The sequence below is a fragment of the Pseudomonas syringae group sp. J248-6 genome (assembly GCF_032586995.1).
GTDB classification, from domain to species: Bacteria; Pseudomonadota; Gammaproteobacteria; order Pseudomonadales; family Pseudomonadaceae; genus Aquipseudomonas; species Aquipseudomonas amygdali.
On the sequence record NZ_JAWHOP010000008.1, the window covers coordinates 57,672 to 115,342 of the forward strand.

The 57,671-nt window shown below is 58.1% G+C and carries 56 protein-coding genes (2 of these 56 cut by a window edge); 35 read left to right on the top strand and 21 right to left on the bottom strand.

What is annotated here, in order from left to right; all coding sequences use genetic code 11:
- From fliF to RYC17_RS12845, 31 genes are all read left to right on the top strand, one after another.
- Positions 1-864, top strand: the 3' portion of a protein-coding gene (fliF, locus tag RYC17_RS12695) for a flagellar basal-body MS-ring/collar protein FliF (RefSeq protein ID WP_002554292.1). Its footprint begins 921 nt before the window's first position; only the last 864 of its 1,785 coding nucleotides appear in the window; the start codon falls outside the window, past its left edge; its stop codon occupies positions 862-864.
- On the top strand, positions 857-1,873 hold the full coding sequence (gene fliG, locus RYC17_RS12700; RefSeq protein WP_002554291.1) for a flagellar motor switch protein FliG: 1,017 nt from the start codon (positions 857-859) through the stop codon (positions 1,871-1,873). The genes fliF and fliG overlap by 8 nt, the downstream gene beginning before the upstream one ends.
- Positions 1,874-1,888: 15 nt before the next feature.
- Entirely contained in the window at positions 1,889-2,707 is an 819-nt protein-coding gene (gene fliH, locus RYC17_RS12705) for a flagellar assembly protein FliH (RefSeq protein ID WP_058401332.1), read from the top strand.
- Entirely contained in the window at positions 2,697-4,055 is a 1,359-nt protein-coding gene (fliI, locus tag RYC17_RS12710; protein WP_004664459.1) for a flagellar protein export ATPase FliI, read from the top strand. The genes fliH and fliI overlap by 11 nt, the downstream gene beginning before the upstream one ends.
- Before the next feature lie 6 nt (positions 4,056-4,061).
- Positions 4,062-4,511: a flagellar export protein FliJ gene (fliJ, locus tag RYC17_RS12715; protein WP_002554288.1), complete on the top strand. Its 450-nt coding sequence runs from the start codon at positions 4,062-4,064 to the stop codon at positions 4,509-4,511.
- Positions 4,512-4,596: 85 nt separating this feature from the next.
- Positions 4,597-4,947, top strand: a complete 351-nt coding sequence (locus RYC17_RS12720; RefSeq protein ID WP_002554287.1) for an STAS domain-containing protein — start codon at positions 4,597-4,599, stop codon at positions 4,945-4,947.
- Positions 4,904-6,610, top strand: coding sequence for a fused response regulator/phosphatase (locus tag RYC17_RS12725; RefSeq protein ID WP_058408764.1), 1,707 nt, complete (start codon positions 4,904-4,906; stop codon positions 6,608-6,610). The genes RYC17_RS12720 and RYC17_RS12725 overlap by 44 nt, the downstream gene beginning before the upstream one ends.
- A gap of 33 nt (positions 6,611-6,643) precedes the next feature.
- On the top strand, positions 6,644-7,000 hold the full coding sequence (locus tag RYC17_RS12730; RefSeq protein WP_058401335.1) for an Hpt domain-containing protein: 357 nt from the start codon (positions 6,644-6,646) through the stop codon (positions 6,998-7,000).
- 125 nt (positions 7,001-7,125) lie between these two features.
- On the top strand, positions 7,126-8,529 hold the full coding sequence (locus tag RYC17_RS12735) for a flagellar hook-length control protein FliK (protein WP_316903266.1): 1,404 nt from the start codon (positions 7,126-7,128) through the stop codon (positions 8,527-8,529).
- A gap of 819 nt (positions 8,530-9,348) precedes the next feature.
- Entirely contained in the window at positions 9,349-9,849 is a 501-nt protein-coding gene (fliL, locus tag RYC17_RS12740; protein WP_058402554.1) for a flagellar basal body-associated protein FliL, read from the top strand.
- A gap of 9 nt (positions 9,850-9,858) precedes the next feature.
- Complete coding sequence (fliM, locus tag RYC17_RS12745) at positions 9,859-10,827, top strand: flagellar motor switch protein FliM (protein WP_058402555.1); 969 nt, start codon at positions 9,859-9,861, stop codon at positions 10,825-10,827.
- Positions 10,828-10,888: 61 nt separating this feature from the next.
- A complete protein-coding gene (gene fliN / locus RYC17_RS12750; protein WP_002554280.1) occupies positions 10,889-11,347 on the top strand; it encodes a flagellar motor switch protein FliN in 459 nt (152 codons plus the stop codon).
- On the top strand, positions 11,348-11,788 hold the full coding sequence (gene fliO / locus RYC17_RS12755) for a flagellar biosynthetic protein FliO (RefSeq protein ID WP_058402556.1): 441 nt from the start codon (positions 11,348-11,350) through the stop codon (positions 11,786-11,788).
- Positions 11,788-12,540 carry a flagellar type III secretion system pore protein FliP gene (gene fliP, locus RYC17_RS12760; protein ID WP_058402557.1) on the top strand — a complete coding sequence of 251 codons (753 nt, stop codon included), beginning with the start codon at positions 11,788-11,790 and terminating at the stop codon, positions 12,538-12,540. Before fliO ends, fliP begins: the two co-directional genes overlap by 1 nt.
- Positions 12,541-12,565: 25 nt before the next feature.
- Positions 12,566-12,835, top strand: a complete 270-nt coding sequence (locus RYC17_RS12765) for a flagellar biosynthetic protein FliQ (protein ID WP_002554277.1) — start codon at positions 12,566-12,568, stop codon at positions 12,833-12,835.
- A 6-nt stretch (positions 12,836-12,841) separates the two neighbouring features.
- Positions 12,842-13,627 (top strand): flagellar biosynthetic protein FliR, encoded by a 786-nt coding sequence (gene fliR / locus RYC17_RS12770; RefSeq protein ID WP_002554276.1) that lies wholly within the window; start codon positions 12,842-12,844, stop codon positions 13,625-13,627.
- Between the two features lies 1 nt (position 13,628).
- Positions 13,629-14,765 carry a flagellar biosynthesis protein FlhB gene (flhB, locus tag RYC17_RS12775; protein ID WP_230016517.1) on the top strand — a complete coding sequence of 379 codons (1,137 nt, stop codon included), beginning with the start codon at positions 13,629-13,631 and terminating at the stop codon, positions 14,763-14,765.
- A gap of 450 nt (positions 14,766-15,215) precedes the next feature.
- Positions 15,216-17,345, top strand: coding sequence for a flagellar biosynthesis protein FlhA (gene flhA / locus RYC17_RS12780; RefSeq protein WP_002554274.1), 2,130 nt, complete (start codon positions 15,216-15,218; stop codon positions 17,343-17,345).
- A gap of 11 nt (positions 17,346-17,356) precedes the next feature.
- Positions 17,357-18,685, top strand: a complete 1,329-nt coding sequence (gene flhF, locus RYC17_RS12785) for a flagellar biosynthesis protein FlhF (RefSeq protein WP_002554273.1) — start codon at positions 17,357-17,359, stop codon at positions 18,683-18,685.
- A 115-nt stretch (positions 18,686-18,800) separates the two neighbouring features.
- The gene (fleN, locus tag RYC17_RS12790) at positions 18,801-19,634 is read left to right on the top strand and encodes a flagellar synthesis regulator FleN (protein WP_003412391.1); all 834 of its coding nucleotides are present in this window, start codon (positions 18,801-18,803) and stop codon (positions 19,632-19,634) included.
- Positions 19,631-20,371, top strand: a complete 741-nt coding sequence (gene fliA / locus RYC17_RS12795; protein WP_002554271.1) for an RNA polymerase sigma factor FliA — start codon at positions 19,631-19,633, stop codon at positions 20,369-20,371. The genes fleN and fliA overlap by 4 nt, the downstream gene beginning before the upstream one ends.
- 252 nt (positions 20,372-20,623) lie before the next feature.
- Positions 20,624-20,998, top strand: coding sequence for a chemotaxis response regulator CheY (locus RYC17_RS12800; RefSeq protein WP_193601312.1), 375 nt, complete (start codon positions 20,624-20,626; stop codon positions 20,996-20,998).
- A 19-nt stretch (positions 20,999-21,017) separates the two neighbouring features.
- Positions 21,018-21,803 carry a protein phosphatase CheZ gene (locus tag RYC17_RS12805; protein ID WP_002554269.1) on the top strand — a complete coding sequence of 262 codons (786 nt, stop codon included), beginning with the start codon at positions 21,018-21,020 and terminating at the stop codon, positions 21,801-21,803.
- 33 nt (positions 21,804-21,836) lie between these two features.
- Positions 21,837-24,119 (top strand): chemotaxis protein CheA, encoded by a 2,283-nt coding sequence (locus RYC17_RS12810; RefSeq protein WP_122281106.1) that lies wholly within the window; start codon positions 21,837-21,839, stop codon positions 24,117-24,119.
- A gap of 50 nt (positions 24,120-24,169) precedes the next feature.
- Positions 24,170-25,330: a chemotaxis response regulator protein-glutamate methylesterase gene (locus tag RYC17_RS12815; protein WP_058402389.1), complete on the top strand. Its 1,161-nt coding sequence runs from the start codon at positions 24,170-24,172 to the stop codon at positions 25,328-25,330.
- Positions 25,330-26,070, top strand: a complete 741-nt coding sequence (locus RYC17_RS12820; protein ID WP_054987607.1) for a flagellar motor protein — start codon at positions 25,330-25,332, stop codon at positions 26,068-26,070. The genes RYC17_RS12815 and RYC17_RS12820 overlap by 1 nt, the downstream gene beginning before the upstream one ends.
- A 6-nt stretch (positions 26,071-26,076) precedes the next feature.
- Complete coding sequence (gene motD, locus RYC17_RS12825; protein ID WP_004664478.1) at positions 26,077-26,964, top strand: flagellar motor protein MotD; 888 nt, start codon at positions 26,077-26,079, stop codon at positions 26,962-26,964.
- 44 nt (positions 26,965-27,008) lie between these two features.
- The gene (locus RYC17_RS12830) at positions 27,009-27,797 is read left to right on the top strand and encodes a ParA family protein (protein WP_057403002.1); all 789 of its coding nucleotides are present in this window, start codon (positions 27,009-27,011) and stop codon (positions 27,795-27,797) included.
- A 75-nt stretch (positions 27,798-27,872) separates the two neighbouring features.
- Positions 27,873-28,760: a CheW domain-containing protein gene (locus RYC17_RS12835; protein WP_058402390.1), complete on the top strand. Its 888-nt coding sequence runs from the start codon at positions 27,873-27,875 to the stop codon at positions 28,758-28,760.
- 57 nt (positions 28,761-28,817) lie between these two features.
- Positions 28,818-29,297 carry a chemotaxis protein CheW gene (locus tag RYC17_RS12840; protein WP_003370201.1) on the top strand — a complete coding sequence of 160 codons (480 nt, stop codon included), beginning with the start codon at positions 28,818-28,820 and terminating at the stop codon, positions 29,295-29,297.
- Positions 29,298-29,699 (top strand): DUF2802 domain-containing protein, encoded by a 402-nt coding sequence (locus RYC17_RS12845; RefSeq protein WP_004644274.1) that lies wholly within the window; start codon positions 29,298-29,300, stop codon positions 29,697-29,699.
- 524 nt (positions 29,700-30,223) lie between these two features.
- On the opposite strand, the gene RYC17_RS12850 is transcribed toward RYC17_RS12845, so the two are convergent.
- Both RYC17_RS12850 and fnr read right to left on the bottom strand, forming a co-directional pair.
- The gene (locus tag RYC17_RS12850; RefSeq protein ID WP_122280570.1) at positions 30,224-30,772 is read right to left on the bottom strand and encodes an adenine phosphoribosyltransferase; all 549 of its coding nucleotides are present in this window, start codon (positions 30,770-30,772) and stop codon (positions 30,224-30,226) included.
- 61 nt (positions 30,773-30,833) lie between these two features.
- Positions 30,834-31,568 carry a fumarate/nitrate reduction transcriptional regulator Fnr gene (gene fnr / locus RYC17_RS12855; RefSeq protein WP_005744587.1) on the bottom strand — a complete coding sequence of 245 codons (735 nt, stop codon included), beginning with the start codon at positions 31,566-31,568 and terminating at the stop codon, positions 30,834-30,836.
- Between the two features lie 152 nt (positions 31,569-31,720).
- On the opposite strand from fnr, the gene RYC17_RS12860 reads away from it, so the two are divergent.
- Positions 31,721-32,191 (top strand): hypothetical protein, encoded by a 471-nt coding sequence (locus RYC17_RS12860; protein ID WP_058402106.1) that lies wholly within the window; start codon positions 31,721-31,723, stop codon positions 32,189-32,191.
- A 14-nt stretch (positions 32,192-32,205) separates the two neighbouring features.
- On the opposite strand, the gene hemN is transcribed toward RYC17_RS12860, so the two are convergent.
- From hemN to RYC17_RS12900, 8 genes are all read right to left on the bottom strand, one after another.
- A complete protein-coding gene (gene hemN, locus RYC17_RS12865; protein ID WP_219169633.1) occupies positions 32,206-33,588 on the bottom strand; it encodes an oxygen-independent coproporphyrinogen III oxidase in 1,383 nt (460 codons plus the stop codon).
- 96 nt (positions 33,589-33,684) lie between these two features.
- Positions 33,685-34,368 (bottom strand): sulfite exporter TauE/SafE family protein, encoded by a 684-nt coding sequence (locus RYC17_RS12870; RefSeq protein ID WP_316903270.1) that lies wholly within the window; start codon positions 34,366-34,368, stop codon positions 33,685-33,687.
- Entirely contained in the window at positions 34,361-34,564 is a 204-nt protein-coding gene (gene ccoS / locus RYC17_RS12875; RefSeq protein WP_058402109.1) for a cbb3-type cytochrome oxidase assembly protein CcoS, read from the bottom strand. Before ccoS ends, RYC17_RS12870 begins: the two co-directional genes overlap by 8 nt.
- A complete protein-coding gene (locus RYC17_RS12880; protein ID WP_058402110.1) occupies positions 34,543-37,017 on the bottom strand; it encodes a heavy metal translocating P-type ATPase in 2,475 nt (824 codons plus the stop codon). Before RYC17_RS12880 ends, ccoS begins: the two co-directional genes overlap by 22 nt.
- A gap of 2 nt (positions 37,018-37,019) precedes the next feature.
- Entirely contained in the window at positions 37,020-37,556 is a 537-nt protein-coding gene (locus tag RYC17_RS12885; RefSeq protein WP_058402111.1) for a FixH family protein, read from the bottom strand.
- 10 nt (positions 37,557-37,566) lie between these two features.
- On the bottom strand, positions 37,567-38,979 hold the full coding sequence (gene ccoG, locus RYC17_RS12890) for a cytochrome c oxidase accessory protein CcoG (RefSeq protein WP_122258532.1): 1,413 nt from the start codon (positions 38,977-38,979) through the stop codon (positions 37,567-37,569).
- Between the two features lie 64 nt (positions 38,980-39,043).
- Positions 39,044-39,496 (bottom strand): type II toxin-antitoxin system VapC family toxin, encoded by a 453-nt coding sequence (locus RYC17_RS12895; RefSeq protein WP_316903274.1) that lies wholly within the window; start codon positions 39,494-39,496, stop codon positions 39,044-39,046.
- A complete protein-coding gene (locus RYC17_RS12900; protein WP_058402114.1) occupies positions 39,496-39,747 on the bottom strand; it encodes a type II toxin-antitoxin system Phd/YefM family antitoxin in 252 nt (83 codons plus the stop codon). The genes RYC17_RS12895 and RYC17_RS12900 overlap by 1 nt, the downstream gene beginning before the upstream one ends.
- Before the next feature lie 473 nt (positions 39,748-40,220).
- On the opposite strand from RYC17_RS12900, the gene RYC17_RS12905 reads away from it, so the two are divergent.
- Positions 40,221-41,900 carry a metallophosphoesterase gene (locus tag RYC17_RS12905; protein ID WP_316903276.1) on the top strand — a complete coding sequence of 560 codons (1,680 nt, stop codon included), beginning with the start codon at positions 40,221-40,223 and terminating at the stop codon, positions 41,898-41,900.
- A gap of 71 nt (positions 41,901-41,971) precedes the next feature.
- Here the strand turns inward: RYC17_RS12905 and ccoP are convergent, their stop codons facing one another.
- From ccoP to ccoN, 4 genes are read right to left on the bottom strand one after another with little or no spacing between them, the layout of a single operon-like run.
- On the bottom strand, positions 41,972-42,949 hold the full coding sequence (gene ccoP / locus RYC17_RS12910) for a cytochrome-c oxidase, cbb3-type subunit III (RefSeq protein ID WP_316903277.1): 978 nt from the start codon (positions 42,947-42,949) through the stop codon (positions 41,972-41,974).
- Entirely contained in the window at positions 42,946-43,137 is a 192-nt protein-coding gene (locus RYC17_RS12915; RefSeq protein ID WP_005744598.1) for a CcoQ/FixQ family Cbb3-type cytochrome c oxidase assembly chaperone, read from the bottom strand. The genes ccoP and RYC17_RS12915 overlap by 4 nt, the downstream gene beginning before the upstream one ends.
- Before the next feature lie 5 nt (positions 43,138-43,142).
- Complete coding sequence (gene ccoO, locus RYC17_RS12920; protein ID WP_316903279.1) at positions 43,143-43,751, bottom strand: cytochrome-c oxidase, cbb3-type subunit II; 609 nt, start codon at positions 43,749-43,751, stop codon at positions 43,143-43,145.
- A complete protein-coding gene (gene ccoN, locus RYC17_RS12925; RefSeq protein ID WP_058409186.1) occupies positions 43,751-45,193 on the bottom strand; it encodes a cytochrome-c oxidase, cbb3-type subunit I in 1,443 nt (480 codons plus the stop codon). The genes ccoO and ccoN overlap by 1 nt, the downstream gene beginning before the upstream one ends.
- Before the next feature lie 670 nt (positions 45,194-45,863).
- On the opposite strand from ccoN, the gene RYC17_RS12930 reads away from it, so the two are divergent.
- Positions 45,864-46,553, top strand: coding sequence for an alpha/beta family hydrolase (locus RYC17_RS12930; protein ID WP_316903282.1), 690 nt, complete (start codon positions 45,864-45,866; stop codon positions 46,551-46,553).
- 1 nt (position 46,554) lies between these two features.
- Here the strand turns inward: RYC17_RS12930 and RYC17_RS12935 are convergent, their stop codons facing one another.
- The 3 genes from RYC17_RS12935 to RYC17_RS12945 form a co-directional block, all read right to left on the bottom strand.
- Entirely contained in the window at positions 46,555-47,013 is a 459-nt protein-coding gene (locus RYC17_RS12935) for a hypothetical protein (protein ID WP_122280561.1), read from the bottom strand.
- A 91-nt stretch (positions 47,014-47,104) separates the two neighbouring features.
- On the bottom strand, positions 47,105-48,697 hold the full coding sequence (locus tag RYC17_RS12940; RefSeq protein WP_316903284.1) for an Ig-like domain-containing protein: 1,593 nt from the start codon (positions 48,695-48,697) through the stop codon (positions 47,105-47,107).
- 51 nt (positions 48,698-48,748) lie between these two features.
- Positions 48,749-50,629, bottom strand: coding sequence for a hypothetical protein (locus RYC17_RS12945; protein WP_316903286.1), 1,881 nt, complete (start codon positions 50,627-50,629; stop codon positions 48,749-48,751).
- 765 nt (positions 50,630-51,394) lie between these two features.
- Between RYC17_RS12945 and RYC17_RS12950 the strand changes: the two genes are divergently transcribed.
- Positions 51,395-53,260 (top strand): autotransporter outer membrane beta-barrel domain-containing protein, encoded by a 1,866-nt coding sequence (locus RYC17_RS12950; RefSeq protein WP_058402124.1) that lies wholly within the window; start codon positions 51,395-51,397, stop codon positions 53,258-53,260.
- A gap of 64 nt (positions 53,261-53,324) precedes the next feature.
- Here the strand turns inward: RYC17_RS12950 and RYC17_RS12955 are convergent, their stop codons facing one another.
- From RYC17_RS12955 to acnA, 4 genes are all read right to left on the bottom strand, one after another.
- Complete coding sequence (locus RYC17_RS12955; RefSeq protein ID WP_058402125.1) at positions 53,325-53,849, bottom strand: hypothetical protein; 525 nt, start codon at positions 53,847-53,849, stop codon at positions 53,325-53,327.
- Positions 53,850-54,782: 933 nt separating this feature from the next.
- Complete coding sequence (locus tag RYC17_RS12960; protein WP_058402127.1) at positions 54,783-56,348, bottom strand: PAS domain-containing methyl-accepting chemotaxis protein; 1,566 nt, start codon at positions 56,346-56,348, stop codon at positions 54,783-54,785.
- Positions 56,349-56,444: 96 nt separating this feature from the next.
- The gene (locus RYC17_RS12965; protein ID WP_058402128.1) at positions 56,445-57,236 is read right to left on the bottom strand and encodes a CPBP family intramembrane glutamic endopeptidase; all 792 of its coding nucleotides are present in this window, start codon (positions 57,234-57,236) and stop codon (positions 56,445-56,447) included.
- 130 nt (positions 57,237-57,366) lie between these two features.
- A protein-coding gene (acnA, locus tag RYC17_RS12970) for an aconitate hydratase AcnA (protein ID WP_316903288.1) crosses the window boundary here: on the bottom strand, positions 57,367-57,671 show its 3' end. The gene runs 2,440 nt beyond the window's last position; 305 of the gene's 2,745 nt are visible here — the last part of the coding sequence; its start codon lies off the right edge, out of view; the stop codon is at positions 57,367-57,369.

A 57,671-nucleotide genomic window follows, 5' to 3' on the forward strand; every position in this document is an offset into this window, starting at 1 on the left:
GAGCAGTCGGTCAACGAACAGCGCTCCAGCAGTTCAAGCACGGGCGGCGTTCCGGGGGCGTTGAGCAACCAGCCGCCAGGTCCTGCAACTGCTCCACAGAATGCAACTGCCGGTGCGGCCGGTGCTGCCGGCCCTATCGCGCCAGGCCAGCCGCTGCTGGATGCCAATGGTCAACAGATCATGGACCCGGCGACCGGTCAGCCAGCGTTGGCTCCGTACCCGGCCGACAAGCGCGTGCAGTCGACCAAGAATTTCGAGCTGGACCGTTCGATCAGCCATACCAAGCAACAGCAGGGCCGTCTGACTCGTCTGTCGGTTGCGGTGGTAGTCGATGACATGGTCAAGACCAACGCCGCCAACGGCGAAGTTACTCGTGCTCCCTGGAGCGCTGCTGACCTGGCTCGCTTTACCCGTCTGGTGCAGGATGCCGTCGGTTTCGACGCCAGCCGAGGTGACAGCGTCAGCGTGATCAACGTGCCATTCTCCAGCGAGCGCGCTGAAGTGTTGCCAGAGGCGTCGTTCTACTCGCAACCGTGGTTCTGGGACATCGTCAAACAGGCGGTGGGTGTGATCTTCATCCTCATCCTGGTGTTTGGCGTGTTGCGTCCGGTGTTGACCAACATCACCACCGGCAAGAGCAAGGAACTGGCCGGTTTCGGTGGCGACGCCGAGCTGGGTGGCATGGGCGGCCTGGATGGCGAGTTGTCCAACGACCGCGTCAGCCTGGGTGGCCCGCAAAGTATTCTGCTGCCTAGCCCTACCGAGGGTTATGACGCACAGCTGAACGCAATCAAGAGCTTGGTGGCCGAAGACCCGGGTCGTGTGGCCCAGGTCGTGAAAGAGTGGATTAACACTGATGAATGATCGAGCCATGGTAGCCAAACTCTCCAAAGTCGAGAAAGCCGCAGTGCTGCTGCTTTCCCTTGGCGAAACCGACGCAGCTCAGGTGCTCCGGCACATGGGGCCCAAGGAAGTCCAGAAAGTGGGCGTAGCGATGGCTCAGATGCGCAACGTGCATCGCGAGCAGGTCGAAGAGGTCATGAGCGAGTTCGTCGATATCGTCGGCGATCAGACCAGCCTTGGCGTCGGTTCCGATGGCTATATCCGCAAGATGCTGACCCAGGCACTCGGCGAAGACAAGGCCAACGGCCTTATCGACCGGATCCTGCTGGGTGGCAACACCAGCGGTCTGGACAGCCTCAAGTGGATGGAGCCGCGTGCCGTCGCCGACGTGATCCGTTTCGAGCACCCGCAGATTCAGGCCATCGTGGTGGCTTATCTTGACGCCGACCAGGCGGGCGAGGTGCTTGGGCATTTCGATCACAAGGTCCGTCTGGATATCATTCTGCGCGTTTCTTCGCTCAATACGGTGCAGCCAGCAGCGCTCAAAGAGCTTAACCAGATTCTCGAGAAGCAGTTCTCCGGTAACGCCAACACGTCGCGTACTACCCTGGGTGGTATCAAGCGTGCAGCCGACATCATGAACTTCCTCGACAGCTCCATCGAAGGCGCGCTCATGGATTCGATCCGCGAGGTCGACGAAGACCTTTCGGTACAGATCGAAGACCTCATGTTTGTCTTCAACAACCTCTCCGACGTGGACGACCGCGGTATTCAGGCGTTGTTGCGCGAAGTATCCTCGGACGTGCTGGTACTGGCGCTCAAGGGCTCGGACGAGGCGATCAAGGAAAAAATCTTCAAGAACATGTCCAAGCGTGCCGCCGAACTGTTGCGCGACGACCTGGAAGCAAAAGGTCCGGTGCGTGTCAGCGACGTGGAAACCGCCCAGAAAGAAATCCTCACCATTGCGCGTCGTATGGCCGAGGCCGGCGAGATCGTACTCGGTGGCAAGGGTGGCGAGGAAATGATCTAAGGATTCAGCCGACTCATGTCCAGTTCCAATAAAGAATCGGCCAGCGACCTCATTCGCGCCAAGGACGCCGGGTTGCTCGATATCTGGGCGTTGCCCAGCTTCGATCCACATGTGGAGCCCGAGCCTGAGCCCGAACCGGAACCGGTCGACGAGCCGGCCGAGATGGAAGAAGTACCGCTGGACGAAGTTCAGCCGCTGACCCTGGAGGAGCTGGAAAGCATCCGCCAGGAGGCCTGGAACGAAGGCTTTGCCACCGGTGAAAAGGAAGGCTTTCACAGCACACAGTTAAAAGTGCGCCAGGAAGCGGAAGTTGTTCTAGCGGCCAAGGTCGCCAGCCTGGAACAACTGATGGGCCACCTGTTGGCACCTATCGCCGAGCAGGACACGCAGATCGAAAAGGCCGTCATTCATCTGGTCGAGCACATCGCGCGGCAGGTCATTCAGCGCGAACTGGTCACTGATTCCGGTCAGATCGCCAGCGTGTTGCGCGATGCGCTCAAGCTATTGCCTATGGGTGCGCAGAACCTGCGAATTTTCATCAATCCTCAGGACTTCCTGCTGGTCAAGGCCATGCGCGAGCGTCATGAGGAGTCGTGGAAAATAGTCGAAGACGAAGACTTGCTGCCGGGTGGTTGCCGTATCGAAACCGAGCATAGCCGTATTGATGCCAGTGTCGAAACGCGAATCGCGCTGGCTATTTCCAAAATGCATGATCAGTTGCATGAGCAAGTGACGCATCCGGCTGCGGCGGACCTCAGCGTCGACCTGCAAGCCTCGCCCGGCAAGGCTTCCAATGCAGCCGAAGCTGACGCGGACACCCTCGATGCGCCTTGATCGCACCAGTTTCGGCAAACGCCTCGGTTCCTATGCCGAGTCGATCAGTCTGCCTGCCCAGCCGGTAGTAGAGGGTCGCCTGCTGCGTATGGTTGGCCTGACGCTTGAGGCCGAGGGCCTGCGTGCGGCGATGGGTAGCCGTTGCGTGGTCATCAACGATGACAGTCATCACCCGGTCGAAGTCGAGGCCGAAGTGATGGGGTTTTCTGGCGGCAAGGTGTTTCTGATGCCGGTCGGCAGCGTGGCGGGCATTGCGCCCGGCGCGCGCGTGGTGCCGCTGGCCGATACCGGTCGCCTGCCGATGGGCATGAGCATGCTGGGCCGTGTGCTTGACGGCGCGGGCCGGCCGCTGGACGGCCGCTCGCCGATCAAGGCTGAAGACTGGGTGCCAATGGATGGCCCGACCATTAACCCGCTCAAGCGTGACCCCATCAGCCAGCCGCTGGATGTCGGCATTCGCTGCATCAACGGTTTATTGACGGTTGGCCGCGGCCAGCGTCTCGGGTTGTTTGCCGGTACTGGTGTGGGCAAGAGTGTGCTGCTGGGCATGATGACGCGCTTCACAGAGGCGGACATCATTGTCGTCGGCCTGATCGGTGAGCGGGGTCGTGAGGTCAAGGAGTTCATCGAGCACATTCTTGGCGAAGAGGGCCTGAAGCGCTCGGTGGTGGTTGCATCGCCAGCCGATGATGCGCCGCTGATGCGGCTGCGCGCTGCCATGTATTGCACGCGGATCGCCGAATACTTTCGTGACAAGGGCAAGAATGTCCTGCTGCTGATGGACTCGCTGACCCGTTTTGCTCAGGCTCAGCGGGAAATCGCCCTGGCCATTGGCGAGCCGCCAGCCACCAAAGGCTACCCGCCCTCTGTGTTCGCCCGGTTGCCCAAGCTGGTGGAGCGCGCAGGCAATGCCGAGGCGGGTGGTGGTTCCATCACGGCCTTCTACACGGTGCTGTCGGAAGGCGATGACCAGCAGGACCCGATTGCCGACTCCGCGCGCGGTGTGCTCGACGGTCACATCGTGCTGTCCCGGCGTCTGGCTGAAGAAGGTCATTACCCGGCCATCGATATCGAAGCTTCCATCAGCCGGGTCATGCCTGCGGTGGTCAGCCCCGAGCACATGGCGCGCGCGCAGCATTTCAAACAGTTGTGGTCGCGTTACCAGCAGACTCGCGACCTTATCAGCGTGGGTGCCTATGTGGCGGGTGGCGATCGCGAGACCGACATGGCGATTGCGTTGCACCCGGTGTTGGTGCGCTATCAGCGCCAGGGCCTGCGAGACAACGAAAGCATGCAAGGTAGTGGCGAGGCGCTGGCGTCGATATTCGCACCGGCACCCGGCGGCTGATAGCCTATGGCTCAGAGTCGAGCGGCGCGTCTGGCGCCAGTGGTCGAGATGGCGGAAGCCGCCGAGCGAACGGCGGCTCAGCGGCTTGGGCATTTTCAGGGGCAGGTCAATCTGGCCAACAACAAGCTGCAGGAACTTGACCAGTTTCGTCAGGATTATCAGCAGCAATGGTTGCAACGCGGCAGTGCCGGGGTTTCCGGGCAGTGGTTGCTGGGTTATCAGCGCTTTCTCAGTCAGCTCGATGTCGCCGTTGCCCAGCAATACAAAAGTCTTGAGTGGCACAAGGCCAATCTCGATAGGGCGCGTAGCGCCTGGCAGGATTGTTATGCGCGGGTTGAAGGCTTGCGCAAGCTGGTGCAGCGTTATATGGATGAAGCACGCAGACTGGAGGACAAGCGGGAGCAGAAATTGCTCGACGAGTTGTCGCAGCGTCTGCCTCGCCACGAACAATTCTGACGTTTGACTCAATCAGACCCGCGGTGATTTCTCTGGCTGGTCTACGCTATCAATGTCTCGGTGATGAAACACCTCGAGGTTCCTCATGACAGTCACTTCCGAACGCTCTGCCGATGGCCAGACGCTGACCCTTTACATCGAGGGGCGCTTTGATTTTCAATCCCATCAGGCGTTTCGCGCAGCCTACGAGGATTACCCGCAGACGCTGAACTATGTGGTCGACCTGCGGGGTACGCATTACCTGGACAGTTCTGCGTTGGGGATGCTGTTGCTGTTACGCGACCATGCCGGTGGCGATAAAGCGGTGGTGCACCTTGTCAATTGCACGCCTGATGTACTGAAGATTCTGGCTATTTCCAATTTCTCGAAGTTGTTTGAACTGAGCATACCCAGTGCAGTCATCCCCGAAAAAACTGTGCATTCTGATCGCCGATGACAGTGCCAGTGACCGGTTGCTGCTTTCAACCATCGTTGCGCGGCAGGGGCACAGGGTTCTCAGTGCTGGCAATGGTGTCGAGGCTGTGGCCATCTTCAAGGCCGAAAGCCCGCATTTGATCCTGATGGACGCCATGATGCCGGTCATGGATGGCTTCGAAGCGGCGCGACGGATCAAGGCGATGAGTGGTGAGTCGCTGGTGCCGATCATCTTCCTCACCTCGCTGACTGAAGGCGAAGCGCTTGCACGCTGTCTGGATGCCGGTGGCGACGACTTCATGTCCAAGCCTTACAACCCGCTGGTGCTGGCCGCCAAACTCAACGCCATGAACCGCTTGCGGGTGTTGCACGAAACTGTCCGTCAACAACGTGACCAGATCAGCAAGCACCACGAGTACCTGCTCAACGAGCAGCGTGTCGCCAAGGCGGTGTTCGATCAGATTGCCCACGCCGGTTGCCTTGGGGCCGGCAATATTCGCTACTTGCAGTCTCCTTATGCCTTGTTCAACGGCGACCTGATGCTGGCCGCCTACACGCCGGCCGGGCACATGCAGGTCTTGCTTGGGGATTTCACCGGGCACGGCTTGCCGGCTGCCGTCGGGGCGATGCCGCTTGCCGAGGTGTTCTACGGCATGACCGCCAAGGGCTACGGCCTGGTTGAAATCCTTCGTGAAATGAACGCCAAGCTCAAGCGCATCCTCCCCGTCGACATGTTCTGTTGTGCAACGCTGCTTTGTATCAACCTGGCACAACGGCAGGTCGAGGTCTGGAGCGGGGGCTTGCCGGACGGCTACTTGTTGCGCGGCGCGCAGGGTGAGCATGTGCCGCTGGCTTCCAGTCACCTGCCATTGGGCGTGCTGAGTGTCGATGCTTTCGATGCACGCACCGAGGTCTATCCGTTGGCGCCGGGCGATCGCATATTCCTGCTGTCCGACGGGGTGCTCGACACCAGTAACAACAATGACGAACTGTTCGGTGCGCAGCGTTTGCGCCAGGTGCTTTCTGCCAACCGCGAGCCGCACTTGCTGATTGAGGAAATTCTCGTAGCGCTCAACGATTTTGGTGGCAAGGCACGTGACGATGTCAGTCTGCTGGAAATCAGCGCCGTCGATGAGCCATTGCAGAGTCTGCCTGCCCTGACCTATTCGGACAGCGGCGCCTCCAGCCCGCTGGACTGGTCGGCCAGCTTCGAGTTTCGCGCTTCGACCCTGAGGCGCTTCAACCCGCTGCCGTACGTCTTGCAGTTGCTGCTTGAAGTTCATGGCCTGCGCGATCAGGGCGCTGCACTGCATATGGTGCTCGGCGAGCTTTATAGCAATGCGCTGGAACATGGTGTGCTAGGGCTGGATTCGTCGCTCAAGCATGATGCGGCAGGTTTCGCCCTGTATTATCAGCAGCGCGCCGAGCGTCTTGGCATGCTTCAGACCGGGTTCGTCCGCGTGACTGTGCGGGTCGAGCCAGTTGCAGAGGGTGGTCGGCTGACCCTCAGCGTGGAGGACAGTGGTCAGGGATTTGATGTTGAAAAAGTCCGGATGCAGATACCTGCGAGCAATGAACTGTATGGTCGCGGGCTACGCCTGGTGTGTGAATTGAGTCGTGAGGCTCGGTGGTCTGCGGATGGCAGGACGGCGTGCGTGGAATTTTCCTGGGAGGGAGTGGCATAATCCCCCCTGGAGTCTTGATCAAGGAGTGAACAAGTGTCGATTCATCTGGATTACAGCGTGCTGAATGCCTTGCAGGAAGTCATGGAGGACGAATATCCGACCTTGCTGGATGTGTTCCTCAAGGATTCCGAGCAGCGTATCGCGCAACTGCGTCTTGCTGTTCAAACAGGCCATCCTGACTTTCAGGAATTGAGCCTCACCGCGCACAGTTTCAAGGGCAGCAGCGGCAATATGGGTGCCTTGCAACTTTCCGAGCTGTGTCGTCAGTTGGAAGAGCAATCCCGTCAGCAGTTGTTCACCGGTCTGCCAGAGCTGATCGGCAAAATCGACAGCGAATACATGACTATTCGCGGCTTGTTTAACGCAGAGCGGCAGTTGTTTGTCAGCTGATCGCTGATTTCCAGATCCCCGATCTTCCTTTATCCGGCAACCTTTCAAGCGGTCGTGAAAGGTTGGCCCGCATATTGCTAAATATTCTGGTAAGGCGATAACCAGCAGCTTATGCGGAGACCGAAATGCCCCTCGCTACCAATGCGCTTCTTCAGGCCACAAGCACTGCGACCTCAAGGTCCGGTACGGCCAATAATGCGGTCAAGTCTGCTGACAGCAGCAAGGACGGGGCCTCCAGCTTTTCCAATGTGTATGCCAAACAAGCCAGGGATGCTGTTCCTTCGCGTGATGATGCGCCAGTCAAATCGGCTCGCGACAAGGCAGCGCCTGACAAGGACAAGGTTGCCGCCGGCAAGGACAAGTCTTCCGGTGATCAGACCAATGCCGCTGACACGTCGAGTGTTGCCGATAGCGGCAATGATTTGCCAACCCGTTCGACTGCCGCTGAGGATGATGCTGCCAGTGCCGGTTCAAAGCAGGATGATGCACAGGCATCTGCAGACCCTGCATTGACTGAAGGGCTGGCGATTGTCGACCCGGTGCTTGACCCGGCGTTGCAGGCGATGGCTGCGCAAGCGCCTGCCTTGCCGGTCGCCAGGCCACAAAGCCCTGACGTCACGGCTGCGCCCGCAGCGACCGCGCTCACGGTCACTCAGGCTGCTCCGCCCGCAGCGACTGAAGAAGCATTCAATCCGGACGCCGATCCGCTTGATGGTCTGGATGCGGTGCAATTGGCGCTGGAGAATGCCAACGCCAAAACGCAGCTGGCTGCGCAGAATACCCATGCTGCCAACAAAGCGACGCCGACCAACGCAGAAGCTGATCCAAACCAGAATCTTGTCAATAACCTGTCGGCCCTGAGCGAGCAGCTTCCCTCGGAAGAGAGCAGCACGGAAAGCAGTGACAAGTCGTTCAGCGGCTTGATCGGCGAAGGACTGAAGGATGTCAAAAGCGCCGCGGGCGATACGCGCGTCGACAACTTTGCCGATCGCCTCGCTGCGCTGAGTCAGGCCGCGCAACCAGCCCGTGTTGCGGCAACACCTGCCGCCGCGCCGTTGATGAGTCAGCCGTTGGCCATGCATCAAAGCGGCTGGACCGAAGGCATTGTCGACCGCGTCATGTACCTGTCGAGCCAGAACCTCAAAACCGCCGACATCAAGCTGGAGCCCGCCGAACTCGGACGTCTGGACATCCGCATCAACATGGCACCGGAGCAGCAGACCCAGGTAACGTTCATGAGCGCCCACATGGGTGTGCGTGACGCACTGGAAAGTCAGATGTCGAGGTTGCGTGAGTCGTTCGTTCAGCAGGGGCTTGGCAACGTCGACGTCAACGTTTCCGACCAGTCGCAACAGCAGGCTCAGCAACAGGCTCAAGAGCAGGCCAGCCGCGCCCAGCGCAACGGTCGTGGCAATGGCGTGAGCTCAGGCGACACTTCGGATGAGATTGCAGGCGTCGATGCTGCTGTTCCGGTCAGCCAGCCGGCTGCACGCGTGATCGGCAGCAGCGAGATCGATTATTACGCATGATGCAGCAAACAGTTTGTGACGCTCCCATGTCAAATGGCGACCGCGACCCGACGTAATGCCTTGCCTGCTAGCTGTTAAGGTAGAAATGCTTTTCGAGCTCGATGGTACAGACGACACAAATTGCGACCTTAGTGACGGCTGAGTCCTGGCGCTGATCCGGGGGTAGCCTGGCAGGACGCCAGGCTAGCCGCACCGGACCATGGATGGTCCGTTGCGGCGCCCCCCGGATCAGTGCCAGGGCGAAGGAACCCGACGAAGTCGGGCCGGAAACAGGAGCGAGGGGCTTTGCTTACTTTGGCCCCATCAAAGTAAGTCGCCGAGGGGCGAAAAGGTAACCTGAGCCGGACACAAACATAACTGACATAGCAGAACCGCTGTGTGACGCAGAGCGTCACGAAAGGCATTACCACGCGGAGCGTGGGAACGAGAATCTGGGCCGAACGCCAATCCACCTGATCTCGCAGGACCGCTGTGTGACGCAGAGCGTCACGAAAGGCATTACCACGCGGAGCGTGGGAACGAGGATCTGGGCCGAACGCCAATCTACCTGACACCACAGAACCGCTGTGTGACGCAGAGCGTCACGAACGGCATTACCACGCGGAGCGTGGGAACGATAGTCAAAAGGGGGATTTGAGTCGTGCGCTCATATCACTGACGCAGCAGAACCGCTCCATGACCTAAACTCTCATAAGCCGCACGCCCAGCCACGTAACCGGTTGTGTCCAATACATCGTCATCTCGTACAACTCTGGCATAACACTTGCTCTGCCTCTGTCACGTATTGAAGAACCTCTTGAATAGTGACGGATTATTGGCATGGCGAAGAGCGAAGAAGTTAAAGACCCGGCAACCAAAGGCAAACTCAAGCTCATCATCCTCGCCGTTGTGGCGTTGCTGCTGGCGGTAGGTTTGTCGGTGGGCGCGACCTGGTTCCTCATGCACAAGAGCGAAAGCACACCAGACCCGGCTGCTGCCGCTGCCGCAGCCAACGTCAAGCCAGTGGCGGTGTTCGAACCCATGACCCCGGCCTTCGTGGTCAACTTCAACTCCAATGGTCGCCAGCGCTACATGCAGGTCAGTATCACCATGCTGTCGCGCAATGCCGCCGACATGGAAGCGCTGAAGGCGCACATGCCGCTGATCCGCAACAATCTGGTCATGCTGTTTGCAGCTATACCCTTTGAGTCACTGGCCTCGCCGATCGGCCAGGAAATGCTGCGTCAGAAAGCGACCGCGAGCATTCAGGAAGTGGCACAGAAAGAACTCGGCAAGACTGTGATCGAACAGCTGCTCTTCACTAACTTCGTATTGCAGTAGGACTCTCACATGGCCGTGCAAGACCTGCTCTCCCAGGATGAGATCGACGCGCTGCTGCATGGCGTCGACGACGGGATGGTCCAGACCGACACCGTCAGCGAGCCTGGCAGTGTCAAAAGCTACGACCTGACCAGTCAGGACCGGATTGTCCGCGGGCGCATGCCGACGCTGGAAATGATCAACGAGCGATTCGCCCGCTACACGCGTATCAGCATGTTCAACCTGCTGCGCCGCTCGGCGGACGTGGCGGTGGGTGGTGTTCAGGTCATGAAGTTCGGCGAGTACGTGCATTCGCTGTACGTGCCGACCAGCCTCAACCTGGCCAAGATCAAGCCGCTGCGGGGCACTGCGCTGTTCATCCTCGACGCCAAGCTGGTGTTCAAGCTGGTGGACAACTTTTTCGGTGGCGATGGCCGCCACGCCAAGATCGAAGGCCGTGAGTTCACGCCGACCGAACTTCGCGTCGTGCGCATGGTGCTGGATCAGGCTTTTATCGACCTCAAGGAAGCCTGGCAGGCGATCATGGAAGTGAACTTCGAGTACATCAACTCGGAAGTGAACCCGGCCATGGCCAACATCGTCGGGCCGAGCGAGGCCGTGGTCATTTCCACTTTCCATATCGAACTGGATGGCGGTGGCGGCGATCTGCACGTGACCATGCCGTACTCGATGATCGAACCGATCCGCGAAATGCTCGATGCCGGTTTTCAGTCGGATCTGGACGATCAGGACGAGCGCTGGGTCAACGCGCTCAAGGAAGACGTTCTGGACGTCAACGTGCCGCTCACCACGACCATCGCTCAGCGCCAGTTGCCATTGCGGGACATCCTGCACATGCGCCCTGGTGACGTTATTCCGGTGGAACTGAGCGACTCGCTGGTCCTGCGTGCCAATGGCGTACCGTCATTCAAGGTCAAGCTTGGCTCGCACAAGGGCAAGATGGCCCTGCAAGTAATCGAACCCATAGCGCGACGCTGACCTGTCTGGTCAACGTCGGAAATTGTTGCGTAACTGAAATACTGCGTGCAGAGGACAACTGATGGCTGATGAAAACGATATGACGTCTGCTGAAGATCAGGCGTTGGCCGATGAGTGGGCTGCTGCATTGGGCGAAGCTGGCGACAGTCAGGCTGATATTGATGCGTTGCTGGCGGCGGATGCGGGGAATTCGGGTAGCCGGATGACCATGGAAGAGTTCGGCAGCGTGCCGAAAAGCACGGGTCCGGTTTCTCTGGACGGTCCTAACCTGGATGTGATTCTCGACATCCCGGTGTCGATCTCCATGGAAGTGGGCAGCACCGATATCAACATTCGTAACTTGTTGCAGCTTAACCAGGGCTCGGTGATCGAGCTGGATCGCCTGGCTGGCGAACCGCTGGATGTGCTGGTCAACGGCACGCTCATCGCGCATGGCGAGGTGGTGGTGGTCAACGAAAAGTTCGGCATCCGTCTGACCGACGTGATCAGCCCGAGCGAACGCATCAAGAAGCTGCGCTAAGTGAGGCGCTGGCTGAGTGTTCTGCTGACCCTGCCGTCGCTGGCCTGGGCTGCCGAGCCCGCTGCTCAGGCCGCACCTGCGCAAGTGGCCAACACGGTATCCGGCGGTATGGGCGGGCAGTTAGTGCAACTGCTGTTCGGTCTGATACTGGTGGTCGGTCTGATTTTCGTGCTCGCATGGCTGATGCGCCGCGTGCAGCGCGTGGGGCCGAACAATGGTCAGGTCATCGAATTGGTGAGTTCGCGCGCGCTCGGTCCGCGTGATCGGCTGGTGCTGGTGCAGATCGGCGGCGAACAGGTGTTGCTGGGTATCACGCCAGGGCGTATCACGCCCCTGCATGTGCTCAAGGAACCGGTACAGGTGCCTGTGCGTGAGCAGGCGACCCCTGAATTCGCTCAGCGCCTTATGGAGCTGATGGGCAAGGATAAGGACAAGAAGTAATGGGCGCGTTGCGTTTCCTGATACTGCTGTTGCTGGTCATGGTGACGCCTGCTGTGCTGGCGGCCGATCCGCTGTCGATACCGGCGATCACGCTGTCCAATGGTGCCGACGGTCAGCAGGAGTATTCGGTCAGTCTGCAGATCCTGCTGATCATGACCGCGCTGAGCTTCATTCCGGCGTTTGTCATGCTGATGACCAGTTTCACCCGGATCATCATCGTCTTCTCGATTCTGCGTCAGGCCCTTGGTTTGCAGCAGACACCTTCGAACCAGATCCTGACGGGCATGGCGCTGTTTCTGACCATGTTCATCATGGCGCCGGTTTTCGACCGTGTGAATCAGGATGCGCTGCAGCCTTATCTGGCTGAAAAACTCACGGCGCAGGATGCGGTCGCCAAGGCACAAGTGCCAATCAAGGATTTCATGCTGGCACAGACCCGTACCAGTGATCTTGAGTTGTTCATGCGTCTGTCCAAACGTACCGATATCCCGACACCTGATGCTGCGCCGCTGACCATTCTGGTTCCGGCGTTCGTGATTTCGGAGCTCAAGACAGCGTTTCAGATCGGCTTCATGATCTTCATTCCGTTTCTGATCATCGATCTGGTAGTGGCCAGTGTGCTGATGGCGATGGGTATGATGATGCTGTCGCCGCTGATCATTTCGCTGCCGTTCAAGATCATGCTGTTCGTGCTGGTAGATGGCTGGGCGCTGATCGTCGGCACCCTGGCTGGCAGTTTTGGTGGCGTATGAGCCGTTTCGCTGAGGAGTCTGCCCGATGACGCCGGAAGTAGCTGTCGATCTGTTTCGTGAGGCGCTGTGGCTGACCACCGTGCTGGTCGCGATTCTTGTGGTGCCGAGCCTGTTGTGCGGTCTGCTGGTGGCGATGTTTCAGGCGGCCACGCAGATCAACGAACAGACCCTGAGCTTCCTGCCGCGCCTGTTGGTCATGCTCGTGACCCTGATTGTCATCGGCCCCTGGCTGCTGAAAATATTCATGGAATACATGCTGTCGTTGTACACCAGTATTCCGACGCTGATCGGCTAGCGCCGCATGCAGCCGATGCTTGCGCTGACCGATATCCAGATCAGTACCTGGGTAGCGAGCTTCATGCTGCCGATGTTTCGTATCGTCGCGCTGCTGATGACCATGCCGGTGATCGGCACCACACTGGTACCCCGGCGCGTGCGCCTTTACCTCGCATTTGCCATCACTGTGGTGGTCGCTCCCGCGCTGCCAGCCATGCCGCCGGTTCAGGCGCTTGACCTCAGTGGGCTGTTGCTGATCGGCGAGCAGATCATCATCGGCGCCGGCATGGGGCTGTCCCTGCAGATGTTTTTCCATATCTTCGTGATCGCCGGGCAGATCATCTCGACGCAGATGGGCATGGGCTTTGCCTCGATGGTCGACCCTACCAACGGCGTATCTTCGGCTGTTATCGGCCAGTTTTTTACCATGCTGGTCACGCTGTTGTTCCTGTCCATGAACGGCCATCTGGTGGTGTTGGAGGTGCTTGTCGAAAGCTTCACCACGATGCCGGTGGGTGGCGGTCTGCTGGTCAATAATTTCTGGGAGCTGGCGAACGGGCTAGGCTGGGCGTTGAGTTCAGGGCTCAGGCTGGTGTTACCTGCTATCACTGCATTGCTGATCATCAACATCGCTTTTGGCGTCATGACCCGTGCAGCGCCGCAACTCAACATCTTCTCGATCGGTTTCCCGCTGACCCTTGTGCTGGGCATGGTCATTCTGTGGATGAGCATGGGCGATATTCTCAATCAGTATCAGCCGATTGCCAGTCAGGCACTGCAATCGTTGCGCGACATGGTGAGGGCTCGTTGATATGGCAGAAAACGAGAATGGCCAGGACAAGACAGAAGACCCCACGGAAAAAAAGGTCAAGGACTCCAGAGCGGATGGGCAGATTGCGCGCTCCAAGGAACTGACCACGCTGGTGGTCATGCTGATGGGGGCGGGCGGGTTGCTGATGTTCGGCTCAGGCATCGCGCAGATGATGTCCGAGCTGATGCGCGACAATTTTACGATCAGCCGCGAAACCCTCATGGACCAGTCATACATGGGCAAGGCGTTGCTCAGCTCCGGCCTGCACGCACTGGTCGTGATGCTGCCGTTTCTGATCGCCATGCTGGTGGCGGCGCTGGTGGGGCCGATCATGCTTGGCGGCTGGTTGTTCGCAACCAAATCGCTGATGCCCAAATTCAGCCGGATGAACCCGGCGGCAGGGCTCAAGCGCATGTTTTCACCGCACGCGCTGGTTGAGCTGCTCAAATCCTTCGGCAAGTTTCTGATCATCCTTGCCGTTGCGCTGGTGGTCTTGAGCAAGGAGCGCAATGATCTGGTGGCTATCGCTCATGAGCCATTGGAACAGGCGATGATCCACAGCCTGATGGTGGTCGGCTGGAGCAGCTTCTGGATGGCCTGTGGCCTGATATTTATCGCTGCTGCCGACGTACCCTTTGTACTGTATGAGGCGCACAAGAAGCTGCTTATGACCAAGCAGGAAGTGCGCGATGAGCATAAGAACAGCGAAGGCAGCCCTGAGGTTAAACAGCGTATTCGCCAGTTGCAGCGCGAAATGTCCCAGCGGCGGATGATGGCGTCGATTCCGGAAGCGGATGTCATCATTACCAACCCGACGCACTTTGCCGTAGCCTTGAAATACGATCCCGAGCAGGGCGGGGCGCCGATGTTGCTGGCCAAGGGCACTGACCTGGTAGCGCTGAAGATTCGCGAAATCGGCGCGCATAACCAGATACTGATTCTGGAATCTGCGGCGTTGGCCCGTTCCATCTACTACAGCACCGAGCTGGACCAGGAAATCCCCGCCGGGCTCTACCTGGCTGTGGCCCAGGTGCTGGCCTACGTCTACCAGATCCGCCAGTTCCGTGCCGGTCAAGGCAAGCGCCCGGATCCGCTGGGCGACATCAAGATCCCGCCCGACCTGCAGCGCGATGCGTAGCCCTTTGCTTCGTCGCCAGCAGACCACCCTCGCGCCCACGCTCCGCATGGGTATGCGGTTCCTGAAGCTCTGCGTCCGCTCTTGGGCGTCTGGTGTGGCGCAGATTTGTGACGCAGAGCGTCACCCACGGCATTCCCACGCTGGAGCGTGAGGAACGATCATCTCAACTATCGTGCGACGCTCCGCATTGCATGCCGTTCCGGGCGCTCTGAGCGTGAGGAACGACCATCTCACTATCGTGCGACGCTCCGCGTCGCATGCCGTTCTGGACGCTCTGCGTCCACTCTTGAAGATTTTCTGACTGCGCAAGGTATGCCGGTTTCACGTTAATTCTGCCTCTAAAGCCTTACCAGCACTGGCTTTGTAAAAGTTGGACAGCTTTTTGCAACAGGGTCGATACAGGTCGCCATCGGCGTCAATGTTTTGATCTAGTGCGCAGGTAAACAATCAGTGGATCGTTCTCAGATATTCAGTAGCGCACGCAGCAATATCACGGGCCTGGGCCGTGGTCAGCTGGGCGTTCCGCTGTTGTTGCTGGTCATGATGGCAATGATGATGTTGCCTATGCCGCCGTTCCTGCTGGACGTGTTCTTCACGTTCAACATTGCACTGTCCATCGTCGTGTTGCTGGTGTGTGTTTATGCTCTGCGGCCGCTGGACTTCTCAGTGTTTCCAACCATTCTGCTGGTCGCCACGCTGTTGCGCCTGGCACTGAACGTCGCTTCCACGCGGGTGGTCATGCTTCACGGTCAGGACGGTCACGCCGCTGCGGGCAAGGTGATTCAGGCCTTCGGTGAGGTGGTGATCGGTGGTAACTATGTCGTCGGTATCGTGGTGTTCGCGATTCTGATGATCATCAACTTCGTGGTAATCACCAAAGGTGCCGGCCGTATTTCCGAGGTCAGCGCGCGTTTCACCCTCGACGCGATGCCAGGCAAACAGATGGCAATCGACGCCGACCTCAACGCCGGTCTCATCGATCAGCCGGAAGCCAAGCGCCGCCGTGCCGAAGTCGCTCAGGAAGCCGAGTTCTACGGTTCCATGGACGGTGCCAGCAAATTCGTGCGCGGCGATGCGATTGCCGGTTTGCTGATTCTGTTCATCAACCTGATCGGCGGCATGCTGGTCGGTATTCTGCAACACAATATGACGTTCGCCGATGCAGGCCGCGTTTACACCCTGCTGACCATCGGTGACGGTTTGGTGGCGCAATTGCCATCACTGCTGCTGTCCACTGCCGCAGCGATCATGGTGACCCGCGCTTCCGGTTCGGAAGAGATGGGCAAGCTGATCAATCGGCAGATGTTCGCCTCGCCCAAGGCACTGGCAGTGTCCGCTGCGATCATGATCGTAATGGGACTGGTGCCGGGCATGCCGCACTTCTCCTTCATCAGCCTTGGCCTGGTGGCTGCGGGTGGCGCGTATCTGCTCTGGAAGAAAGAGAACCAGGTGAAAGTCGAGGCGCTGGCCGAAGTGCAACGCCAACAGGACCTGCTGCCTTCGCCGACCCGTGTTCAGGACGCCAAGGAGCTGGGTTGGGATGACGTCACCCCTATCGACATCATCGGCCTGGAAGTGGGTTATCGCCTGATTCCGCTGGTGGACCGCAATCAGGGTGGTCAACTGCTGGCGCGTATCAAGGGCGTGCGCAAGAAGCTGTCGCAAGAGCTGGGCTTCCTGATGCCGACCGTACACATCCGTGACAACCTTGATCTGGCACCCAGCGCCTACCGTCTGACGCTGATGGGCGTGATTCTGGCCGAGGCCGAGATTTATCCGGATCGCGAGCTGGCGATCAACCCCGGTCAAGTGTTCGGCACCCTGAACGGCATCACCGCCAGAGACCCGGCGTTTGGTCTGGAGGCCGTTTGGATCGAAATCAGCCAGCGCAGCCAGGCGCAGTCGCTGGGTTATACCGTGGTGGACGCCAGTACTGTGGTGGCAACCCACTTGAACCAGATTCTCTACAAGCACTCTCATGAACTGATTGGTCACGAAGAAGTCCAGCAGTTGATGCAATTGCTGGCCAAAAGCTCGCCCAAACTGGCTGAAGAGCTGGTCCCTGGTGTGCTGTCCCTGTCCTCGTTGCTCAACGTGCTGCAAGCGCTTCTGGCTGAGCATGTACCTGTGCGTGATATTCGCAGCATTGCAGAAGCTATCGCCAACAACGCCGGCAAGAGTCAAGATACCGCCGCTTTGGTGGCTGCCGTGCGGGTAGGTCTGAGCCGCGCAATCGTCCAAAGCATTGTAGGTGTTGAGCCGGAGCTGCCTGTTATCACTCTGGAGCCAAGGTTGGAACAGATATTGCTCAATAGTTTGCAGAAGGCTGGTCAGGGTCAGGAAGAAGGCGTTCTTCTTGAGCCAAGCATGGCTGAGAAGCTCCAGCGTTCGTTGATTGAGGCCGCCCAGCGTCAGGAGATGCAAGGGTTGCCGGTAATTCTTCTGGTAGCAGGGCCTGTCCGGGCGATGCTGTCACGATTTGGACGATTGGCTGTACCGAACATGCATGTTCTGGCGTATCAGGAAATTCCGGACAACAAGCAAGTAACCATCGTAGCGACTGTCGGGCCGAACGGCTGAGGTAGTGAGTCATGCAAGTTAAGCGATTTTTCGCCGCCGATATGCGTCAAGCCATGAAACTGGTTCGCGATGAGCTGGGCGCCGAGGCGGCCATCATCGGTAACCGGCGCATTGCCGGTGGCGTAGAGCTGACTGCCGCTCTGGATTACAAGCTGTCCGCCCTGGCACCGCGTGTGCCGAACATGGAGCTCGAAGACGAGCTGCGCAAGACCCAGTCGCGCATCGTCTCCGCTCAGGCCGAATTGAACAACCGCAGCGACAGCGACGCGTCGATCAATCTTCAGCTGTTTTCCGGCAAACCGGTCAGCGCTGTCGATACGCACATCGAGCCGACGCTCGAAGAGCCGCCACGCCCATTCGCTTATACGCCGCCTGCGCCCGCAGAGCCTGCTGTTGGTCAGCGCGCCTATGATTCGATGCGCTCCGAATTGAACGGCCTGCGCGAGCTGCTGGAAGTCCAGCTTGGCTCCCTGGCCTGGAACCAGTTGCAGGGCAGCCGTCCGCAGCAGGCCAATCTGTGGCGCCGTCTGCAACGTGTCGGTTTGTCCGGCCCGCTGTCGCGCGATCTGCTGTCGATGATCCCGGAGATTGACGAGCCTCGTCAGGCCTGGCGCATGCTGCTGGCCCATTTGGCGCGCATGATTGCCGTGCCGGACATCGAGCCGCTCGAAGAGGGTGGTGTCATCGCCATGGTCGGGCCTGCCGGTATGGGCAAGACCACCACGCTGGCCAAACTGGCGGCACGTTACGTGTTGAAGTACGGTCCGCAGAATATCGCACTGGTGAGCATGGACAGTTTCCGCATCGGCGCACAGGAGCAGCTCAAGACCCTTGGGCGCATCCTCAACGTGCCGGTCACCCATGTCGATCCTGGCCAGTCGCTGGTTCAGGCGCTGGAGCCGCTGCTGCGCAAGCGCGTGGTGCTGATCGACACCGCCGGGCTGCAAGCCAGCGATCCTGCGCTGCGCATGCAGCTGGAAAGCCTGGCAGGGCGTGGCATCAAGTCGCGTAACTATCTGGTACTGGCGACCACCAGCCAGAAGCAGGTGCTGACCGCTGCCTATCACAGTTACAAACGTTGTGGCCTGGCCGGATGCATTCTGACCAAGCTTGATGAAACAGCCAGCCTCGGCGAAGTCCTGAGCCTGGCGATCAGTCATGAATTACCTGTGGCCTACCTCACGGACGGACCCCGTATTCCTGACGACCTGCACACCCCGCGTCGTCATCAACTGGTGAGCCGTGCGGTGAGTGTGCAGATGCAGGATGAGCCGAGCGAGGAAGCAATGGCTGATATGTTTGCTGACCTCTATCACACCCCTGGCAAGAGAGTGGGTTAAGTGATGGATATTATTGGAATGTCCCTGCGTCAACGGTCTGCCATGCGGTGTTCATTTGCGAACGTGCAGCCCTCGATGTGGTTTCGGTCTACGCAAGACAAGGTAAAGAAATAACATGGGCAGCATGCATCCCGTACAGGTTATCGCGGTGACCGGTGGCAAAGGTGGCGTCGGTAAGACTAACGTGTCAGTGAATCTTTCACTGGCCCTTGCCGAGCTTGGCCGTCGCGTCATGCTGCTGGACGCCGATCTGGGTCTGGCCAATGTCGACGTTCTGCTTGGGCTGACGCCTAAACGTACGCTTGCCGATGTGATAGAGGGCCGTTGCGAGTTGCGCGACGTTCTGTTGCAGGGGCCGGGCGGGGTGCGTATCGTGCCTGCCGCCTCTGGCACCCAGAGCATGGTGCATCTGTCCCCGGCCCAGCATGCGGGTCTGATCCAGGCGTTCAGCGAGATTGGCGACAACCTTGATGTGCTGGTGATCGACACGGCTGCCGGTATCGGCGAATCGGTGGTCAGCTTCGTGCGCGCCGCTCAGGAAGTGTTGCTGGTGGTATGCGACGAGCCCACGTCGATTACCGATGCTTACGCCCTGATCAAACTGCTCAACCGCGACTACGGCATGAACCGCTTCCGGGTGCTGGCCAACATGGCGCAGAGCCCGCAGGAAGGGCGCAATCTGTTCGCCAAACTCACCAAAGTGACTGACCGTTTTCTTGATGTTGCGCTGCAGTATGTAGGTGCCGTGCCGTACGACGAGTGCGTGCGCAAGGCCGTACAGAAACAGCGCGCCGTTTACGAAGCATTCCCGCGATCCAAATGTGCGCTGGCGTTCAAGGCCATTGCCCAGAAGGTTGATACCTGGCCGTTGCCAGCCAATCCGCGGGGTCATCTCGAGTTCTTCGTTGAGCGACTCGTTCACCAGACCAGTGCAGGGCCTGTGCAATGACTGCGAGCGGCTACCAGATGTACAGCAAGGCTTCCCGTAATTCGCAATACGAGTTGATCGAGCGTTATGCGCCATTGGTCAAGCGTATCGCTTATCATCTGTTGGCGCGCTTGCCGGCCAGCGTGCAGGTCGAGGATCTGATCCAGGCCGGCATGATCGGTCTGCTTGAAGTCTCCACCAAATATGATTCAACCAAAGGTGCGAGTTTCGAGACCTACGCCGGCATTCGCATTCGTGGTGCGATGCTGGATGAAGTGCGCAAGGGCGACTGGGCACCACGCTCGGTGCACCGCAATACCCGCATGGTCAGTGACGCAATTCGTGCAATTGAAGCTAAAACCGGCCGTGACGCTAAAGATCACGAGGTTGCGGCCGAACTCCAGTTGAGTCTTGATGATTATTACGGGATTTTGAATGACACCTTGGGCAGCCGCCTCTTCAGTTTCGACGACCTGCTTCAGGACGGCGATCACGAAGGGCTGCATGAGGATGGCGCAAGCGGTTCGCTTGAGCCGTCGCGCGACCTGGAAGACGAGCGCTTCCAGGCAGCGTTGGCCGATGCAATTGCCAATTTGCCAGAGCGTGAGCGTCTGGTGTTGGCGCTGTACTACGACGAAGAGCTGAACCTCAAGGAAATCGGAGAGGTTCTTGGGGTCAGCGAATCGCGGGTCAGTCAGTTACACAGCCAGTGCGCAGCTCGTTTGCGGGGGCGTTTGGGGGAGTGGCGAGCGCGTTGACGGCAGTGCGCGACGTTTGTCGTGCGCTGTCTGCATGCCGGCTGTGCAAAGCGTTACGTGGTAGCAGGATGGACGAGGCAAGGGCCTGTCGGGCAATGTCTCGATGGGCTTTAGTCGCAGTCTTGACTGTCGTTGTGCCAAGCCCGTCGTCGTTTCGTATAGCTGGGGGTGTGCTGTGCCAGTATTGAGTGAACAGCGTGTTCAGGTGCTGAACGCGTTAAAGACTGCTTGGAGGTCGAATTGGACAAGAACATGAAAATCCTCATCGTTGATGACTTCTCAACGATGCGGCGGATCATCAAGAACCTTTTGCGTGATCTGGGGTTTACCAACACATCTGAAGCGGATGACGGTTTGACCGCATTGCCGATGCTGCAGAGCGGTGCCTTTGACTTTCTGGTGACGGACTGGAACATGCCTGGCATGACCGGCATCGATCTGTTGCGCGAGGTCCGCAAGGACGATCGCCTCAAAAGCCTTCCCGTGCTGATGGTCACTGCCGAAGCCAAGCGTGAGCAGATCATTGAAGCTGCCCAGGCCGGGGTGAACGGTTATGTAGTCAAGCCATTCACGGCTCAAGCGCTGAAAGAGAAGATCGAAAAGATCTTTGAACGCGTCAATAGCTGATGCATGCCGCGAGGGCGCTATGGATAACAATGATTCGATGGCCGACTTTGAGTCGACCTTAAAGAGACACGCGCAGGAACTCGTCACCAGCCTTGAAAAGGGCCGCTTCGGTGACGCTGTGCAGCTGATCCATGAACTCAACCAGACACGCGACCGCGGCCTTTATCAGGAAGTGGGCAAGCTGACTCGTGAGCTGCACAGTGCAATCGTCAACTTTCATATTGATCCGCACATGCCTCAAGCCGAGGAAGTGTCGCAGATCACCGACGCAACCGAACGCCTGTCGTATGTGGTGAGGCTGACCGAGAATGCGGCCAACCGTACTATGGACCTGGTCGAGGAAAGCACACCGCTCATGAGCGGTCTGAGCTCCGATGCCAAGGCATTGAGTGACGACTGGGGTCGTTTCATGCGCCGCGAAATCGGTGCTGAAGAATTTCGTGAGCTGGCCAAGCGGGTAGATGGTTTTCTGACGCGTACCGAGCAGGAGGCCGATAGGGTTTCCGGGCATCTCAACGATATTCTGCTTGCCCAGGATTACCAGGACCTTACGGGGCAGGTTATCAAGCGCGTGACGCAATTGGTTACGGAAGTCGAGAGCAATCTGCTCAAACTGGTGCTCATGGCCAGCCATGTCGATCGCTTCGCAGGCATCGAACATGACGAAGAATCCATCCTTGCTGAAAAAGATCCTAAAAAACATCTCGCCAAGGGTGAAGGTCCGCAGATTCATGCCGATAAACGTGAAGACGTCGTATCCGGACAGGATGATGTAGACGATCTGCTATCGAGCCTCGGCTTCTAAGATCTGTTGACGGTTAATTTTAGGGAGCACCCCATGAGCTTCGGCGCCGATGAAGAAATCCTTCAGGATTTTCTGGTAGAGGCCGGCGAAATTCTGGAGCAGTTGTCAGAGCAATTGGTCGAGCTGGAAAGCCGACCGGATGATGCTGATCTGCTCAATGCAATTTTTCGCGGTTTTCACACTGTAAAAGGGGGCGCCGGCTTCCTCCAGCTCCATGAGCTGGTGGAGTGCTGCCACATCGCCGAAAACGTGTTCGACATCCTTCGCAAGGGTGAACGTCGCGTTGATTCCGAACTGATGGATGTGGTCCTGGAAGCTCTGGACACCGTCAACAGCATGTTCGGTCAGGTACGTGAACGGACTGACGTAACTGCGGCGACGCCAGAACTGCTGGCTGCGCTGTCGCGATTGGCCGAGCCACAATCTGCCGACGAAGTCGCAGCGCCCGAGCCTGAGCCCGAGCCGGTGGTTGAAGCCGCCGCTCCGGCTGCGGTTGCCGAGCAAGCGGCCGGCGATGACATCACCGATGATGAATTCGAGCAGCTGCTCGATTCGCTGCACGGCGCCAATCCGGTGTCTGCGGCACCATCAGCGGCACCGGCTTCGGCCCCTGCGGTCGCGCCAGCTGGCGATGAAATTACCGATCAGGAATTTGAATCCCTGCTTGATCAGTTGCATGGCAAGGGCAAGTTTGCGGCCGATGCTGTAGCCGCTCCAGCCCCTGCGCCTGCGGCACAGAGCAGTGGTGCAGCGCCTGCCGGCGATGAAATCACCGACGACGAATTCGAAGCCTTGCTTGATCAACTGCATGGCAAAGGCTCGTTTGACGGCGCCATAGCCGCTCAGGCGGCTGCTGCACCTGCGGCCGTTGCTGCCAAGGCACCTTCTGCTGCAGCGGCATCGGACGAAATTACCGATCACGAATTCGAAAATCTGCTCGACGAACTGCATGGCAAAGGCAAGTTCGAGCCTGATGCGGTCGTTGCCAAGGCACCTGCTCCGGCAGCCGCCGTAGCTGCTGCTCCGCCACCGGCTGCCAAGCCCGCTGCGGCGCCTGCACCTGCTGCGAAGGCTGAGCCCGCCAAGCCTGCTCCAGCGCCTGCACGTGCTCCAGCGCCCACCGGTGAAAAGCCGGTTGCGACTGAAGCCGAAACCACGGTTCGTGTGGATACCGCCCGACTGGACGAGATCATGAACATGGTCGGCGAACTGGTGCTGGTACGTAACCGCCTGGTGCGTCTGGGTCTCAACAGCGGCGATGAAGCCATGTCCAAGGCGGTTTCCAACCTGGATGTGGTCACCGCCGACCTGCAGACTGCGGTGATGAAAACCCGCATGCAGCCAATCAAGAAAGTCTTTGGCCGCTTCCCGCGTCTGGTTCGTGACCTGGCTCGCCAGCTCAAGAAAGAGATCAACCTGGAGCTGGTCGGTGAAGAGACCGACCTCGACAAGAACCTTGTAGAGGCGCTTGCCGACCCGCTGGTCCACTTGGTGCGCAACGCGGTCGACCACGGTATCGAAACGCCGGAAGAGCGCGAAGCCACGGGCAAGTCTCGTGGCGGTCGGGTCATCCTTTCGGCAGAGCAGGAGGGCGACCATATCCTGCTGTCGATTTCCGATGACGGCAAGGGCATGGACCCTAACGTGCTGCGCTCCATTGCGGTCAAGCGCGGTGTCATGGACAAGGACGCAGCCGATCGGTTGAGTGACACCGATTGCTACAACCTTATCTTCGCACCGGGCTTCTCGACCAAGACCGAGATTTCCGATGTATCGGGTCGCGGTGTGGGCATGGACGTGGTTAAAACCAAGATCTCCCAGCTCAACGGCTCGATCAACATCTACTCGACCAAGGGCCAGGGTTCGAAGATCGTCATCAAGGTCCCGCTGACCCTGGCGATCATGCCGACCCTGATGGTGATGCTGGGCAACCAGGCTTTTGCCTTCCCTTTGGTCAACGTCAACGAAATCTTCCACCTGAACCTGTCCACTACCAACGTGGTTGACGGTCAGGAAGTGGTGATCGTACGTGACAAGGCCTTGCCGCTGTTCTACCTCAAGCGCTGGCTGGTCAGTTCGGCGGCTCATGAAGAGCAGCGAGAAGGGCACGTCGTGATCCTGACGGTCGGCACCCAGCGCATCGGCTTCGTTGTCGATCAACTGGTAGGCCAGGAAGAGGTGGTTATCAAACCGCTGGGCAAGATGCTGCAAGGTACGCCAGGCATGTCGGGCGCCACCATCACCGGTGACGGTCGCATCGCCTTGATTCTCGATGTACCCAGCATGCTCAAGCGTTACGCCGCACGGCGTATCTGAACCCGGGGGTGCGGGCAGCCTGGCTGCCTGCAACACCTATTGGAGTGTTTATGGCAGTCAAGGTCCTGGTGGTGGATGATTCCGGTTTTTTCCGCCGCCGTGTTACGGAAATTCTTTCTTCGGACCCCAACATTGTAGTGGTCGGCACCGCCACCAACGGCAAGGAAGCGATTGAGCAGGCGCTGGCGCTCAAACCTGATGTCATCACCATGGACTACGAAATGCCGATGATGGATGGCATTACGGCAGTTCGCCATATCATGCAGCGTATCCCCACCCCGGTATTGATGTTCTCGTCGCTGACGCACGAAGGTGCGCGCGTGACGCTGGATGCCCTGGACGCCGGTGCGGTGGATTTCCTGCCCAAGAATTTCGAAGATATCTCGCGCAACCCGCAGAAGGTCAAACAGCTGCTGTGCGAGAAAATCAACAGTATTTCACGCAGCAACCGCCGCTCAAGCGGTTTTGGTGCGGCGAGCGCTGCATCGGCTGCTCCGGCAGCGCCGACGCTGTCCAGCCGCGCACCTGCGCCCGCCGCCGCGCCAGCCCGTGCTGCGCCGACGCGCACAGCAGCGCCTGCCACGGCACCTGCGGCTCATGCTCACCATGCACCGGCGCACCCGACCACCTCAGGCACGCCCAAGCGCAAGGCTTACAAACTGGTGGCCATCGGCACCTCCACCGGCGGCCCGGTTGCGCTGCAACGGGTACTTACCCAGTTGCCGGCCAGCTTTCCGGCACCGCTGGTGCTGATTCAACACATGCCTGCGGCCTTCACCAAGGCCTTTGCCGAGCGTCTCGACAAGCTGTGCAAGATCAGCGTCAAGGAAGCGGAGGACGGCGACGTTCTGCGGCCTGGTTTGGCGTTGCTGGCACCGGGCGGCAAGCAAATGATGGTGGATGCGCGCGGTACGGTGAAGATTCTGCCGGGTGACGAGCGCCTGAATTACAAACCCTGTGTAGACATCACCTTTGGCTCTGCCGCCAAATCCTACGGCGACAAGGTGCTGTCGGTGGTATTGACCGGCATGGGTGCCGATGGCCGTGAAGGCGCGCGCCTGCTCAAGCAGGCGGGCAGTACCGTATGGGCGCAGGACGAAGCGAGCTGCGTCATTTACGGCATGCCGATGGCAATCGTCAAGGCTGAGCTTGCAGATGCGATCTACAGTCTGGATGACATGGGTCGGCACCTGGTAGAGGCCTGTCTCTGATGGATGTACTGAGTCTTATCGGTCTGATCCTGGCGTTTGTCGCGATCATTGGCGGCAACTTTCTTGAAGGCGGACACCTCGGTGCATTGCTCAATGGCCCGGCAGCCCTGATCGTACTGGGCGGCACACTGGGTGCTTCGCTGTTGCAGTCACCGATGAGCGCGTTCATGCGCGCCATGAAAATCATCCGCTGGATCATTTTCCCGCCTCGCATCGATTTGCCCGGCGGTGTCGACCGGGTGATCGGCTGGAGCATGACCGCCCGCAAGGAAGGCTTGCTCGGTCTGGAAACGGTCGCCGATTCCGAACCCGACAGTTATGCCCGCAAAGGCTTGCAGCTGTTGGTCGATGGTGCCGAACCTGCAGCGATCCGGAGCATTCTTGAAGTGGATTTCATCACCCAGGAAACCCGCGATATTCAGGCTGCCAAGGTATTCGAAAGCATGGGCGGCTATGCGCCGACCGTGGGCATCATCGGCGCGGTAATGGGCCTGATTCACGTCATGGGCAACCTGGCTGACCCCAGTCAACTGGGCAGCGGCATTGCGGTGGCTTTTGTCGCCACCATCTACGGTGTGGCGACGGCCAACCTGATCCTGTTGCCAGTGGCCAACAAGCTCAAGGCCATTGCCCACCGGCAGTCGCGTTATCGCGAAATGTTGCTCGAAGGTCTGTTGTCCATCGCCGAGGGTGAAAACCCGCGCTCCATCGAACTCAAGCTGCAAGGCTTCATGGAGTAACAGTGCATGGCTCGCCGACGTCAGGCCGAAGAACACGAAAATCATGAACGCTGGCTGGTGTCGTATGCCGACTTCATTACCCTGTTGTTCGCCTTTTTCGTGGTGATGTACTCGATTTCCTCGGTCAACGAAGGCAAATACAAGATTCTGTCCCAGGCATTGGTTGGCGTGTTCAACGATACCGAGCGGACTATGAAGCCGATCCCTATCGGTGAGCAGCGCCCGGTTTCGGTCAAGCCTGCCGAGCCGTTGGTAAAGGACAGCGAACAGACCGACGCCGGCATTGGCCAGGCTTCTGATGATCCGCTGCAGACCATCGCTCAGGATGTGCGCGATGCGTTTGGCGACCTGATCAAGTCCGACCAGATGACGGTGCGCGGCAACGAGTTATGGATCGAGATCGAACTCAATTCCAGTCTGTTGTTCGTCAGCGGCGACGCCATTCCCAGTGACAAGGCCTTCACGATCATTGAAAAGGTCTCTGGAATCGTCAAACGCTTTGATAACCCGATACACGTTGAAGGCTTCACTGACGACCAGCCGATCAGCACTGCACAGTTTCCGACCAACTGGGAACTGTCTTCGGCGCGATCTGCCAGCATTGTGCGCATGCTGGCGATGGACGGAGTCAATCCGGCGCGACTGGCCTCTGTGGGCTACGGTGAGTTTCAACCGATTGCGCCCAACACCACCGCCGCCGGACGCGCCAAGAACCGCCGCGTAGTGCTGGTCATCTCGCGAAATCTGGATGTACGCCGCAGCCTGACCAGTTCAGGGTCGGCCAATGTGCAGCCGGATGCTGCACTAAGGCGTGCTGGCACACAAACTGCACCGGTGCCAGCAAAGCCGCCGGTACGCGCGAACGCCGTCAATTCTCCGTCACCTGCCCCCTAACATCGTATCGGTATGGTCGTTGCTGTACGCAAGGAAAAACATCAATGAGAGTCTGGGCAGTAGCCAACCAGAAAGGTGGAGTCGGAAAGACCACCACGACCATCGCCCTGGCCGGCTTGCTGGCCGATGCGGGCAAGCGTGTGGTCGTGGTCGATCTGGACCCCCACGGCTCCATGACCAGCTATTTCGGGCATAACCCGGACGAACTGGAACACAGTGCCTTCGATCTGTTTCTCCACAAGGGTGCGGTGCCGGAGGGTCTTCCGGGCCAATTGCTGTTGCCGACCAGTGACCAGCGTATCTCGCTGATACCCTCCAGCACGGCGCTGGCCACACTGGAGCGTCAATCCCCTGGCCAGAGCGGTCTGGGCCTGGTGATTGCTAAAAGTCTGGCGCAGTTGTGGCAGGATTTTGACTATGCGCTGATCGACAGTCCGCCGTTGCTGGGCGTTCTTATGGTCAATGCACTGGCGGCCAGTCAGCAGTTGGCGATACCGGTACAGACAGAATTTCTGGCCGTGAAAGGCCTGGAGCGTATGGTCAATACCCTGACCATGATCAACCGTTCGCGCAAGGTGCCATTGCCTTACACCATCGTGCCGACTTTGTTCGACCGTCGTACCCAAGCGTCTATGGGCACCTTGAAATTGTTGCGCGACAGTTTTCCCGAGCACGTCTGGCAAGCCTACGTGCCGGTCGACACGCGGCTGCGCGATGCCAGCCGTCTGGGGCTTACGCCGTCGCAGAATGACAGCAAGAGTCGCGGTGTGATTGCTTATCGGGCATTGCTCAAGCATATGCTCGCCGAGCAGCTCAATGCTCAGGTGGCCTGACGTGAACGTCCATTCTTTCTACACAGTTTGCTCAAGTGATGCCTCAATGCGGCCGATAACTCTATCAGGTTGCACATGCTCCATTTTTTGTTGGGCCCCGGTATGAACCGCCCTGTAGAAGTAGCAACACGACCCAAACTGGCGTTGCAGTCCTATCTGGACGCATTGCTGTACGACGCGACTGAAGTGCTTGAAGAGCCTGTCAGCAGCATCGATGAATTTCAGGCGGCTGTGCTCGAAGAGCAGGCCTTTGATGCGCGGATGCAAGCGCAGATCAAACCGCTGGCGGTTGCGGTGGCCGCGCCGGCTCCGGTGGCTGTAGCAGTAAAGGTCGCAGCGCCTGCGCCCGTGATTGAAGTCGCTCCGGTGATTGTTGCCGAAGTGGTGAAGGTTGAAGAAGCAGTGTCGACCGTTGAGCTGGTCGAGCCGGTCGCCGAGTTGAGCACACTGGTGACCCAGCGCACGCCGACGCCGCCGCCGACCAGCGATGGTCGCCCGGCATGGGCCGCCGAGCCGTTCGAATGCCTGTTGTTCGACGTGGCCGGGTTGACGCTGGCAGTGCCGCTGGTATGCCTGGGGTCGATTTACCCGCTGGCAGGGCAGGAGCTGACGCCACTGTTCGGTCAGCCGGACTGGTTTCTCGGGATCCTGCCTTGTCAGGCAGGCAACCTGAAAGTGTTGGATACCGCGCGCTGGATCATGCCTGATCGCTACCGCGACGATTTTCGCCAGGGATTGCAGTACGTGATTTCGGTGCAGGGATACGAGTGGGGACTGGCGGTGCATCAAGTCAGCCGTTCGTTGCGTCTTGATCCGAACGAGATCAAATGGCGCACGCAGCGAGGTCAGCGTCCATGGCTGGCGGGCACGGTGATCGAGCACATGTGCGCGTTGCTGGATGTTGCAGAGTTGGCCGAGCTGATAGCCAGTGGCGCGGTCAAGCAGTTGAACAAGTCGAAATAATCATGGGTCGATGCCAGTGGCATCACCTGCAAAGAACACACGTGAGGGGTTGGGGTTATGAATAAGTCGTCTGCACAAGGTTCCGAAGATCCTATCCTGCAATGGGTTACGTTCCGCCTGGACAACGAGTCCTACGGCATCAACGTGATGCAGGTGCAGGAAGTGCTGCGCTACACTGAAATCGCCCCGGTCCCGGGTGCGCCAAGCTACGTACTGGGCATCATCAACCTGCGCGGTAACGTTGTCACTGTGATCGATACCCGTCAGCGCTTTGGCCTGGCTCCGGTTGAAGTCAGCGACAATACGCGTATCGTGATCATCGAAGCCGACAAGCAAGTGGTCGGGATTCTGGTCGACAGCGTGGCTGAAGTGGTTTACTTGCGTCAGTCTGAAGTCGAAACCGCGCCAAACGTGGGTAACGATGAGTCGGCCAAATTCATTCAGGGCGTTTGCAACAAGAACGGCGAACTGTTGATTCTGGTTGAACTGGACAAAATGATGTCCGAAGAAGAGTGGTCCGAACTGGAGAACATCTGATTGATCTTTGAGGTAGCTGTCGTCTTCCTGGGCATTCTCTGGGTAGTCACCCTGTTTATGTTCCTGGCCCATACCAGGCGTCAGCGCAAGCTCGACGCCGAGCGTGATGAGGCGGCTGCCTTGCGTGATCAGCGGATCAAGGAGTTGGCCAGGCGCCTGGACAACTACCAGAACGGCACGGTGCGCATGGGCGAAGCGTTACACGAGCTGCGTGCCATTGTTGCGCCGTTGCCGGACAAGCTCACTGCACTGGAACAGCGCGATCCCTCCACGCTGTCCTTTGCCCAGGCTGCACGCCTGGTCGGCATGGGTGCCAGCATCGATGAGCTGACCCAGTCCTGCGGCCTGACCCAGGCTGAAGCGCAACTGATGACCAAACTGCACAGCAATACTGCGAGCTAGTTTCTCTTCGGTACACGCCTGCGCTGCCCATTCAAGGTCGGACGCAGAGCGTCCAGAACTGCAACGATAATCTCAACTATCGTGCGACGCTCTGGACGCTCTGCGTCCGATTTTGAGTATGATTCTCGTTCCCACGCTCCGCGTGGTAATGCAGTTCGTGACGCTCTGCGTCACACAGCGGTTCTGCGACTTCAGATGCATTGAGGTTCGACTCAGGTCACCTTTTCGCCCCTCGGCGAGTTACTTTGACGGGCCAAAGTAACCAAACCCCCTCGCTCCTGTTTCCGGCCCGACTTCGTCGGGTTCCTTCGTCTTGTCACTGATCCGGGGGTCGCCGCAACGGGCCATCCATGGCCCGGTGCGGCTAGCCTGGCGTCCTGCCAGGCTACCCCCGGATCAGCGCCAGGACTCAGCCGTCACTAACGTCGCACTCTGCGTCGTCAGTGCCATCGCGATAAAAAAGCGCATTTACGATAGCCGTGAGCGCTGGAGAGTTTGGAACCTGTAACTCAGTCCCTGCGCCCTTACTGCTCGTCCAGCGCAAACTCGGTCAGGCAGAACGTCGGGATCTTCAGATCGCGCAGGCGTTGCGAGCCGCCCAGTTCCGGCAGGTCGATGATCGCAGCGGCTTCATGTACCTCGGCGCCCATGCGGCGGATGAGGTTGGCGGCGGCGATCAGCGTGCCTCCCGTCGCGATCAGGTCATCGAACATGATGACTGAGTCACCTTCGCACAGACTGTCGGCATGCACTTCCAGATACGCTTCGCCGTATTCGGTCTGATAGGCCTCGGAGAGCACGTCGGCAGGCAATTTGCCTTGTTTGCGAAACAGCACCAGCGGCTTGTTCAGTTGGTACGCAACCACCGAACCAATCAGAAAACCACGCGCGTCCATGACGCCGATATGGCTGAAATCGGCCTCTATATAGCGCTGCACGAAACTGTCGATTACCTGACGGGTAGCCTTGGGCGACTGGAAGAGGGGAGTGATGTCGCGAAACACCACGCCCGGTTTGGGGAAGTCTACGACCGGGCGTATCAGGGACTTGAAGTTCGATTGATCGAAAGTCATCAGGGGGATCCATGGCAGGTTTGGCCGATAGTTTAAGCCGACCCGCCACAGATCGCACGTCTCAGCTTTGCATTGCGCCGCCCGCCAGCGCACACAGCTCGATCGGGGCAAGGATATGAATCTCTTTGCCTTCTGCAGCAATCAGCTGATTTTGCTGGAACCGGGTGAATACTCGCGACACCGTCTCGACGGCCAGGCCCAGATGATTACCGATTTCGTTGCGCGACATGCTCAGACGAAACTGATTGGCCGAGAAGCCTCTGGCTCGAAAGCGCGCAGACAGATTGATCAGAAACGTGGCAATACGCTCATCGGCGGTTTTCTTCGACAGCAACAGCATCATTTGCTGATCTTCGCGGATCTCGCGGCTCATGACGCGCATCAACTGGCGACGCAGCTGCGGCAACTGCACCGACAGCTCGTCCAGGCGTTCAAATGGAATTTCGCACACTGAAGTGGTTTCCAGTGCCTGCGCCGAGACCGGATAAGCCTGGGCGTCCATGCCTGACATTCCGACCAGCTCGCTGGGCAGATGAAAGCCGGTGAGTTGTTCTTCGCCGTTGTCACTGATGTTGAAGGTCTTCAGCGCACCGGAACGTACTGCGTAGACCGACTCGAAGGTATCTCCCTGGCGGAATAGGAATTCGCCTTTTTTCAGCGGACGGCCCCGTTTGACGATCTGGTCAAGGCAGTCCATGTCTTCCGTATTCAACGAGAGGGGCAGGCAGAGTGGAGCGAGACTGCAATCCTTGCAGTGAGCCTGGTTTTGAGCGCGCAACTTTACTGGCTCGGACATCACTTAATTCCTTGTGGGAAAACACACATAAGCCGTAAGGGTAACTCACCCTTGCTTGTCGGGGCCAGCCTACAAAGACTTCTGCATCATCAAGGTTCCGCAGCGGCTGCCGATACGCCTGTATTCCCTTGGATGAACCAGGATGCCTTGGCATGTCAACGACACTTCCGTTGATCAACAGTATTACGATACGTACTGCGACCTCGCAGATTACGTACAGCAGCCAGACCAGCGAAAGCAGCGTCGAGGCGCCTGCAGGTGAGGCAAAGGGTGTAGAAGTCAATCTGTCGTCAGCGGGCAAGGCCGCAGCTGCGTCGTCTTCCAGAAACGCCGATATCGAGCAGAGCGGCCTGCCGTCTTCGGTGCAGAAGATCCTCAAGGCGATTCGCGAGCTTCAGCGCAGGATCGCGGAAACCATGGAGCAGATCCAGAAGGCTCTGAAGGACCCGAGTCTGAGTCCCGAGGAGCGCCGCACCAAAGCCGCGGCGCTACAGACCGTGCTCACCACATTGCAGGCGCAGGTGAGCAATTCCACGGCCGATTTGTCGACGCTGATGAATAGCCTGAACTCCAGCGACGCCGACAAGATCAAGGCGGGCATGCTGGTTCTGGCCAAAATGTAGAACCAGGCCGCTGGTCATATCACCCGCGAGAACTGCTGTCTGTTCTGCCGGGTCAGGTACGCATCGAAGACCATGCACACAGCACGCACCAGTAACCGGCCTGCCGGTCTGACTTCAATCCCAGCATCGCTCAACGCAATCAGCCCGTCCTTCTCCATGCCAAGCAGTTGTGGCCATGCGTCGCTGAAATAGCATCTGAAATCGATGGAGAATGCTTTTTCAATCTCGGCGAAATCCAGCATGAAGTGGCAGATCAACTGCTGAATGACTGCGCGTCTTATCCGGTCGTCATCGCTGCACATCAGCCCTCGTCTGGTTGCTGGCTGGTCGCTGTCCAGCAGCCTTTGATAGTCGCTCAGGTCGCTGCTGTTCTGACTGTACAGCTCGCCAATCTGGCTGATGGCCGAGACGCCCAGCCCGATCAGATCACAGTGACCATGCGTGGTGTAGCCCTGAAAATTGCGTTGCAGGGTCAGGTCTTCCTGGGCGATCGCCAGCTCATCGTCGGGCAGGGCGAAATGGTCCATGCCGATGTAGCGATAACCGGCGTTGCCCAGTTGCTCGACGGTGCGCTCGAGCATGAGCAGTTTGCTCCGGGCATCCGGCAGTTCGGCCGTGTCGATGCGTCGCTGCGGCATGAAGCGTTCCGGCAGGTGGGCGTAGTTGAACACAGACAACCGGTCGGGCTGTAATTCGATGATTTCATCCACTGTGCGGATGAAGGCTTGCGCGGTTTGTCTGGGAAGGCCGTAGATCAGGTCGATATTCACAGAACGAAACTGCAGCGTGCGGGCGGCTTCGACGATGGCGCGGGTTTCCTCCAGGCTTTGCATGCGGTTGATAGCCCGTTGCACGGTCGGGTCCAGGTCCTGCACGCCAAGGCTGACCCGGTTGAAACCCAGCTCGCGCAGCAGGCCCATGGTCGACCAGTCCGCTTCGCGAGGGTCAATCTCGATGCCATAGTCGCCGGAGTCATCTTCCAGCAAATTGAAATGCGCGCGCAGCTGCGCCATCAACCGACGCAGTTCAGCATGACTCAGGAAGGTCGGCGTGCCGCCGCCCAGGTGCAGTTGCTCCACTACCTGACCGGGTGCCAGGTGGCAGGCGAGCATCTGTATTTCGTGTTCGAGCCGCTGCAGGTAAGCCTGCGCGCGTCCGCGGTCCTTGGTGATGACCTTATTGCAGGCACAGTAGTAACAAATGTTCGCGCAGAAGGGCAGATGCACATAGAGCGACAGCGGGCGCAACGCCTTGCGGCTTTCCCGCAGAGCATGCAATAGGTCAAATGCGCCTATTTGTGTGTGAAGTTGCACTGCTGTCGGATAGGACGTATAGCGCGGTCCTGCTACATCATAGCGATGGATCAGGTCTGAATCCCAACGAATGGCGTCAAGCATGCGCACGTTTCCCGGTCAGGCTGGCGATGTCGCGAGCATACGCAGACGCTCAAGGGCGGGCGTTGACGTGGATCAAGCGGTGTGAGCTGCCCGGCCTCAGTGCCCCATCAGCCAATGCTGATGCGGCCCCGGCAAGGTCCAGAGGCCAAAGACGATTACCAGCAACCCTCCGGCCATGCGAACACCTCGTTTGCGCAGCAGGACAGTGGTGCGCTCGGCGGCAAGTCCGGTGGCCAGCAGAACGGGCCAGGTGCCCAGCCCGAAGGCCAGCATCAGCAAGGCGCTATGGAGAGGATTGCCCTGGCTGGCGGCCCAGAGCAGGGCGCTGTAAACCAGCCCGCAGGGCAGCCAGCCCCACAGCGCGCCGAGCAACAAGGCGCGGGGCAGGCTGGACACCGGCAGCAAGCGGCTGGCCAGCGGTTGCAGGTATCGCCACAGGCCTCTGCCCAGGCGCTCGATATGCGTCAGCCCGCTCCACCAGCCAGCCAGATACAGCCCCATCACGATCAGCAACACTGCGGCGATGACCCGCAGACCCGTTGCCAGCGGACTTTGCGCGACTGCCCAGCCGACCAGCCCGGAACCCAGGCCGGCAACCGTGTAACTGAGAATGCGCCCAAGGTTATAGGCCAGCAGCAGCCGGAATCGACGGGTGCGCTGTTCCTTGGGAATGGCCAGTGTCAGCGCTCCCATGAGGCCGCCACACATCCCCAGGCAATGGCCGCCGCCCAGCAGCCCGAGAATGAGTGCCGAGAGCAGCATCGAAGCAAGTTCAAACATCGTGTTTCTCGTCAGCGCCAGGCCGTTGCGGTTCTGACCGGGCATGATCCACCGGCGGCGGATCATCGAACAATATGCTGTGCGCCGGGCCTTCCATATCGTCGTACTGGCCGCTGTCCACCGCCCAGAAGAACACGTAGATCGCGACACCCACCAGCAGCAGCGCAGCAGGGATCATGATGTAAAGCGCGGGCATGAAACCTCCGGGGCAGATTGTGATGTGAGGGCGCGGCGCGGCATACGGGTCAGGCGCAAGGCGTTGAGCACTACGGTCAATGAACTGAGCGACATGCCGATGGCCGCCCACACCGGGGTGATCCAGCCCAGTGCCGCGAATGGCAGCATGAGGCCATTGTACAGGCCGGCCCAGAGCAGATTTTCGATAATGACCCTGCGCGTGCGTCGGGCCAGATTCAGTGCGTCGATCAGCACCGGCAAACGGTTGCACAGCAGCACGGCGTCAGCGCTGGTTTTTGCAAGGTCGGTGGCCGAGCCCATTGCCACACTGATGTCGGCAGCGGCCATGACCGGGACGTCATTCACCCCGTCACCGATCATCAGCACTTTGCGTCCTTGGGCCTGAAGTTGTCGCAGCACCTCCAGCTTGTCGTCCGGGCGCATGCCGCCACGCGCTTCGTCTATCCCCAGCGCCTGCGCGACACTGGCGACCATCGGCGAGCTGTCTCCGGACAGCAGCAGCGTTTTCCAGCCTCGCGCCTTGCAGGTCTGTAACAAGGTGCTGGCATCGTCGCGCAGTTGATCGTCGAGTACCAGCCAGGCCAGCGGCCCTTGCGCATCGCCCAGCAATAGCCACTGGCCGGACTCATCGGTGATCACCGGCGCTTCAGTGCCGCTCGGCGCACAGACAAACGCCGCCTGGCCGATGCGCAGCAGTTTCCCGTCAACCCATCCTTCCAGCCCCAGTCCTGGAGTGCTGCGCACCTCTTCGGCAGCCCTTGACGCTCGACCAAAGGCGCGGGCAATGGGGTGCTCGGAACGGTTTTCCAATGCAGCCGCCAGCTCCAGGCAGCGGTTGGCGTCCAGTTCGCGTAGCGGGTGAATGCTGCGCAGCGCCAGACGTCCCTCGGTCAGGGTGCCGGTCTTGTCGAAGATGACTGTGTCAATCTGATTCAGGCCCTCCAGCACATGACCTCGGGTCAGCAACAGACCAAGCTTGTGCAGCGTGCCGGTGGCCGCTGTCAGCGCGGTCGGTGTCGCCAACGACAGCGCGCAGGGGCAGGTGGCAACGAGCATTGCCAGGACAATCCAGAACGCGCGGGATGCGTCGATTTGCCACCAGACAACACCGATCAGTGCCGCCGCCATCAGCGAAAACAGCAGAAAGGTCTGTGCCGCCCGGTCGGCGATTTGCGCGAGACGGGGCTTCTGCGCCTGGGCGCGTTCGAGCAGGCGGACAATGGCCGAAAGACGGGTTTCCTGACCCAGCGCCGACACGGCAATGGTCAGCGGACTCTCGACATTCAACGTTCCTGCGGTGACCGCATCGCCCGCGCCGCGCGTTTGTGGCAGGTACTCGCCGGTCAGCAGGGACTCATCGATGCTGGAATAACCTTCGAGGATCCTGCCGTCAGCCGGTATCACCGCACCGGGGCGCACTAATACACGATCAGTCAAACGCAGCTCGCTGAGCATGATGCGCTGGCTCTGGCCATCGTCACCAAGGCGCAGGCATGAGGCGGGCAGCAGGTTGACCAGTTGCGCCGTGGCTGCCGCCGTGCGCTCGCGGGCGCGGCGCTCCAGGTAGCGTCCGGCCAGCAGGAACAATGCAAACATGCCCACCGCATCGAAATACAATTCGCCAGCGCCGGTGACCGCAGTCCAGATGCCGGCGACATACGCCGCGCCTATTGCCAGCGACACCGAGACGTCCATCGTCAGTTGACGGCTGCGCAGGTCGCGTAATGCGCCGCGGAAGAACGGTGCGCAACTGTAGAACACGATCGGAGTGGTCAGAAACAGCGCCACCCAGCGCAGGATAGTGTGCATCTGCGGGCTGAGGTCGATGTTGAACTCCGGCCATGTCGCCATGGTTGCCATCATTGCCTGAAACCACAGCAGGCCGGCGACGCCCAGTTGCCGTAACGCCAGCCGGTTTTCAATTGCCAGACGCTCGGCGGCGCGATCGGCCTGCCAGGGGTGAGCGACATAACCAATTGCGTGCAGTTCGCTCAGCAACTGACTGAGGGCAAGCTGGTCGCCGCGCCAGCGTACGTGCAGGCGATGGGTGGAGAGGTTCATGCGCGCTTCGGCCACTGCGGGCAAGCGGCTCAGGCGTTTTTCGATCAACCAGCCGCAGGCTGCGCAACTGATGCCCTCGACAAGCAAAGTGGCTTCTGACAAATCGCCGTCGTGGCGCACGAACGGTGCCTGTACTTCAGGGCGGTCGTAGAGTGCCAGCTCATCGATCAATTGCGTGGGCAGGCTTTCCGGGTTGGCCGAGGCCTCGCTGCGATGGCGGTAGTAGCTTTCCAGACCGCTGGCGACGATGGTCTCGGCCACCGCCTGACAGCCGGGGCAGCAAAGCTCTCGGGACTCACCGAGCACAACCGCCGTGAAATGGCCACCGGCTGGAACGGGCAGGCCGCAGTGGTAACAGCGCATTGGAGTGGCAGGGGGCAACGTCGCCATGTTCAGTCTTTCCGGCGTTGTGCGGCTTGCAGGGGTTCGTCGCCCAGGGTCAGGTCAGCAGCGCCGACCTGTTCTTCTTCGAACAGACGCCAGGTCTGGTCGCCTTCGACACCCAGCAGCTCCACAAAGCGCCGACCCTCGACCCGGTCCTGCAACTGCCCGATGTAACGGCCCGGTTCGGACGGACTGCGGGTCAGGAACACGCGGCGATCACTGTCGGGGCGCGTCGGGGAAATGAGGTTCAACTCCAGACGCTCCGGGTTGCTGTTGCCGCTCAGGCGCAGCTCGACTTCGCCGGTCAACTCGTCCAGATGTACACGGGCGTGCAGTTTGAGGTTTTGCGCAAGCATTTCCCTATTCAGCGAGCGATTGATGCCTTTGCCGGCCTCGTAGTAGTTATCGGTGACCAGCGGGTCAGGGTTGCTCACTGCGATGAACACCATCGACAGGCTCAACGTCACCGAGCAGGTCAGAATGGCGATGATGATCCATGGCCAGAGGTGCCTGTACCAAGGGCTTGCAGCAGTCGCAACGGGCATGACGGTGCTCTTAACGAAGAGGTGGGCCGATGAAACGGCTTTTGGTGTCGACATGCGTGTCGCTGTCGATGTCCTTGAGGGTAAAGGTGACTTCGTTGCTGTGTGCCGGGAGTTTTTCCGGCGCGCTGGACAGCTCCACCGGCAGGCTGACGATCTCGCCTGCCGGGACGCTGATTTCCCTGCGCCCCTGCAGTTTCAGGTCGGGCAGGCCGCTGGCCTCCAGCACATAGTCATGATCCACCTGATCCTTGTTCATCACTTTCACGGTGTAGACGTTTTCGATACGGCCTTCGGCGTTTTCCCGGAACAGCATGCGGTCCTTGCTGACATCCAGACCCACCAGGGTGCGCATGCAGAAGGCTGTGGTCAGTAGCCCGATCATCAGCAGCAGGACCAGTGCATAACCGATCAGGCGTGGGCGCAAGGTGCGGGTGCGCTGCCCGGAAAGATTGTGCTCGGTGGTGTAGCGAATCAGTCCGCGAGGGTAATCCATCTTGTCCATGACTGTATCGCAGGCATCGACACAGGCCGCGCAGCCGATGCATTCGACCTGCAGGCCGTCGCGAATGTCGATGCCGGTCGGGCAGACCTGAACGCACATCGTGCAGTCGATGCAGTCGCCCAGGCCCTGAGCACGGTGATCGGCTTCCTTTTTACGCGCCCCGCGGGTTTCGCCACGATTCGGGTCGTAGGAGATGATCAGCGTGTCCTTGTCGAACATCACGCTCTGGAACCGCGCGTAGGGGCACATATAGATGCACACCTGCTCGCGTAGCCAGCCTGCATTGAGGTAAGTGGCCAGGGTGAAGAAGCCGACCCAGAAATACGCCCAGCCATCCGCTTCGCCCGTGAACAGATCAATGCACAAGTCGCGAATGGGAGAGAAGTAACCCACGAAGGTCATGCCCGTGGCAAAGCCGATCAGCAGCCACAGGCTGTGCTTGGCGAGCTTGCGCGCCAGTTTGCCGGTGCTCATCGGGGCATGGTCAAGCCTGATGCGCTGGTTGCGGTCGCCCTCGGTGACTTTCTCGCACCACATGAACATCCAGGTCCAGACGCTTTGCGGGCAGGTGTAGCCGCACCATACCCGTCCGGCATAGACCGTGATGAAGAACAGCCCGAAGGCTGCAACGATCAGAATGCCGGACAACAGGATGAAATCCTGCGGCCAGAACGTCGCGCCGAAGATGTAGAACTTGCGTTGTGGCAGATCCCACCAGACCGCCTGGTGCCCACCTTTATTGAGCCAGACCGTGCCGAAAAAGATCAGCAGCAACACGGCACCGCCCAGCATGCGCACATTGCGAAACAGACCTTTGAACGCGCGGGTGTGGATTTTCGCGCGCGAGGCATAGAGGTCGATGAATTCGCCGCTTTTTTCGGATGGCGGTGTGATGTCGTGTACTGGAATCTGGTTGCTCATTGATGGGTCCAGCGGCGGTGGAGTAGCCCGGGCCGATACAGGTCAGGCAGGTTTACATCCGCGTTCAACGTGACGCACGTGAATAAACGGCCGCTTCTTCATTCAACTGGCTGACCCAAGGGTTGAGCAGCGCGACGCCGCATGACTGAAAGTCGATTGTGTTGCGTGTGACCACGGTCATGCCATGCACCAGCGCAGTAGCCGCGATCAACGCATCGCATTCGCTGCGCGGGTCGGGGACATGCAGTTGGGCGCAGCGCCTTGCGACCTGAGTGTCGACTGTCAGGATACGCCCGGCGAACGCTTTCAATACATGCTGCTCAAGCCACATTCGCAATGCTGTGCCCTGTGCCGGGTCGCGGCGTTCGATACGCAGGATACCTGTTTCGAGCTCAAGAATCGTGATGGACGAGATGAAAAGGCTGGAGGCCATCTGTGTTCGCGACCAGCGGAGCACGTTCGTATCGGCGTTGCGTTTTCTGAGTTCGGACACCACGTCGGTGTCGAGCAGGAACATCAGGACAGGTCAACCGGTCGAGTCGAGATGACAGCCCGTTGCGGCTCGAATTCGATATCGAGGTGCGCCGGCATGATCAACAGGTCAGCGATGCTCGCTGCACTGCCGGTCAGTTGCAGGTACGCCTCGATCGAAAGCAGCACATGGGCAGGGCGGCCTCGGTCGGTAATGAACACCGGGCCTTCATTCGCGGCCTTCTTGGCCCCGCTGGTGTCTTGGTTGAATTCGCGGCTTGAGAGGGTAGTTGTCATGAAAGCGACCTCCGGAATGGGCAGACACATCGTTGTCATAATGAGCAATTCTAAGCGTGTAGAGATGTAACTACAATGCGTGCAGTGACGCAAATTACTACCGCGCACTGCTTGCCTGGTATCCCGATGCTAAAAATCCACTGGGTCTGGTGGTTCCTGACGCAGCGTATGGGTCAGCTTTGCTGACTACGGCGTATGCAGTGCTTATCTGCATGCGCGTCAGTGCGCGTCGCCAGCTTCTCTTGGTATTTCAGATTGCAGAAATGCAAAATTTATTACCGAAGCCCGTCACGTAGGCGTGGAGTAATAAGCAGCCCCTATGACTGGGCTACTTATTAAACGCTGTGCCGTTTGTCACTCAAAGAACTGCCATCGGTATCTAATAGCCGACCTATCAGTTCTGATAGTAGAGTTTCAGCAGATGTTTGTAATAATGAGTACAGCCGAAATGCTCTGAGTAACGCTCTCTGTCCGTGTTTTGGTTCTGGGGTTTTAGTTTTCATGAGGGTTTTGATATGTCTAGCTACAGGCTTTTTCCTTGTGCGTTGTTCAGCACATTGTTATTAATGTGCGGGTGCGTTAGTGATGTGAAAAATGAAAGCCCAGACGCTATGGCGAGCGCGGTCGGGCCTAAGGGCATAATAAGGCATATTATATTTGCTTCTGACCCTCAATACCCTTGGTCAAAGGATAAAAAAAATATAGAGGACAGTCTGGGCACTTTGCCGCACCAGCAATCGCAGGACGTCCTACTGCAATCCCGCTCCTCGGTTAACGAGGTTAGTACTGAAGACCTCATCAGAAATCAATATTCTGCGATACAAAAATGGCGTGCCGGAGCCATGGGCGGGACCGGCAATAACCCGGTCATCATAAACGGAGACATGACGGCGTTTGGCCATGACAATGAAAGGGCATTTTTGTACGGGACACTGGATTCAATATTGTCGACGAATTGGTATTTTGGACTGGGTAATCATGATTACAAGAACAATATAGACGGCTGTGGAAATAATGGCTGCGCCCGAGACAATATGGAGGACCTTGTAGGCCGGATGGGCGGTAATCGGATGGATTATAGCGTTAATGAAAGCGGAGTTATTCATACCACCAAAAAGTATTCAGGAAGCTTTGCGTACTTTAAGGATTTTGGAGGTGTGCGGTACATTCAGCTGAATTTGGACCCTTCGTATATAAGGTGGTTTTATTCTGGAGGTGTATGGACAACAAATGAGTTTGATATTTTGTCACCCGTTGAGAATGGCTGGCTGGAGAATCAGCTGATTCATGCAAGGGATAATGGAAAATTTGTCATTATTGGTATGCATGACGCAGAGGAATGGACCCGGACATCCGATCCACGTACTCAAGCTATCCTCACTAAATTTCGTAACCTGTTAAAGGAGTATGATGTCTCAGCCATTTTTGCAGGTCACTTTCACACCGCTGCCGGAATATATCCAAGTCCCTATGAAGGGGTGCCTGTTTTTCTGAGTGGTTCGGCAACTGAAGAGACTTTTCTCATCACCGATATTGATGAGAGCTCGAGAAAAATTTCCGTCTGGCTCGTTAGAAATAATACGCCCGAGACCGCGCAACATCTGGGTGTGTTTCCTCTCAAACAATCAGTTAAAACTCCACCAACCGACGAATATGACAATGCGGGGAGTTGGGGGACCTGGGGGCCATCGGCACTGTGTCCAAGTGGACTGTACATAAACGCTTTTGATGTAAAGGGGGAAAAATGGCAGGGCGACGATGACGATACGGCCGTCAATGCGATCGTTATGTACTGCCACGATGATGTCGGCCTGAGAAGCAAAGAAGGAGGATGGGGGACTTTTTCAGGATACAGGAAGTGCCCTGCCGACCAGGCGATCGTTGGATTTCAGTTGAAAATGGAGCCCTCTCAAGGGGACGGAGACGACACAGCAGTGGACTCTGTCAGGTTTGTTTGTGAAGGGGGACAGTCCATAGCCGCAGCCTATGACACAAGTTATGGCGTTTGGAAAAAAACTTACCGCTGTCCTGCCGGAATGGTTGCTATCGGTTTTGAAACACGCGTCGAAGACTATCAGGGGGACGATGATGATAAGTACCACGACGATACGGCTTTGAACGGCATGAGGATGAAGTGCGGTTCCAAGCCTTGATGTGTCGGCAATGGCAGTCGTGAGGGTTTCAGGCCGTCACGACGCCAGGCGCACTGTCTGTAAGAGCCGTATCACTCTTTTTCAGCAGGCTGCTCCTTGCGGGACAGGCTGTAAACATAGGCAGCCAGAATGTGAACCCGGTCATTGCCTTGCAGTGCCTGCTGAGCGGGCATCTGGCCCTGGCGGCCATCACGAATGGTCTGCTGCAACTGAGCGAAGCTGGAGCCGTAGATAAACGCGTTGGGGTGCGTCAGGTCTGGCGCGCCAAGAATCGGCATTCCCTTGCCTTCGGGCCCATGACAGGCAGCGCAGAGTGTCGCGAAGGTCTTCTGTCCCGCGACCGGGTCAGCTTTGGCACCTTCGGGCAACTGCCGGGCGTCCAGTTGAGTCAGCACGTAGGCCGATACATCACGCACACCCTGTTCGCCCAGCACTTCGCCTAGGGCGGGCATCACGCCCATGCGCCCGGCCATGATCGACGTCTTGATCGCCTGGGCATCGCCGCCCCAACGCCAGTCGGCATCGGTCAGATTGGGAAAGCCGTAGGCGCCTTTCGCGTCAGAGCCATGGCAGACCGAGCAGTTGGAGGCAAACAGGCGAGCACCGATTTTCAGCGCCTGCGGGTCTTTGGCCACCTCCTCGACGGGCATGGCGGCGTATTTGGCGAACAGCGGGCCGTAGCGTGCTTCGGCAACAGCCACTTCCCGTTCCCATTCGTGGACACTGCTCCAGCCTTGCCTGCCGTCGGAGAATTGCGTCTTGCTGTCCTTGTCCCGATAGTCGTAACCCGGCAGCAAACCCTGCCAGTTGCCCAGGCCCGGGTACAGGGCTAGATAGCCCAGCGCAAAGACGATGGTCGCTACGAATAGATAGAACCACCATCTGGGCAGTGGGTTGTCGTACTCCTCGATACCGTCGAACGTATGGCCGACGGTTTCATCTGTCGGTTCGTCGGGCTGACCTTTGCGCGTGGACAGCAGCAGCCAGAGCATGGCGATGATTGTGCCCAGCGTCAGGACCGCGACGTACAGGCTCCAGAACGTACTCATGGTTGGTCTTCCCGTTCAGCTCTGGCGCGCTCGACCTTGCCGATGGCCTCGGGGTCATCCGCGAAAGGCAACAGGGTCGCATCGTCGAAGTGTGCCTTGCGGGCAGGGCTGAACACCCACAGCATCAGGCCGATGAACGCCACCATCACGACCAGTGTGCCAAGGCCTCGAATCATTCCGATGTCCATCATGTTCACCGTTTGCTCTTGATGAGCGTGCCGAGGCCTTGCAGATAGGCCACCAGCGCGTCCATTTCGGTCTTGCCCTGCACGGCCGCCGCCGCACCGGCGATGTCTGCGTCGGTGTACGGGGTGCCAAGGGTGCGCAGCACTTGCAGCTTTTTCGCCGTCTGCGTGCTGTCGATCTTTTTCTCGGCCAGAAACGGATAGGCGGGCATGATCGACGTTGGGACCACGTCCCGAGGGTTATTCAGATGTACACGGTGCCACTCGTCCGAGTAACGACCGCCGATCCGTGCCAGGTCCGGCCCGGTGCGTTTGGAGCCCCACAGGAAAGGGTGATCCCAGACGCTTTCGCCTGCTACCGAGTAATGCCCGTAGCGTTCGGTTTCGGCGCGTAATGGTCGGATCATCTGCGAGTGGCAGCCTACGCAACCATTGGCGATGAACACATCACGGCCTTCTACTTCAAGCGCGCTGCGTGGCTTCATGCCTTCGATCGGTTGATTGGTCACATCCTGAAAAAACAGCGGGACGATCTGCGTCAGCCCGCCGATGCTCACGGCAACGACCATGAAGAAGGCCAGCAGGCCGATGTTTTTTTCGAGCACATGATGTTTCATCAATGCGCTCCCACGACGGAAATGCGCGCAGCGGCCTCGGCCGCTTGCGGGTCAGAGGCGCGCACGGTACGTATCACGTTGTAGGCCATCAGCAGCATGCCGCTGGTGAAGATGGCGCCGCCGATGGCCCGCACGATGTAGCCCGAGTGACTGGCTTGCATGGTTTCGATGAAGGAATAAGTCAGCGTGCCGTCGTCGTTCACTGCACGCCACATCAAGCCCTGGGTAATGCCATTGACCCACATCGAGGTGATGTACAGCACGGTGCCCACGGTCGCGAGCCAGAAATGCGTGTTGATCAGGCTGACGCTGTGCATGTGCGGACGGGCGTAGAGTTTCGGAATCATGTGATAAACCGACCCGATGGTAATCATCGCCACCCAGCCCAGTGCCCCGGCATGCACGTGACCGATGGTCCAGTCGGTGTAGTGCGACAGCGAGTTGACGGTCTTGATTGCCATCATCGGGCCTTCAAAGGTCGACATGCCATAGAACGCCAGCGAAACCACGAGAAAGCGCAGTATCGAATCGGTCCGCAACTTATGCCATGCACCCGACAGCGTCATCATGCCGTTGATCATCCCGCCCCAGCTGGGTACCAGCAGAATGATCGACATGACCATGCCCAGCGACTGCGCCCAGTCTGGCAGGGCGGTGTAGTGCAGATGGTGCGGACCGGCCCAGATATACAGGGTGATCAATGCCCAGAAGTGCACGATGGACAAACGATAGGAGTACACCGGGCGCTCGGCCTGTTTGGGCACGAAGTAATACATCATGCCGAGAAAGCCGGTGGTCAGGAAAAACCCTACGGCATTGTGCCCGTACCACCACTGAATCATCGCGTCGGTCGCTCCGGCGTAGGCCGAATAGGATTTGAACAGGCTGACCGGCAGCGAGATGTGGTTGACGATGTGCAGCATGCCGGTCACCACGATGAATGCGCCGTAAAACCAGTTGGCGACATAGATATGCCGGGTCCGGCGTTTGACGATGGTGCCGAAAAACACTGCAGCGTAGGCGGCCCAGACGATCGCCAGCAGAATCGCCACCGGCCATTCAAGTTCGGCATATTCCTTGGTGGTGGTATAGCCCATGGGCAGCGTCACGATGGCGCCGACAATTACGGCTTGCCAGCCCCAGAAGGTGAAGGCCGCCAGACCATCGGAAATCAGCCGCGTCTGGCAAGTGCGTTGCACCACGTAATAAGAGGTGGCGAACAGCGCGCAGCCGCCGAAGGCAAAGATCACCAGATTGGTGTGCAGCGGGCGCAGGCGTCCGAAGGTGGTCCATTCAAGTTCCAGGTTAAGCCCTGGCCAGACCAGTTGCGAAGCAATGAACACGCCCAGGCTCATGCCGATCACCCCCCAGACCACGGTCATGATGGCAAACTGGCGCACCACTGTGTAGTTGTAGGTCGTCGGACTGGTTGTTGTGTTCATTACAGACTTCCACGATTCAGATGTTGACCGCAGACGTAATCGGGCTCGGGCGATGCATCGCTGGAAATGGCATCGAAGCACACGAAAAGGCAGGGGCAGGAACAGACAGGCACATTAGCCAGCGTCAAATGGTTGCAGCAGACGTGTGTCGGCGAGTTTAGCTTTGAAAGAAGGGTGTGGGAAGCCGCAGCGCGGAGCGGATAATCTGCGTTGTATTGTCAGCGAGTATTCCGCACCCCGTTGCAGGGTGCGGAGTTCACGCATTGCCGCTGGATTGGCGCAAAACGGTGGCGACCTTCGCGTACAGACGAGTTGATCAGGACTCGCGCAAAGACTGTCACGTATGTTCAATCGGCGGCTGCATCTGTCATAGCCCAGCAAACTGGCCTGAGCAGGCATATGACTCTGGCGACCGACTCAGCGGTTCTGTTGCAATTGTGCGAGGCCAGTACCGTCAATGAAACCGCCCGGCGGTGTCAGGTTTGGGGCGCTCATCGCCTTGGTACTTTTACCTTGTGCACCTTGGCAGATTAACCGGGCGGACCTGAATGGTGGCTGTCCGGCAGGGCGTCCCTGTCGATGCGTCCACGCGCTCTGCGCTTGCGCGATTCACGCAGGCTTCGCGGTTATAGTAGCGGGCTACTCTGAGACTCATCTGAACGAGGCAAGCATGAGCAAAGGCCCACAGCCCGGCATCGGCAAGGATCAATGGCTGCAACTGATCAACGAAAAAGGCTGGTTATGGACGCCCACCCTGCGGGCAGACCCGCAGGAGGCGCCCACCTTGCTGCTGGCACATGGCGCAGGCGCACCGATGGACAGCGATTTCATGAGCCACATGGCCACCGATATTGCTGCGCAAGGCGTCAGCGTCCTGCGCTTCGAGTTTCCTTACATGGCCCTGCGGCGTCACGGCGGCAGCAAGCGTCCGCCCAATCCGCAGGCGCAATTGCTGGAATGCTGGCGAGAGGTCTATGCCTTGGTCAGGCCTTTTGTGGCTGGGCGACTGGCTGTTGGCGGCAAGTCGATGGGCGGGCGAATGGCCAGCCTGATTGCCGATGATATCGAGGCGGATGCGCTGGTTTGCCTGGGGTATCCGTTCTATGCCGTGGGCAAGCCGGAGAAACCGCGCGTGGCCCATCTGGCTGAATTGAAGACACCTGCTCTGATCGTTCAGGGCGAGCGCGATGCGTTGGGTAATCGCGAAGCAGTGGAGGGTTATGCGTTGTCCAGTTCCATTCAACTGCACTGGTTGCCGACCGCCAATCACGACCTCAAACCATTAAAAGTCGCAGGTATCAGCCATGAACAATGCCTGGTCGAGTCGGCGCAAGTGATTGCCCGCTTTCTGCGCACCTGATTTATCGGCAATGTACGTCGAAAAAGCCGTTGGTCACTTCGAAATTAATCGATGACATGCTGAAACTGAAGCGTCCGCGCAGGCGCAGAGTATAGGGATTGGCTTCAAACAGGCTCAGGGTGCCGTTTTGAAAGTGTGCTGAATGATAGAGGGTGTTTTGCCGGTGCTGCGTCTCGCTGTAAATCACTTTGATCTGGGCATGGCCTGGCAGATCGTGATCACCGGGTTTCAGGTTGCTGTCCAGAAACAGCCCGATAGTCGTTCGCTTTGTGCCCACCTTGCCGTCGACGATCAGCTTCCATACCCACTGCTCGGGTGCCTGCTCCAGCTCTGCCCGCAAGGTCAACTGGCCCGCCAGGGCAAGCACCTTGAACGGTCGCTTATTGACGCAGGCCTGAAAGCTGCCTTCACACGACGCGGGACGAACAAAGCGTTTGGCTGGGGATGTGGTGTGGTGCATGGCCTGACTCTGTAGAACGTATGAATAGAAGCAGGGCGTTGCCCTCTCGGGTAACGCCCTGTTTAATGATTACAGGTTCATCAGTTTTCGATCATCTGATGCCAACGCCAAGACTGGAGTTGTGGCTCTTCAATTTGAAGTTTCCGCCAGAGACCATGTTCTTCACGTAGTACCAGTTCCAGCCCCCGATGCCGGCGCTTGAAACAGTGGACGACCAATAATTACCGTTGCCCATCGGCCAGCGATTGCCGTACAGGTTATAGATCTCCACCAGTTCGTGAATGGTCGGAATCCTTGCGCCGTTGTTGCCTGCGTTTTTGCTGATCTGAGAAAAGCTCCCGCTGCCCAGGCCGATGCAATGGATGACGCCGACGACGGTGATCAGGTAGCTTTTACTCGCGCCCGAAGCATCGGTCGCCGTAATGGTGGCCGTGCCGTTGCCTCGAACCGAGGCCAGCCCGTTGCTGTCCACTTTCGCGACCAGCGGGTTGCTCGATGTGTACTGATAGGGTGCCTGTCCGCCGCTGGCCTGACGCTGAAGGGTGGTGTCGGCCGGGAAGTTCGGCAGCAGGTCCGGCGAGCCCGGAAGCAGATAAACCTTGCCGGCCAGCGTGACCGGCGAGGTGTCCAGCACCAGCTCGGGCTGCCCCATCAGAATCTGCAGCGCCAGTGTGTCGGATACCTGTACCAGACCATTGACGCGATTGACGACATAAGAAATCGCCACCGTCTGCCCGGCGTTTGCCGTTACCAGAGCAAACGCAAACAGCATCTCCAGCGTCTTGCCGGCTTCTGCGCTCGACAGGGTCTTTTCCTTGGTGTCACTGCCGTTCGGCCCTTGCCATTGCACGATCACCTGATCGCCGGCTTTCAGGTTGGCGGTGGCGTCGATCACCACGGTTGCACCGGATGAAGCGTTGGCCGGGTCGAGTATGGTGCCGATGGCTTCTTTTATGGTTGGGGTGGGCAGGGGCGTTGCTTGCGCGAGTTGCAGCTTCACGTCCACCGCCTCCGAGGCCATGGACAGATTCCCTGCCAGATCTGTAATCGTGTAGTAAACCGGCGCCTCAATGTCGCCGATCAACTCCAGAAACGGCCTGGCGAAGTCGACCATTGTTCGTTTAAGACCCACGTCATCACTGCTCACCACCGCCATCGGACCGGGCAAATCATTCCAGTAGGTGCGGACAACATCGCCCTCCTGCATGCCGTTGTAGCTGGCAATCGTCCCTGAAAGCACGTTACCCATGGTTTGCAGTTCTTCTGAGGTCAGACCGTTCTGTACCTGCGTGGGGAAAATGATGGGGGCCAGCAGCGGATCGCCAGGCGGGGTTAGGTCTACGATTACAACTGTCTCGGCAGAAAACTCGACGACCATATTGATCGGGTTTTCGACCGCGTAAGCCACAGAGTGACGGCCTTCGGTCAACAGCTCGGATGGAATGTGCAGCATGAGGTCGTCACCTGGCATCTGCGAAAGCAGGATCTCTTTCTTGAGACCAATAAGCACTCCATCGAAGTACAGCTGATAGGTATAGCCGGGGCGCGCGCCTTGCCAGACGTTCAACAGCACTTCGAGGGGCGTGTTCAAACTGTCGATGGGTAATAGCCCATCGTTCAAGGCGGCTGCGATGACTGGCGCAGTCAGCACGTTTTCTTTTTTTTCAGTCGCAAGGTTATACATGGGTGTTCCTTATAAGTTTAAAAGTTGCGGGCCTTGTGAGCCCGCAACGGTTTAGCGACTCAGACAGGTAAAGTCGGTAGGTTTAAGCATATGCACGATGACGCGAGTGACCGTGGAGTTTGCCGGACTTTGATTGCTGCCTTCGACAGGGTCGACGGTATAACTCGCCTCCGCAAACCCTGTGCAAATAAGCAGTGTGTTGATCTGAGGGACCTTGAATACATGTCCTTGCACAACATCCACTTCATCCAGCTTACGAGTCGTCACATAAGTAGCGGCTTCGATGGGATTATTGAAGTCGTCAAAACCCTTGAACGTGAAGGTGATCTTCTGGCCCTCGGCAATATTGACATAAGGTGAAACTTTTACATCGGCACCGTCCGGATTTTCATTGGGGCCCAGCACTCCGTTGGACGTGAGATTGAACGTGGGCCCGGTCAATCCGTTTTCGCCACCGGGTTGCTCTTCTCGAGACCGTACTGTTACAGGCTGAGTCGGACTCGTCATACTGTTTGGGTTTCCTGTACGCGTGACTGTGAAATACACGGGAATGGCTTCGCCGGTGCCTTGCAACTTCATCAGCTCGTTATCAATCGGAATAATCAAGTCTCTTGCCGCTGCAACGTCGCTAGACCGTATTTGATACCACTGCGTTTTTACCTGATTGCCCCAGTACAGGTTCAGATCATCATTGATTTCGAACCCCGTATTCCAGAGTACTACTCCTCTGCCGTTCAACTCGTAATCGTCTTCGTCGATGAAGTTGTCCTGGGTGTTCGGGTTTTGTACGCTCGTTCCTTGTACCGTCAAGTTGCTCAAGGGGGTGGGGAAGGGAAGTGTTGTAAAAACGTCTATGTGGGTGTCCAGCGATGTGCCCGTCAGTTCGCCGTTGCGAGACACTTCATAATGAACCGCTGCGTCGCCTTGCGGACCTTGGGCAATGGCCTCGAATGGCAGCTTCAACGTGAGTATGACGGCTTCATTTTCGTCGCCAGGTGCAACGAAGACAGGGGTCAAGGGATTATTGGTGCCCCAGAACAGCTGGATGCTATCAAGCGCCGCTGCGCCCGGATAATGGGGGATGTCGACCAATACTCCGGCCTGAGCTTCCAGATAATCAATCAGATCGCCTAGCGCTTGATCAATGACAGGTGCCGGATAATCAGAAGGCAAGTCTTTCAGCCTTAATTTCACCGCTACAGTGTTCGAGAGGATTGAAGGGTTGCCCGCACGGTCGATGACCTGGTAACACACCTGCTTTTCTTCCTCCCCCAACGTTTGTAGAAACGCTCGTGTAAAAGTGACCGAGACCTTGTCCAGCCCCATATCGCTTTCGTTGACGACAGCAGTGGGGCCTACGATATCTCCCCACCTGGTCAGAATGCGGTCATGCTTGGCCATACCGGTGTAGCCGGCAATCTGTACATCAAGTTGGCCACCCAGTTGATCGAGCTCGGCGGCAGTAAGACCGTTCTGGATCTCGGCTGGGAACTGTATGGCAGCAAGCTCCGGAGCGCCTGGCGCTGTCCGGTCGATCTGAATCCGGAAAATTTCCGATTTCTGTTCTACCTGATTGATCGGATTGACAACGACGTACGCGACATCGTGGAAACCTTCCAGCAACAGTTCGGCCGGGATCTCCAGGTGCAGGGGGTCTCCTGGTGCATGTGAGGGCAGAATCAGTTTTCGGGGACCGGTCGCGATACTGTTGAACAGCAGTTGATAGGTGTAACCAGGAAGTGCGGCTGGCCATACAACGAGATCGACCGTCAACGTTTGGGATGCGTCAGCGACCGGTATGAGCCCTGGCGTATCCTGATCATGAAATGCGACTGCAATATCGGGTGCAGTCAATACAAGATTCAAGTTTCGATGCCTGTTTCCGGAAACTGAAACAGGTGTTGGGAGATAGTTGTTTGAGCAATTTTTCATGTGTAGATGCCTTGTCATTAAAATTTTGTAGGGGATTTCCTACTTTTTCGAACGTGTTTCTGAATGAGGTTTTTTGGCTGGTACTTGGCGAAAGAGCTAATGATGTTCTCAGTCACAATTGGACGTAATAGGGTTTTAGTGGGTTGGTCAAGTGGTTGCGTGGGAATTATTTAATTGGTTTGCGAATTTTTTGCTTGGCGTCCATTTGGATGCTCGCTGTAAGAAAGTTCTTATATTATTTTGGGAATGCTCCTACGTTTTGGGTATTGAACAGGGCCAGAGTTTATGAATTAAGTGAGCTATCTTTCCACTCTCAAAAAAACGAGGAGATGGACGGTGTCTAGTAGAAAAAGTAATGTCGTTAAGTCGCGGGGTGGCGCGTTTCAACTTGCCGTGATTGCCTTTGGTGCTCTAGCTAATGTGCAGGCGTCGGCAGCGGCATCGAGCGATAATAATGGTCTGTCTTTAGACACTGAAGCAGTCACCGGATTGTGGCCGGATGAAGAGTTGCCAGATGAAACCGTTAGACGGGCTGAAATCATTACCGTAGGTCCTGATACTCCCTTCGATTCTTATCATATTGGTGATCAAAGTATTCTTAATATTGTCGGTGGGCGAGCAGACCAGGTGGTCGTGAGAGACTCTACGGTCAATATTCAGTCCGGCGTGGTTGAGAGCGGTATCAGCCTTTCCGATGCGCTGGGTAATCTCTCCAACGCTACCGTGAAAAACGCGACAGGTAGCGGCATCGTTCTTCATGGAGTGATGGGCTCTATCAACCCTGGCTCCACGGTATCGGCTCATTCAAGCGATGTATCGGGATCGGGCTACGGTATTTCAGTCGGGTTGTGGGGGGCGCTGAGTATTTTCAATACCGATGTGCGCGGGTTTGCGTCGCAAAGCAAAAGTGGCCAGGGGATTTTTGTTTCTGGCGCCAATGTGCTGATCGCCGACAACAGTCATGTGACAGGCGACATGAATGGAATCCATCTGGTAGATGGATCCCAAGCCGGAATACTGGTCGGAAACAAGTCCGTTGCTGTGATTGACCGATCGATAGTCCAGGGTTTGGCCGGGGCCGCCATCAAAGTAAACCAGCGCGCTGCGCTCGACATCGAGGCCGACATTGCTGTGCAAAACCATTCCGAGCTATGGGCCGGAAATGGCAACCTGCTGGAGGTGGAAGATCACAGCACTGTCAACTTCAACGTCGACAACAGCACCCTCTACGGCGACCTTGTCGCCGATGACACCAGCACCCTGAACATCACGCTGCAAAACGACGCGCAATTGAACGGCGACATCGTCAATGGCAACCGTCTGGCGATTACCTCGGGCAGTCACTGGCAGATGCAGGGCGACAATGCCGTCAGGTCGCTTTCCCTGCACGGGGGGAGGGTTTCGTTTGCTGGTGAAGGGTTCCATACACTTTCGCTGAATGAGTTGTCAGGGGGCGGCACGTTTGGCTTGCGCGTGGATCTGGACAACGGTGTCGGAGATCTTATAGACGTCAACGGCCAGGCCAGTGGGCAGTTCGGGTTGCGGGTGCGCAACACGGGGGTGGAGGTTGTCTCTGCTGACATGGCACCGCTCAAGGTGGTGCATACCGAAGGTGGTGACGCGCAATTCAGCCTGCTGGGCGGGCGTGTCGACCTCGGCGCCTATTCGTATCTGCTGGAGCAACAGGGCAATGACTGGTTCATCGTCGGTAAAGACAAGGTCATAAGCCCCTCGACCCAGAGCGCGCTTGCGCTTTATAGCGCGGCACCTGCCATCTGGATGAGTGAGCTGTCTACCCTGCGTTCGCGCATGGGCGAGGTTCGCGCGAGCGGCAGGGCGGGCGGCTGGATGCGTGGCTATGGCAACAGGCTTAATGCCACGACCAGTGATGGTGTCGACTATCGGCAGAAGCAAAGTGGCCTGTCGCTGGGTGCCGATGCGCCTGTCGAGGTCAGCAGCGGCCAGTTGGTGGTGGGTGTGCTGGGAGGGTACAGCACGTCCGGTATCGATTTGAGCCGTGGCACCACGGGCAAAGTCGACAGCTACTATGCAGGTGCCTATGCCACCTGGCTGTCGGACGATGGCTACTACGTTGACGGGGTGCTCAAACTCAACCGCTTTCGCAACAAGGCAGATGTTGCCATGAGCGATGCAAGTAAGGCCAAGGGTGACTACACCAACAACGGGGTAGGGGGCTGGGTAGAGTTCGGCCGCCACATCAAGCTGGCGGACGATTACTTCCTTGAGCCCTTCGCTCAGTTGTCCAGTGTCGTCGTTCAGGGACAGGAGCTGCGTCTGGATAATGGCATGAAGGCGAAGAACGACCACACCCAGTCGGTACTGGGCAAGGTCGGCACCTCGCTGGGCCGCAGTGTTGCGCTCAAGGATGGCGGAGTGCTGCAGCCTTATGTGCGTGTCGCCATTGCGCAGGAGTTTTCGCGCCATAACGAGGTGAAAGTCAACGACGTGACGTTCGATAACAGCCTGTTCGGTTCGCGCGGCGAACTGGGCGCCGGGGTATCGGTGTCGCTGTCCGAGCGTATGAAACTGCATGCAGACTTCGATTACATGAAAGGTCGGCATATCGAGCAACCCTGGGGGGCGAATGTGGGGCTACGCCTGGCATTCTGATTCTTAAGGCCAGTGCCTGAGCAACACCAAAGCCCCCGGTGAGTGATCACCGGGGGCTTTTCAGTTATTGATCGGTAAACCTGCGTTTGCGTTGCCTCTGTCGGGACGTGACAGGCACTGCGTAGTTGACGTTCACCCGCAACACTGGCGATGTGCCGATCAGGCGATGATCACGATAAAGCTCGTAATACAGGTCAACCAGACCGTACTGAACATAGGGCGTGAAGTTGTAGGAAATACACAGCACCCGTACCACGCTGTTTTCGCCTACCCGATGGAAAAGCGTTGTCGATGACAGGTTTTTCCCCCAATAGAAATGGATTTCGTCACCCCAGCACATTTTGACTGACCCGGGGATATGAATGGTAATGCCCGCATGTGCCTGCTCGTGACTGATGGAATCAGGATCGATGTTAGGCAACACAGGTGCTTTCAGCGTACTGGAAATATCGGATGGAAGGTGGAGGGGGCTCGCCTGTCGGTAGAGACTCTCGTGAGGTGGGGCTTCTTGAACAGCACTCGCGCTTTTGGGGTTGTTTTTTTCTTTTTGGGTGCGCGCCGCTACATCCGTGGATTGTTCTTTATCCATCGTAAACTCTTTTATTGACATTAAGTTGAGTTGTTATGTATATGCCGGCAGTTGTCGGCAGCGGAAATATTACAAGGCACATAAGTGTTCAGGTCAAGTGTCTGCCCATTTCAAAGCCATGCATGGGTTGTGTATGGTTGTGCAGTTACATTTTGTAGCATGTGCGTACTAAATTATTGATCATTAGTGTCAGGGATGCTGTAAATAAAGGGTAAAGCTGGGTGCGGGTATTTTTCTGGAACTTTTTCTGCGTGAAATACCTGTAGGACGTTAACTACAGATAAGTCTTACAAAAGGTAAAAAACTGCGTTTTGTCTAGATTCCCACTCATGCATAGGAATATTCACTCAACTTTATCATTAGGGTCTCGCACGCATCAGCGTGCGAAACCGTCAAGGTTGTAGGCAAGAAATGTAGGTTGCTGTGCTTAAAGCTGCATTGACAGCGTCACGGAGTGCGAGAGCAGTGACACATTGTCCGCGCAGTCGATGACCTTATAGTTGATCGTGACATGGTCGCTGGCAGGAACCTCTGACTGAAAGCTATCTATAGGGCTTGCTGCTGGAGCACGGGTGTGGAAAATTGATAGTACTCGCTGAAATTCTGCAGGTTGTCTCTCCAATTAAAAAGGCAGGCGCCACATGGCGCAGAGCTGAAGTTTTTACTCAAGTGATAAACGATAGTTACAGGGGTAATAAATAACTACCGCACCACTTGAATTTCAACTCATCGGAGTATGAGTGCGCTGTCAACGGTGAAAAGTGCTACGTTGCTGTCGTCGAAGGTGTTAAAGAAATATCCTACGCAGTCTTCAGATCGCTTCCCGGATTCTGTCAGATTTATATTTAAAGCTAACCGCGCATAACACTGGCACCCCATAAAAAAGCCCCGACCAACCGAAGTTTGTCGAGGCGTTGAAAACAGTCTCAAGTCTCAGCGATTAAACCGCTCCACCAACGAATACTGCGAGTTTGCCGTATCGGTCAGTTCACCACTCAACACTGCCGAGCGATGGGCTTCGTCCGATGTCTGGTCAGCCAGGCTGGCGATGGTGGCGATATTGCGGTTGATCTCCTCGGCGACGGCGCTTTGCTCTTCAGTGGCGGTGGCTATCTGGGTGGTCATGTCGGTGATGTTGGCGACAGCTTCGCTGATGCCTACCAGTGCCTGGTCCGCTTCCAGCACCCGGGCCACGCCTTCTTCTGCCTGACGGCGACCTGTGTCCATGGTTTGTACCGCGTCGTTGGCGGTCTGCTGCAGTTTGGCGATCAGGCCATGGATCTGCCCGGTGGACTCGGCGGTGCGTTGCGCCAGCTGGCGTACTTCATCCGCCACGACCGCAAAGCCGCGGCCCATCTCGCCAGCGCGCGCCGCTTCGATCGCCGCGTTGAGAGCCAGCAGGTTAGTCTGGTCGGCGATGCCTTTGATCACATCGACCACGCCGCCGATTTCATCGCTGTCCTTGGCCAGTCGGGTAACGGTCAGGCCGGTTTCGCCCACCGAGGTGGACAGGCGCTGAATGGCTTCGCGGGTTTCACCGGCGATATCGCGGCCGCGACGCGTCAGTTGATTGGCCTGCTGAGTGGCATCGGCGGCACGGTTTACGTGGCTGGCGACTTCCTGGGTGGTGGCGGCCATCTGATTGATGGCAGCGGCAACCTGCTCGGTTTCCACACGCTGGCGCTCCAGCCCGGTCGAACTGGCATTGGCCAGCGAGTTGGACTGACGAGCCTGACTGGTCAAATGTTCGGCGGTGTCCTGCAAACGCGTCAGACAAGTCTTCAGACGTGCTTCCTGGCTGAGGATCGACATTTCCAGGCGCGCTTGTGGACCACGGCTGTCGGTATACATCTGTGCGATGAGCGGGTCAGAGGTCGTCTGCTCGGCCAGGCGCAACAAGCGTTTGGTGCCGCGCTGCTGCCAGGACAGCCCCAGCAGGCCCAGTGGCACTGAAAGCGCCGCCGCCAGGGCAAAGCCCCAATGCGAGTTGAGCCATACGCCGATCAGGAAGCTCAGTTGACTGACCAGAATGAACGGCAGCCAGTCCTGAAGTACCGGCAGCCACTTGTCGCGGCCTGGTATCGCGCTCTTGCCCTTGTTGATTCGAGCATAAAGCGCCTCGGCACGACGGATCTGTTCGGCGGTCGGTTTGATGCGTACCGACTCGAAACCCACCACTTTGCGGTTTTCCAGCATCGGCGTCACGTAGGCGTTGACCCAGTAATGATCGCCATTCTTGCAGCGATTCTTGACGATGCCCATCCACGGCTGCCCGGTCTTGAGCGTGGTCCACATGTGCTCGAAAACCGCAGGCGGCACGTCCGGGTGACGCACGGTGTTGTGCGCTGCACCGAGCAGTTCCGCCTCGCTGTAACCACTGATATCGACGAAGGCATCGTTGCAATATGTGATCGTACCGCGGGTGTCGGTGGTGGAGATCAGTCGCTGCTCGGCAGGAAAAGTCCGCTCATGTTGAGTGATGGGCTGGTTGTTGCGCATTGGGTTTCGATCCTTCGATCCGGAAGACTATGGTGTGTTATCGGCCGGCGTGTCGATAAATTGAGCGGTGCGTCACAAATGACCGGGCAGTCAGCATTACCGGCCAAGCATGGGGTAGGTGAAAAGCCCGAAGTGCACCAGATTCAGACCGAAGTGACTGATTATCGCCGCTTGCAGGCCACCAAAACGAAACGCGATGCCGTACCCCACACCTGCCACGCCCGCCAATACTATCCACTCCCAGCCGGCGCCCGCGTGAGCGAGCCCGAACAGGCTTGCAGCGAGGGTGATCGACAGTGCGGTCGCAAACCTAGAGCCCTTGAACAGGCGCTGCAGACCGCCTTGCAGATATGCGCGGAAAAACAGTTCTTCGGTCAGGGTCACCAGCAGCAGGTTGTTGAGCAGCCATATCAGGCCTTGGTCAGGCCATTTGGGTGACCAGCCGACAACGTTGAGAACGACGGCTGCGGTCATGCAGAACGCTGACGTCACGATCAACGCCAGAACGCCGGTTTGCAGCGAATGGGTCATGTCGACCCTGGGCACGATCCACGGGCAGGCCAGTATCAGCCAGAAGCCGATCAGAGGCTTGTCCAGATAAAGCGACATGGAAAAAACCTGGGCATCGGCCGTGAATCGGGTGGCCTCGATGACTTGCGCACTATTGAAGCCGGGTGCCAGATGAAAGGCCAATGCGAGGCCCGTCACAATAAACAGCGCATGACCAAAAAGGCGGATGTATTGATGGGAGGGCAATGCCACGCATAACCAGGCGACGAGCAACAGGCCGAAACTTGCGGCCGCAGAAGGGGCAAGGCTGCCATAGGACAGTGCCAGCGCGTAGCCAGCACTCAGAAGAAAGAGAACCAGCCAGTGCCTCGTACTCATGAGATACATCCTGCTTCAAGAAGCGCAGGATTCTATCCGACGTCCAGCGATGCCGGTTTGAGCTTATACAAATCTTCATGCACGAGCCTGACCCCTGAGCGGGGGGCAGGCTGCGTGTCAGGCATGCGTGTCAGGAAGCGATCAGCTGTCGCAACACGTAATGCAGAATGCCCCCCGCCTTGAAGTATTCCACCTCGTTAAGCGTGTCGATGCGGCACAGCACGTCGACGGTTTCCTTGCTGCCGTCTTCGCGGTTGATATGCAGAGTCAGGCTCATGCCTGGTTGCACGTCTGCGTTGGTCAGCCCGGTGATTTTCAGCGTTTCCTTGCCGGTCAGGCCCAGTGTCTTGCGGGTCTGGCCGTTCTTGAACTGCAAAGGCAGCACGCCCATACCGACCAGATTCGAGCGGTGAATCCGTTCGAAGCTTTCGGCGA

Coding starts and splice junctions, on each gene's coding strand:
- fliG (WP_002554291.1), top strand. CDS start 857: ATGAATGATCGAGCCATGGTAGCCAAACTCTCCAAAGTCGAGAAAGCC.
- fliH (WP_058401332.1), top strand. CDS start 1,889: ATGTCCAGTTCCAATAAAGAATCGGCCAGCGACCTCATTCGCGCCAAG.
- fliI (WP_004664459.1), top strand. CDS start 2,697: ATGCGCCTTGATCGCACCAGTTTCGGCAAACGCCTCGGTTCCTATGCC.
- fliJ (WP_002554288.1), top strand. CDS start 4,062: ATGGCTCAGAGTCGAGCGGCGCGTCTGGCGCCAGTGGTCGAGATGGCG.
- RYC17_RS12720 (WP_002554287.1), top strand. CDS start 4,597: ATGACAGTCACTTCCGAACGCTCTGCCGATGGCCAGACGCTGACCCTT.
- RYC17_RS12735 (WP_316903266.1), top strand. CDS start 7,126: ATGCCCCTCGCTACCAATGCGCTTCTTCAGGCCACAAGCACTGCGACC.
- fliL (WP_058402554.1), top strand. CDS start 9,349: ATGGCGAAGAGCGAAGAAGTTAAAGACCCGGCAACCAAAGGCAAACTC.
- fliM (WP_058402555.1), top strand. CDS start 9,859: ATGGCCGTGCAAGACCTGCTCTCCCAGGATGAGATCGACGCGCTGCTG.
- fliN (WP_002554280.1), top strand. CDS start 10,889: ATGGCTGATGAAAACGATATGACGTCTGCTGAAGATCAGGCGTTGGCC.
- fliP (WP_058402557.1), top strand. CDS start 11,788: ATGGGCGCGTTGCGTTTCCTGATACTGCTGTTGCTGGTCATGGTGACG.
- RYC17_RS12765 (WP_002554277.1), top strand. CDS start 12,566: ATGACGCCGGAAGTAGCTGTCGATCTGTTTCGTGAGGCGCTGTGGCTG.
- fliR (WP_002554276.1), top strand. CDS start 12,842: ATGCAGCCGATGCTTGCGCTGACCGATATCCAGATCAGTACCTGGGTA.
- flhB (WP_230016517.1), top strand. CDS start 13,629: ATGGCAGAAAACGAGAATGGCCAGGACAAGACAGAAGACCCCACGGAA.
- flhF (WP_002554273.1), top strand. CDS start 17,357: ATGCAAGTTAAGCGATTTTTCGCCGCCGATATGCGTCAAGCCATGAAA.
- fleN (WP_003412391.1), top strand. CDS start 18,801: ATGGGCAGCATGCATCCCGTACAGGTTATCGCGGTGACCGGTGGCAAA.
- fliA (WP_002554271.1), top strand. CDS start 19,631: ATGACTGCGAGCGGCTACCAGATGTACAGCAAGGCTTCCCGTAATTCG.
- RYC17_RS12800 (WP_193601312.1), top strand. CDS start 20,624: ATGAAAATCCTCATCGTTGATGACTTCTCAACGATGCGGCGGATCATC.
- RYC17_RS12805 (WP_002554269.1), top strand. CDS start 21,018: ATGGATAACAATGATTCGATGGCCGACTTTGAGTCGACCTTAAAGAGA.
- RYC17_RS12810 (WP_122281106.1), top strand. CDS start 21,837: ATGAGCTTCGGCGCCGATGAAGAAATCCTTCAGGATTTTCTGGTAGAG.
- RYC17_RS12815 (WP_058402389.1), top strand. CDS start 24,170: ATGGCAGTCAAGGTCCTGGTGGTGGATGATTCCGGTTTTTTCCGCCGC.
- RYC17_RS12820 (WP_054987607.1), top strand. CDS start 25,330: ATGGATGTACTGAGTCTTATCGGTCTGATCCTGGCGTTTGTCGCGATC.
- motD (WP_004664478.1), top strand. CDS start 26,077: ATGGCTCGCCGACGTCAGGCCGAAGAACACGAAAATCATGAACGCTGG.
- RYC17_RS12830 (WP_057403002.1), top strand. CDS start 27,009: ATGAGAGTCTGGGCAGTAGCCAACCAGAAAGGTGGAGTCGGAAAGACC.
- RYC17_RS12835 (WP_058402390.1), top strand. CDS start 27,873: ATGCTCCATTTTTTGTTGGGCCCCGGTATGAACCGCCCTGTAGAAGTA.
- RYC17_RS12840 (WP_003370201.1), top strand. CDS start 28,818: ATGAATAAGTCGTCTGCACAAGGTTCCGAAGATCCTATCCTGCAATGG.
- RYC17_RS12850 (WP_122280570.1), bottom strand. CDS start 30,772: ATGACTTTCGATCAATCGAACTTCAAGTCCCTGATACGCCCGGTCGTA.
- fnr (WP_005744587.1), bottom strand. CDS start 31,568: ATGTCCGAGCCAGTAAAGTTGCGCGCTCAAAACCAGGCTCACTGCAAG.
- RYC17_RS12860 (WP_058402106.1), top strand. CDS start 31,721: ATGTCAACGACACTTCCGTTGATCAACAGTATTACGATACGTACTGCG.
- hemN (WP_219169633.1), bottom strand. CDS start 33,588: ATGCTTGACGCCATTCGTTGGGATTCAGACCTGATCCATCGCTATGAT.
- RYC17_RS12870 (WP_316903270.1), bottom strand. CDS start 34,368: ATGTTTGAACTTGCTTCGATGCTGCTCTCGGCACTCATTCTCGGGCTG.
- ccoS (WP_058402109.1), bottom strand. CDS start 34,564: ATGCCCGCGCTTTACATCATGATCCCTGCTGCGCTGCTGCTGGTGGGT.
- RYC17_RS12880 (WP_058402110.1), bottom strand. CDS start 37,017: ATGGCGACGTTGCCCCCTGCCACTCCAATGCGCTGTTACCACTGCGGC.
- RYC17_RS12885 (WP_058402111.1), bottom strand. CDS start 37,556: ATGCCCGTTGCGACTGCTGCAAGCCCTTGGTACAGGCACCTCTGGCCA.
- ccoG (WP_122258532.1), bottom strand. CDS start 38,979: ATGAGCAACCAGATTCCAGTACACGACATCACACCGCCATCCGAAAAA.
- RYC17_RS12895 (WP_316903274.1), bottom strand. CDS start 39,496: ATGTTCCTGCTCGACACCGACGTGGTGTCCGAACTCAGAAAACGCAAC.
- RYC17_RS12900 (WP_058402114.1), bottom strand. CDS start 39,747: ATGACAACTACCCTCTCAAGCCGCGAATTCAACCAAGACACCAGCGGG.
- ccoP (WP_316903277.1), bottom strand. CDS start 42,949: ATGAGTACGTTCTGGAGCCTGTACGTCGCGGTCCTGACGCTGGGCACA.
- RYC17_RS12915 (WP_005744598.1), bottom strand. CDS start 43,137: ATGGACATCGGAATGATTCGAGGCCTTGGCACACTGGTCGTGATGGTG.
- ccoO (WP_316903279.1), bottom strand. CDS start 43,751: ATGAAACATCATGTGCTCGAAAAAAACATCGGCCTGCTGGCCTTCTTC.
- ccoN (WP_058409186.1), bottom strand. CDS start 45,193: ATGAACACAACAACCAGTCCGACGACCTACAACTACACAGTGGTGCGC.
- RYC17_RS12930 (WP_316903282.1), top strand. CDS start 45,864: ATGAGCAAAGGCCCACAGCCCGGCATCGGCAAGGATCAATGGCTGCAA.
- RYC17_RS12935 (WP_122280561.1), bottom strand. CDS start 47,013: ATGCACCACACCACATCCCCAGCCAAACGCTTTGTTCGTCCCGCGTCG.
- RYC17_RS12940 (WP_316903284.1), bottom strand. CDS start 48,697: ATGTATAACCTTGCGACTGAAAAAAAAGAAAACGTGCTGACTGCGCCA.
- RYC17_RS12945 (WP_316903286.1), bottom strand. CDS start 50,629: ATGAAAAATTGCTCAAACAACTATCTCCCAACACCTGTTTCAGTTTCC.
- RYC17_RS12950 (WP_058402124.1), top strand. CDS start 51,395: ATGGGCTCTATCAACCCTGGCTCCACGGTATCGGCTCATTCAAGCGAT.
- RYC17_RS12955 (WP_058402125.1), bottom strand. CDS start 53,849: ATGGATAAAGAACAATCCACGGATGTAGCGGCGCGCACCCAAAAAGAA.
- RYC17_RS12960 (WP_058402127.1), bottom strand. CDS start 56,348: ATGCGCAACAACCAGCCCATCACTCAACATGAGCGGACTTTTCCTGCC.
- RYC17_RS12965 (WP_058402128.1), bottom strand. CDS start 57,236: ATGAGTACGAGGCACTGGCTGGTTCTCTTTCTTCTGAGTGCTGGCTAC.